Genomic DNA, 57671 nt, shown 5'->3' on the forward strand with positions numbered 1-57671 from the left:
AAAACTTCTTTCTTCACGAACCTCTAATGAATAAACAATATTACTAAATGCCCATTAACAAACACATTAGTAACGAGCGTAATCCGACAGACTTATCAGTGTTAATGTGAATTTGACATTTCTTCTTTAAAAAGCTCTACATAAGGAGAGATTCATATATCCAATTATTGACTTTTTTACGATACCTATAGATAATTTACATATGAAGGTAGAAAGCAGACAAGAATTGATTCAAAAGCTTTCTGATGCTAAGCCAAAACTGGAAACCGGTTTTGGAGTTTTGCAAGTCGGTGTTTTCGGATCTTTTGCAAAAGATAAAATTAGTTCCAATAGCGACGTAGATATTTTCGTCGATATGAAAAACCCTGATTTTGACTCACTTGCCGGACTCCAAATTTTCCTGAAAAGTCTTTTAGAAAGAAACGTTGATTTGAATAGTTATGCGAAATAGAGGCAAGGTTAACTGACTTTCTTGAATTCTTCATTCACCTTTTCGGAAAGGAGAATTTTAATTAATGATTGGTAAGGAACATCATTCTTATTTGCGAGAGTTTTTAATCTTTCTAACAATGACTCTGGCAAACGAATAGAAATCAGTTGAATCATTTTCAGCCCAGAAATCAATTTCCTCAGAGTCGGATTTGAATTTAGGTATTTTCTTTTTGAGATTCTTCATAAACCTTCCTTTCTTTCCGACTCATATCTCTTGTAGAAATAATTCTAATTTTGTTTTTTCTAATTGTGAAAATTGAAAAAAGTTTTCTTCCTGAATTCGTGATTTCCAATGCAGCAAATCTAATTTCTTTTTCAACAAAAAATGAGGGAGTTTAAAATCAGAACGGATTTTTGCCTCTATTTCGCATAACGAACTAGCTTTACGACGTTGTCCGTAGCTGAGACCCGTCTACGCAGCAGACGATGTGGTGTTATGTGATGAATAGCGCCAATATCGATTTACTATCCGCCAGAATTCTAAAGTTTCTTTTGCCAAATTTCTTTGAAATATTCTAAGGAAAAACCAAGCGCTTTGTAAAATGACTGATCTGATCGAACATACAGTTTATGAACATTCATGTTCTTAATTCGATTAATTCCTTCATAGATAACTGCTCTACCTAACCCCTACTTTCTGAATTCAGGCATCGTTCCAACTAGCTCGATGATTCCAATGTTATTTATTGAATCATGCCAAATAGTAGCAAAGGATACAATTTCATTATTTCTATTAATGACTGCCAGATCAAGTTCTTGCGAATAGTCCGGCGCTTTCCTGAGCGATTGATACGCAATTTCTGCAATGTTATTATCAGGCTGAATACCACTATAATATCCGAAAACCTTTCTGGTGATTGCTTAATTTGTCCGAATTTATTATTCTAAATCCGGTAGGTAATTCGACTGCAAAATTATCGTCTAGATTTAGGCCATAAATAGGATCGGTTGAATTTTCGTACGCATAGTTTCGGTCGCTAATGATTTTTTTCAGCTGTGAAAAGCCAGTATTGATTCTTAAATTTAGAATTCTTTCATTTCCATGTTTAAAGGATAATTTTGTTTCTGCAAACTCCAATAATTCCTATTAGAAATTCATCTGAATATTTCAGATTCCTTAACTGAATAAATGCATCACCTAATTGCGAGCCCCGAATATTCCCATCCGAATTGACAACAGCGACGATGTCACCATCGGAGTTTTCCCAAAGCCCAACGGTCTCGGGCCACGAATCGAATGTACCAATTCCTCTGCGCAGGAGAAATTTTTAGAGTAGTTTAAAGATAGATTTTTATTCTTCTGAAATCAGAATGTTCGTATTTCTTTCTTTTAAATTGCATATTGTAAATCACGATAATCTAAAGGGATGAGAAACCAGGAGGTGTTACCCATGTCCTGATCCCAGTGGGAGGATTGGCATAACTACGCCTTACCGTTACGATGCGGCACTTAGTTTTTTCTATACTATCCCCGCCCTATCGACATTGGGAGGGGTGAACCACAAAGCCGCCCAATGAGTTCCAACTATCACACCACCTTCCTCCTGTAAAGCGATCCAGTCATTTCCTGAAATTTATTTCCAAAAAGTTCGCCTTTTTGACAAAAATCACCGCGCAAGGGCCTGGTCGCACTTGCGACCGAAGCGTCAGCGAAGCCCGTAGCCCGGTCGGGCGTTGGATCGCCCGTAAGTTTTGAACGATCCCGAGGCGCCCAAAAAGGCTTACGCAAGAACAAAGAAGTTAGGAACTTCGGGACTCAATTCCTTCTTTGCGGTAATTTTCTTTGTATTTCGCGTAGTTGGAAGCGGTGCGGGTGATGATTTCGCGTTCTTTTTCCGTGATGTCCCGGATGATTTTTGCCGGGCTGCCCATAATGAGAACTCCGGGAGGGATTTTTTTTCCGGGAGGCACGAGAGACCCCGCCCCCACAAAAGACCACTCACCGATTTCCACATCATCCATAAGCATAGCCCCCATTCCCACAAAAGAATGATCCTTTAGGGTGCAGCCGTGGAGAGTGGCATGGTGGCCGATGGATACATAATTCCCAATTGTGACAGGGAACAAATCTCTTGCCACATGAACTAGTGTCATGTCCTGGATGTTGACATGATCTCCGATTTTGATGTAGTTTACATCCCCTCTGAGTACACATTGGAACCAAATGGAGGATTCCTCGCCGATGGTAACGTTGCCTAAAATATCAGCACTAGGTGCGACCCAAGCACTGGGAGCGATAAGGGGGGACTTTCCTTGGAAACTTTTTATCATTTTCTTTTACAAAAGGGCGGGAGATGAACAAACTCAAGCATTTTCGGTTTTTTAATTGCGTTTTTCCCTTTGTGCAGGCTATCGTTGTTATAGATTCGTGGAATCCCAGTCTTCAAAAATCCTGTTTTTACAAAATCATTTCCCTAGGAATACTACATGGCAATAGAAATTAAAGTCCCAGAGATGGGGGAATCTATAACCGAAGCAACAATCAGTGCTTGGACAAAAAAAGAAGGCGATAGCGTCAAAGTAGATGAAGTTCTCGCAATACTCGAAACCGACAAAGTCTCGTTAGAGATTCCTGCTCCTGCAACAGGCGTTTTGAAAAACATCACTAAAAAAGTAGGCGATACGGTGCATGTTCGAGACATCATCGGTGCCATTGAAGAGGGCGCAACTGCTTCCGTCGCAGCACCATCCGCTCCCAGCGCTCCTGCAGCAAGTTCGGCTCCCGCAAGTTCCAACACAAACGAAGAACTACCACCTGCTGCCCGTAAGCTGATCGAAGAAAACAAACTCGATCCTTCCCGCATCAAAGGAACAGGCCGCAACAATCAAATTACAAAAGAAGACGTTTTAAATTACCTGGAAACACAAAAGTCAAATCCAAGTGCGAATGGTGCGGCTCCGAAAGCGGTAGCCACTCCGGAAATTGCAAAACAAGTTCCGACTGGTGCACGTTCCCAAGGCCCGCGCGAAAACGTAGTGCCGATGACAAAACTCCGCCAAACAATCGCAAACCGGTTGGTATCCGCACAACACAATGCCGCCATCCTTACCACTTTCAACGAAGTGGATATGAGCGGGATTATGGATCTTCGCAACAAGTACAAAGACAAGTTCAAAGAGACCCACAATATCGGTCTCGGATTCATGTCTCTTTTTACAAAGGCGACTGTTTCCGCATTGAAATCCTTTCCGGCCATCAACGCGGAAATTCGCGGAACAGATGTTATCTATAAAAACTTTTACGATATCGGAGTCGCGGTAGGCGGACCGAAGGGACTTGTCGTTCCGATTGTTCGGGACGCCGACTTACTGTCCTTAGCACAAATCGAAGCGGAGATCGCAAGGCTTGCAGGCAAAGTAAAAGACGGAAAAGTGTCTCTGGAAGATATGGAAGGAGGAACCTTCTCCATTTCCAACGGAGGTGTTTACGGTTCCATGATGTCCACACCGATTCTCAATCCTCCTCAATCGGGGATCTTGGGAATGCACAATATCGTCAAACGGGCGGTAGTTGTAAATGATCAAATAGTAATTCGTCCGATGATGTATCTTGCACTTTCCTACGACCACAGAATTGTAGATGGAAAAGAAGCGGTTCAATTCCTCGTAAAAATCAAAGATGCAATCGAAGACCCTGCCCGTCTTCTCCTTGAGGTATAAAGACACTACATGGAACAATACGAAGTAATCGTAATCGGTGCAGGTCCCGGTGGTTATGTTGCGGCAATTCGCGCCGCGCAATTAGGCAAAAAAGTAGCTATCATTGAAAAAAGAAAAACACTCGGCGGAACTTGCCTGAATGTAGGATGCATTCCCTCAAAGGCACTTCTCGATTCTTCCGAAGAATACGATAAAGCCAAACACAAACTAGGTGATCATGGAATCACAATCGGTTCCATTAAAATCGACATCAAAAAAATGATGGATAGAAAGGACAAAGTCGTCGGAGAAGTGACTTCCGGGGTGGATTACCTCATGAAGAAAAACAAAATCACACGTTACCTTGGTCTTGGAAAATTCGTATCCAAAACCGAAATCCAGATCACAGACGATGACGGCAAAACCGAAAATATCTCAGGCACAAACATCATCATTGCCACAGGTTCCACTCCGATCGAAATTCCTCCGCTTCCCGTGGACGGAAAAAACATAATCACATCGGATCATGCGATCGCATTGGATTCCGTTCCCGAACACCTAATCATTGTAGGCGCGGGAGTAATCGGTTTGGAACTTGGTTCCGTTTGGGGAAGACTCGGTGCAAAAGCCACCATCGTAGAACTTCTTCCCCGCCTATTCGGAACGGCAGACGCTGCCATGGCCGGACTTTCCCAAAGAATCTTGGAAAAACAAGGTATGAATTTTTTATTCGAAACCAAAGTCCATGGTGCCAAAGTGAAAGGCAAAAAAGTGGAAGTGGAGATAGAAGACAAAGAAGGAAAAAAGACAATTTTGGAAGGAGACAAGGTACTTGTTTCCATCGGACGCCGTCCGAATACAGATGGACTTGGTGCAGGAGAAATCGGAATCGAATTCACGGAACGCGGACGAGTCAAAGTCAAACCGAACCATTTCCAAACCAATATTCCCAATATCTATGCAATCGGCGACGTGATCGACGGACCTATGCTTGCCCACAAGGCGGAAGATGAAGGGATCGCAGTTGCAGAATTGATCGCAGGTCAATTCGGACATGTAAATTACCGCGCGATTCCTTCCATTGTTTATACCTGGCCGGAAGTCGCTTGGGTTGGACTCGGCGAAGAAGAGTTAAAAGCACAAGGAATCGAATACAAAGTAGGAAAATCCGTCTTCAAAGCAAATGCGCGTGCCAAAGCGATGAATGAACCGGACGGACAGGTGAAGGTACTAGCCGATAAAAAAACGGATAAACTTTTAGGTGTCTATATTGTAGGTCCTCGCGCGTCAGATATGATTGCGGAGGCGGCGGTTGCATTCGAGTTTGGGGCCAGTGCCGAAGACATTGCACGTTCCACGCACGCTCACCCCACTCTTTCGGAGATTTTAAGGGAAGCCGCCATGGACGCCGACGCAAAATGGTCGATCCATTCGTAAGAAAAAGATGATGCCGAATTCGTTTCATATACAAGGGAGAAAAAGATGACTACGGAACAGATGATGAGTTTATACGGCGACAACGTTGTCGTATTGGAAGAGTTATACGAGCAATTCAAACAGGACCCGACTTCCGTATCTTCGGACTGGGCGCTTTTTTTTCAGGACCTGGACCGAAGCTCTACCTCCTCCAACGGGAACGGTTTTAACGGAAATGGCTATGTAAATTATACTTCTTCCGAGCACAGAAAGGATTCTTCTCTCAATGATTTCGGTATCATCAACCTTCTCAATGCCTACAGAAGACAAGGACATTTGGCGGCAAATCTTGATCCGCTGGGGATCAATAAACCAAACCGCCAATTCATCGATTTAAAAATCAAAGCACTCAAAGCAACGGATCTCGAAGCGGAAGTGGATTCCGGTGTTGCCAATCTAGGAAAAACAAAATTACAAAACGTAATCAATTGGTTTGAAAAAACATATTGCGGTTCCATCGGTTCCGAACATTATTATCTGGTCAATGATGAAGAAAGAGAGTGGTTGCAAAACAGAATGGAACCGCTTGCCAACAACGAGTCTATTCCGAAAAGGACCGCATTACGACTGTTTGAAAAACTTTACCAAGCCGATACTTTCGAAAATTTCCTCGCAAAAAAATTCGTAGGAAAAAAAAGATTCTCCCTCGAAGGCGGGGAAACAATGATTCCTATGCTTGACACTCTCGTGGAAGAAGCGGGCATGCATAAGATGGACGCCCTCGTCATAGGAATGGCACACAGAGGAAGATTGAATGTTCTTGTAAATGTGATCCGCAAACCTGCGGGACTCATCTTTGCCGAGTTCGAAGAAAAACTTAACCCGGGTCAACTTGGTTATGCGGACGTAAAATATCATTTGGGTTATTCCAATAACGTAATGACCCATTCCGGGAAAGAAGTAAAACTTTCTCTCGCATTCAACCCTTCCCATTTGGAAGCTGTAGATCCTGTGATCGCGGGTTCCGTTCGTGCCCGTCAAGAGATGGCAAAAGATCATGATCACTCCAAATTTATGCCGGTAGCAATTCACGGGGATGCTGCATTTGCAGGCCAAGGTGTCGTGGCGGAAACTTTCAATATGATGAACCTGAACGGTTATACGGTGGGGGGAACTTTCCATATTGTAATCAATAACCAAATCGGATTCACCACTCTTCCCAACGAATCCCGTTCCACTTTGTATGCAACCGATCTTGCCAAAGGATTTCAAGTTCCTATCTTTCATGTGAACGGAGATGATCCCGAAGCTGTTTATCGTGTCACAAAACTCGCATTAGAGTATCGCCAAAAATTCAAAAAAGACGTAATCATCGATTTGATCTGTTACCGCCGTTTGGGTCACAACGAAACGGACGAGCCTACATTCACTCAGCCTCAGATGTATGAGATCATCAAAAAACACCCGAAAACGGTAAACCTTTATGAAGCTGCTCTTTTGAAAAGAGGAGACATCACTGAAGAAGAAATCCAGTTCATCAAAACGGGAACCAATGAAGGTCTCGAACTTTCCTTCCAACAAGCAAAAGAAAAAGACACTCGTATTACAGTAGATACACTGGGTGGTGTATGGTCGCGATATTCCAAAGAACCTCTTGATTCGGATATTCACACGCAACTACTCCAACAACAACTGGGCGGAATCGTAAAATCTATCACTACGATTCCACAAGGTTTTACAGCAAATCCGAAACATGTAAAAGTGTTGGAAGACCGTAGAAAAATGGGCGCGGGAGAATTACCGATTGACTGGGGGTTTGCGGAAGCATTGTCCTTCGGATCCATTTTGGAAAACGGGTTCCCTATCCGTTTGGCAGGACAGGATGCGCAGAGAGGAACTTTCTCTCACAGACATTCCGTTTTATCTGACACTTCCAATGGCGTAAAACTAACACTACTCAATCATATCAGTGACAAACAAGCGCGTATCGATATCATAAACTCTTCGTTATCCGAATACTCCTGCCTCGGATTTGAATACGGATACTCTCTTGCCGACCCAAGTTCCCTTGTTCTTTGGGAAGCTCAGTTCGGCGACTTTGCAAACAATGCACAAGTGATCTTTGATCAGTTTGTTTCCAGTTCTGAAATCAAATGGCAAAGGATGAGCGGGCTCGTATGTTTGTTGCCTCATGGTTATGAAGGCCAAGGCCCGGAACACTCTTCCGCAAGGCTGGAAAGATTTTTGCAATTATGCGCGCTAGACAATATGCAAGTGGCAAACCTAACCACACCTGCTCAGTATTTCCATATCCTTCGCAGACAGATTTTGCAAAGTTTCAGAAAGCCGCTCATCATGACCACACCGAAGTCTCTTCTCCGTTTGAAAGAAGCTGCTTCCAGCTTGGAAGATATCACAACCGGTGCCTTCAGAAAGATTTTACCTGACCCGGTCGCCAAACCGGAAAAAGTTGATCGATTGTTATTCTGCTCGGGCAAGGTATATTACGACCTGCGCAAAGCGGTAGACGTTGACAAAAAAGAAAACGTAGCAATCGTTCGGGTAGAGCAGCTTTATCCTTTCCCGGAAAAACACATCCAACAGATGATTACAAGTTATCCTAAGATTAAAAAGTTCGTGTGGGTTCAGGAAGAACCGAAAAACCAAGGAGCTTGGTCATTTATCCGCGATCGGATCGAAGCGGTCATGCCGGAAAACAAACGACTCCATTATGCCGGTCGTTCCGAATTTCCAAGCCCTGCCTGCGGCCACGTGGTAACTCATTTGAAAGAACAGGAAACTTTAGTGAAAGAAGCCCTCGGTTAACGAGGGTTTTTCAAAGATTTTCGATTAAGCCTACAAACGAAGGGAAATACAAAACTCCCTTCATCGTTTTTCTGTTCGCATTCAAGTTTATTTCCCCATTCACAAAATAGGCGCGCAGATAACTTGAATTGATTCCTTTAATTTGATTTTAAAACTTGCATCGGAGTCACAGGAAAATTTGAATCCTTGTGCCATTGCTCGTAATGTATTTGTTATTTGTTCCGGACCGATACCTTTTTTAATATAATATGCATTCAATTTGGAATCACGAATGGCTTCTATCAGCGCCAGATAAAATTTTTCTTCGTAAGAGCAAATGAGTCCGCTCACCAAACCTTTGCTTGCCAAGATAAGATCGTCAGCTTCGCTACTTTTTCCCCCAACATATCTGCCGAGCCAAGCCTCCAACGCTAGAAATAATTTCTCCTCAATCGGGATCTTCTTTTGGTTTAAAATTTGGGCGGCGGACCGGAAGGACGTTGCAAAAAAATACCGGAGCCCCTCTTTGAACAAATCTTCTTTATCTGCAAAATACAAATAAAGCGCCTGCCTGGAAATGGAAACGGATTTTGCAACATCATCCATAGATGTTTTTTTAAACCCGTATCTCAAAAAAACACCGATCGCTCCCTCTAAAATTTCAACTTTTCGGGAATCCGTTTCAATCTCGTCATTCGGAATCAATTTGTCTGACACAAAACAAACTTGACAATTATTGTCCAGTTTGTCAAGTAGGATTTAAAAGGAATCGATCATGTATTCAAACCAAATTTTCACTCCCTACCGTTTGCCAGGTGGGCTCGCATTGTCCAATCGACTGGTAAAGGCAGCAATGGAGGAAAATCTTGCTACTGAAGAATTTATCCCCGGCACCGCCTTATGGAACTTATATGAAACTTGGGCAAACGGAGGAGTTGGTCTTATCATCACAGGCAATGTTATGATAGATGGCAGAGCACTGACCGGACCAGGCGGAGTGGTTTTCGAATCAGATCTTTTCTTAGAGGACTTCCGAACTTGGGCGAAAAAAAGCAAATCCAATGGAACCAAGGTGATCATGCAAATCAACCATCCGGGCAGGCAGGTGCTTTCGAAAATGGGTGGTAATGTATGGGCGCCTTCCGCGGTTCCATTGAATATGGGTGGATTTTCAAAGATGTTCGGGCAACCGAAAGAAATGACCTCTCCTGAGATTGAAGAGACCATTCAAAAATTTTCAAATACGGCGGTCCTTGCTGAAGCAGCAGGGTTTGACGGAGTCGAGATTCATGCAGCGCACGGATACTTAATCAGTCAATTTCTTTCGCCTCTTTCCAATCGTAGAACAGATCGTTATGGCGGTAGTTTGGAAAATCGTACAAGTTTTCTTTTGGAAGTCGTTACAGAAGTTCGCAAAAAAGTAAAACCTGAGTTTGCAGTAAGTGTGAAATTGAACTCGGCAGACTTTCAAAAAGGAGGATTTGATATTGAAGACGCAAAAAAAGTCATATCAATGTTAGCCGATACTAGAGGAGTCGATTTTGTGGAATTATCAGGCGGAAGTTATGAGGCACCGGCGATGCAAGGCGATTCCCGGGACGGTAGAACATTGGCAAGAGAAGCTTACTTTTTGGAATTTGCAAAAGAAATTACCAAAACATCTGCAATTCCGATTATGATTACAGGAGGGATAAAAAGAAAGGAAGTAGCCGAAGAAGTGATCACAAACGGGGTTTCTTTGGTCGGGATCGCAACTGCACTCGCTTTGAACCCTGATCTACCAAATGATTGGAAGAACCAAAATACATATGTTAGAGATTTGCCCATTGTAGGCTGGAAGTCGAAACCACTTGTAGCGTTAGCAAATATGGCTATGGTAAAATACCAACTGAACCGCATGTCAAAGAAGAAAAAACCTTCCTTGAAAATCTCACCGCTTTTCACAGTGATCAAGGATCAGTTGAAAACCAATCTGCGAATAAAAAAATACCACATTTGGCTGAAGAAACATTACACCAGTTAAACAGTAATTTCCACTGAACGAAAAGTGAAAACAGAAAGTAAAAAGGCGAACTTTTTTGAATAAAATTTCGAAAACCTGACTCTTCGCTTTACAAAGAGAAGGCGGTATGGTAGAAGGAACACATTGGGTGGCGGGTGGTTCCCCACCCAAATCGGGCGGGGAACCACCGATTCTGAAACCATACAAAACAATATGGTCTCACTGATAATATCGGAAGAAAAATATGAACCTCTATACGTAGGTCGCGAGAGATCCATATAATGCCAATTAGTTCAAACGGTCATTCAAACCGTTTTGCTAAAACACCTTTTGCGGTAATTACATCATAAGAAAAAATTTCCTGAGGACTTTCAGGTTCCGCTTTTTTTCCTTTCGCTTTTTCCGACGAGGGAGGAGGATTTTTTTTAATGATGGAAGAGATCGTATTTTTTGCAGTATTGTAAATCAATTTTCTGAATACATAACCTTGGGGAAGTATATCACTTAACTCTTCTTTGTCGGGATCATAAAGATACAATCTTTTTCCATCCTTATGATTCAAAACTCCGTCTTTGTTTGTATCTTCCGTTGCCGCAAAAACAAGAAGTCTTTTGTCCAAGCCTAGCGAATCCAGCTTCGGCTCATCTATATTCGAGATGATCTGTTTGGAAAACTCTCCCAAAAAGTAATCCCATACGTATACATTGCGCGGAAAGAACTTTTTTACGGCTCCTGTTTTCAAATTCACCGAATACAGGTTACGCGCATGGGCCATTGTTCCGTCAGGACCATATCCGCCGGACTCGGTCACAAGCCCTACCGGATAAATGAAAAACTGTTTCCAAAACACTTTTCCATTTCCGTTTTCCAAATCAAATTCATCGGTTGGCTCTGGAGCGGTGTCTTTGTCTTCTATCGGATCAACGGTTACTTCGTAACCGGACTCATAGATTTTCCAACTTTTGGAAAGGCTAAATGTCAAAACCGCCAATACCAAAAGAAGAAATAAAAATACACCGATTCGAAATTTTTCCATGTTTACCGTTTTTTATATTCTTTGATCGCTGAAATCACTTCGTCTTTTTCCGAATCAGTCATATATGCGAATAATGGAAAGTTTAGAACGGAAGCGGATATCCGTCTAGCATTTTGGTCTTTCCCAAATCTCTGGATCAGATGCGGTTTGGCACCCGGTTGATCGGACATGGCGCCGGGATAAATATTTCCAAAGCCGATTCCTTTTTCTTTTAAAACTGCTTCAATCTTCGGTCTTTCTTCGGGAGAAACAAGAGTTACATTGCAATAACCGTTCTCAATATATCCCTCCGGAGGGTGGATCGGCTCGATTCCGGCACCTGGCAAAGTTTTGTAATAAAATTCTGCCGCTTGTTTGCGAGATTCGATTCTTTTTCCCAAATGCTTCAAAGATAGATTGAGAAATGCAGCTTGCAAAGAATCCAATCGGGAATTCCAACCGATATCACCGTGTTCGTAATGGGAAGTACGACCATGGTTGGCAAGTCTGCGGGCAATGACGGACAGTTCCTCACTATTTGTAAAAATCGCCCCTCCGTCTCCTGCAGCACCTAACACCTTTGCGGGATAAAAGGAAGTAGTTGAAATCAAGGCGTCTTTGTAGATGGATTCGTTATTATAAAGAACTCCGAAACATTGTGCACCGTCTTCGATCAAAGGAACATTTCTTTCTTTGCAAAGTTTACGATATTCCTTAATACGGGAAGTTCCCCAACCGTATAAATGGACTATCATGGCTGCCTTCGGCTTCACTGTATCCAAAGCTTCTTTGAACGTATCAAAGTCCATTTGCAAATCGCCGGAATTCGTATCCACGGTATAAGGATCGGCGCCCACATTTACAACCGCTTCGAAAGTCGCCCAAAAGGTGGAATCGGGCAATAATACTTTATCACCGCGTTTTACACCTACTGCACGTAAGGCGATCTGTAATGCATCCGTCCCGTTTGCACAAGCGACAGTGTATTTCGTACCTGTAGCTTGCGATAAACCGTTTTCCAGTTCGGACACTTCCGCACCGCCGATGAACTGCGCATTTGCAGACATGGTTTTTACTTTCTCATTCCACTGGTCTAAAAAACCAGGCTCAAATCTTTTTATATCGATAAAGGGGACTGCCATAACTTTTCCTGTTTTTATTACTTATTCATAATATAATCTTCAATAAATTTGTACCATTCTTTGGTGTAATAAGTCCACATAAAGAACAAAGCCCAATACACAACGGTTCCGTAGGAAAGAACAGGTATCAATGTTTTACTTAAATTGTTCGAAGCGGAATAGTAAATTCGTATCAACACAAGCGGCCATAACAAAAAAAGAAATACATAAATTGCCTGTCCCATACTCCCAAGCCAGGACAAAAGTTCACGCTTAGGACTTTCCTTCCAACGAGCGACTCCCGCCCAAAACTCAGGAAAAAACTGAACCATATAAAAACAAAATACCAGAAAGAAAAAAAACTTCCAATGAGTTTCCAGATCTCTGCGAAACAGAGATAGAAGTAGTCCGATAAACCATATAAATAAAATAGGAAATGCTAATTGGTCGAGTAAACTCATGATTGTGCTTTTGTTACTAATTTCAAACAGGAAATAAGACCCGTAGGATCCGCTTTGCCTTTGCCTGCAATCGCAAAGGCTGTTCCATGATCGGGGCTAACCCGTAAAAATTTCAATCCTAAAGTCACATTCACCCCTTCTTTTCCTTCCTGCATTTTGAAAGGAATGAGGCCTTGGTCATGATAACAGGCAAGGAAGAGATCGAATTTTTTTTGATTCTCAGGTAAAAAGGCAGAGTCCCCAGGAATCGGACCTTCGATCCGAAGATTTGCGCTTCGGAAAAGTTCCATTTTAGGAATCAAAATATCCAACTCTTCTCTTCCGATTTTGCCACCTTCTCCGGAATGAGGATTGAGTCCCAAAAGACAAATTTTGGGTCTCTTCAAAAGTTTGGTGGATTTAATCGCAAGGATCAGTTCCGACCAATTAACACGGGTAAGCTCTTCGGCAACGCCTGAGATGGGAACGTGAGTGGTTAGAGGTATAACTTTTAAATTTTTGCCCGTCATCATCATGAATGTGGGGGTGTTGTATTCTTCCGCCAAAGTTTCCGTATGTCCCCGGAACCCGGAAATCCCCGCCCGGATGACCCATTCTTTGCTCAAAGGCAAAGTGATGAGAGATGCACCCTTTGTCTGTTTTTGGATCTGAATGGCGGAAAGAAGTGCTTGGAAAGCGGAACGACCGGAAGCTTCGCTTGGTTTTCCCAGCTTGATTTTTGAAATCTCTTCCCGGCTGAGATATTGTTTTTTAAAGGAAAAAAGCCCGTTTCCTTTGGGAATGTCTTCTACTTCCGAGAAACCTTTTGCGACGAGTTTATGATTCCCCCGAACAAGAATAATGCGATTTGTTTTGGAAAGAGAACGAAGTGTGGGAAGGCTACCCGCAAGTAATTCGTAATTGATACTGGCAGGGTCTCCTTCTGAGAGAAGAATCGTCTTCAACTATTCTTTTGTGTTAGGTTGTTTCCCGAAGATTTTTTCTACGCTTAGTGAGTCTTTGGAATACTCAAGTTCGATCAAATCCTTGGCACTGTGTTTGAGATCATTGGAAATCATACAACGGCCTTCTAGGATCACCCCGTTTTGGATGATAAGCTCAGGAGTTTTAATATCCCCCAAGATTTTAGAAGTAGGTAAAAGCATCACCCTGTTTCTAGCAGTCACGTTTCCAACAACGATACCTTCTACGATCACGCTCGCCGCAGTGATGTTTGTTTTCACCTTGCCCGTAACACCGATGTAAAGGTGTTCCGCTTGGAGCGATTTACCTTCAAATTTTCCATCGATTTTGAGGGAACCGTTGATAAAGAATTTACCATTGAAGTAGGAGTTTTCTCCGATTGTTGAGTTGGTTACTTCTGTTTGGTTTTTCACTAAAGCCATGCTTCTTATGGTCCCTAAAGTTTGAGTTTTTCCCAGTTTGGAAGAAGATGCCCGGGAAGAAAAGGTTTTTTTAGCCTCTAAAGGAAGGGAGTTTGATCAATTCTACGGATTCATCCACAAATTGTTGGAATTCCCGGAGAGCCTCCATAATGGAACGTCCTTCCAACATGGTTGCTTTTTCAAACCTGGGGTTGAATTTAACCGATTCTTCCATGTTCATGATCACATTGTTTCCCTCTTTGATTTCATCATTTACGGAATGAAGAAATTCCTGGAATTTTACAAAGGTCTCGTAGGATTCCGCTATAAAGATCCTGGACTGTTTGTTTTTCATTCGGGAAAGTTGTTCACGGAACTCTTGTTTGTCGGCTGCGGCATATTCTTCAATGGTTTCTATCAGAATCTTCATGTTTCTACGAAGGTTTTCCATATATTTCAATACGGAATCTCTTTCCGTAGCGTGAGAATAATCAAACTTGATATGTGCATCTCCCACAACGGGAATATATTCCAAATCCATGATATTTACAAGTGTACCGATCTGGTTGATTTCCGTATCATTCGCATTAGGTGTAATTTTCATTACAGGGTATTGAGAGATAACCTTATGTTTTGTTCCCGGATTTTCAGCCCGCGCTTTTACGTTCTGCATCGCTTGATCCAGGTTTTCAGGAACGCCCTCGGGAGAAACTTCCTGAACTCTACGACGATACCTTTCTATATCAAAGGCAACTCTTTCTTTTTGAATGTCATTTTTTGCACCTCTTTCAATCTTTTCCAAATGGCGTAACATCTTTTGCAATTTGGTAAGTTCTAAGATCTGTTCTTGCGTTAACGGCATTTAGATATCACTCATTTCATCAGGAAATAAAGGGGTTTTGCCCATTTTTTCCAATGTGGAAAGAATGGAGCCAGCAACTTCCGCATCCCCTTTCCTTTGCAAGGCCCGTGCGTACAAATAAAGAGGGATTGGTAAAAAACGAAGCCTTCCCCCCTTCTCATAAAAATTCAAAAAGGAATCGAAATCTCCTTTTCGGTAACAAGTCAATGCCATCTGCAAATTGGAAAAATAAGAATAAGGAAATTGGAAAATTTCCGTTTGGATCGTTTTTTCAAAACGGTCCCCTTCTTTATCATAACGAAGAAGAGTAACTAAAAAAGGGTCAAATGGAAAACCGACATTGTATCCGAATTGAACTTCCTCTTCTTCCCAGTCGCCCCGGAATATTTTTTTTATATCATCCAAATAAAAAGAAAATTCATTTTTTGAGAGCAATTTCTTCGCATAACGAACGAAAGCAAATGCAGGAACTTTTCCGAGAACAATGGATTTGAATTTTGTTTTTTCCCAATCCTTCCAATCCGAATAAAATCCGGACAAAAACTGAAGGAATTTAAGAGTATCTTCGCCCTTCCAGGCAAGTTTGGCTATCGAATCCAGCAAAACACCTGATAGTTGCCAATACCCTTCCTTTAAAACGGAATTAGATATCGCCTTATAATTGACCGATTCGTAATTTCCACGGGAATAATGGATCAGAGATTGTAAGATGGAATCGTCTTCTTCGGGTTCGTATTCTTCCCAACCGAGCAAAGTCAAAAAGCGTTTGCAGTCTTCGGAAAGTCCGAATTCCCTTTTGGTCATTTCCACCCATGCTTTGAAATCGGTAATGTCTCCTGTCAGTAAAAAACTAATTCCAAGTAGCTCCCAATCTTCTCTTTCTACTTCCTCCCACTCTTTTTTTTTGGAAACAAGCCAAATCATATTTCGCATTTCCAGCGAAACCGGGGGACCGGGAGGGGAAAAAGGGAAATGAAATGTATTCTGAGTGTGATTTTGAGTCAGAAAGGAACAAACTTTAAAACCTCCCGAAAAATCGGTCGATAAATATTGTATGTAGTTAATATAACGATTGTATTTACCTTGGAAAGAAGAACGTAAACTGCTCCAAAAGACATTCATTGGAATGGGATCAAGGGTGGAAACAGCTACCGGTTCGTTTGAAGTCGGGGGAGCGGGCGGTTTTTCTTCCGTCTGCTTTGTGAAATGAAGTCGGATTTCAGGCCAAGGTAATTGTGTTTCGATGTTTCGGCTCATAAGGAGGGTGCCCTTTCCCTCTAAAATTCGTAATTATAGGAAGTATGCATGAGGTTTTTTTGGGTAGCAAGTAGAATTCTTTTGGTTTATTTGGCCATCCCTTCCCTATCTGCACAAGATGACATTTATTATTGGGTAAAATCCCACCAATGGGATAAAATCGAGTCCCATTTTCAGAAAACTTCCCCTTCCCGGGAAAGTGAAGTCTACAGTCTGATCGAGTTTCACGAAAAATCACCTAACGGAAACAAGGAGACAAGATTTCGTTATCTGATCTCGCTTGTAAGAGGAGTATTCGTCAGTGAAACCACCCCGGAGGAAGTGAAAAAAATACTCACCCAAACCATGCCGTTTCAGACCACACTCTTTCGGCTTACTTATTGGAAACTGTATACGGAGATATCTCAGAGAAATTATCTGAATACGGAAGAAAAAATCTTATTTTTATCAAGGCTGAATTGGGAAGAAGATCCTATCTGCAGAAAGGCATTCGATGAATTGATCCGTCTGCTTGCCATCGAAAACAGATGGAAGGATATTTTAGAAAGAAGTCAGTCCCTATCCGACTCGACCAAATATTACCTGCTCACTCCCGACTCCCAATACAGACTCGGGAAAGCAAGACTAATGCTAGGTGACGAAAAAGGAGCGATCGACGAATGGACTGCTTGTCTGCAAAGAGACACCATACAGGAGTATACGGTTCAGTACATTGCAGCCGATTGGGGAAAGTGGAAGGGAAATTCCAGTATCCACCAACTCTCGGTATCCGAACTGACTTTATTTTTTCCAGCGATCAATACCGCTGACAAAGAGGCCATTTTCAAATCAAGGCCGGAATTATTTTCCACAAGACTTCAATTTTACCAAGGTTTCAAACATCTCACTCTCCAACTAACCAAACTCGATCGAACCGACGAATTGTACCGGGTTCTCAGGGCCAATAGAAGTTTTACCGAAATTGATCCGGGATGGATCGGTGGGCTGGGAGATATTTTATATGCACAAAACAAATTTCATAAAGCGATCGATCTTGTAAAAAGTTTCGGAGGGAAAGATCCGGGAACCTACAGAATCCTTGCTGCCTCCTACGATAGATTAGGTGAAAAAGATCTGTATTTTGACAACTTGGTTCATTACTTGGGCAAGTACCCGTTTAATCTTTTTTATCAGGACAGATTGCTTGATTCTCTTGTGATGAGAAACAACGGAAGTATTTCCTTCGCTCCCATTCCCCAATTCGAAAAGGCATTATCCGAAATTCCCAATCTCCCCGTCAAAGGGAGGTTAGTTTATTGGTATCTGAGGGCATTGCAGTCCAAGGGCGAAACGGAAAGATTGCAAAAGGAATTGAAAAGATACTATCTGCTTTGCCCCGGATCTTATTATACCAGGGTCATTCGGGAAGAGTTTATCACGCAAATCCAAAAGGAATCCAAACCGGACAATCCTGTCTACAGCAAAGACAGCCTTTTCGAATACCTTTCTCATACCGCAGGAATCCCCGAGGAGTCAGGAGGCCTCATCGGCAAAAACCTCGGATTCGCCTATCCGAGAGGTTCTTATGAACTTGGGATCAAACTTTCCAATGCGAGCAGTCGCATCCAGGGAAATCGTACTTTGCTGCTTGCCTCCGATTATTTTAAAGTAGGAGAAGATGCGATGGGACTTTCTCTCGTACATCATTATTCTCTGAAAGAAAAATTATCGGAAGAGGAAAAGGAAGAAATACTGGTAGGAATCGGAGACCAATCAAAAAACACGTATTATACGGCATTTTATACCCGTTCTCTTTTGAAGCGGTATATGATTCCCGATGATCCGATCTTACTTCCCATTCAGATTTCCATGCGTATTTATCCCAGACCTCATAGGGATTTGGTGAAATCCTATTCCGACGAAAACGGGATTTCAGAAGACATGGTCTATGCGCTTATGAGACAGGAATCTTTTTTTAAGGAAACGGCTACTTCAAGATCCAACGCTCGCGGTCTTATGCAAATCATGCCGGCTACGGGAAGAGAGCTTGCTCAAAGAATGGGGGTCAAAGATTACTCTTTGTACACTCCCAACGTCTCGATTCGATTGGGGACAAAGTTTTTGGCTTACTTGTTGAAATCAAACGAGAACCAGCTGCGTTGGGCATCCATCGCCTACAACGGGGGTCCGGGAAATCTTCGTAAATGGAAAAAGCAAGTTTATAACGGGGATTTCAACCATTTCTTGGAAGACCTTCCCGTAAAAGAGTCTAGGGATTATTGTAGAATCGTTGTGTCGAATTATTACGCATATGACATTTTGAAAAAATACCATAAGTTGTAAAAAATAGCTTTTCTCAGGGGTTTTCTCGTCTACTTTATCATTGAAAGAGTTAATATTAGGAGAAGATATGTCGGAAAAGGCAATTCTGAAAATAGATGGTAAGGAGTACGAACTCCCCGTAGTCATTGGTTCCGAAAACGAAAAAGCAGTCGATATCACAAAGCTCCGCCAGTTGAGTGGTTATGTTACGATTGACAGCGGTTATCTGAACACCGGTGCTTGTACAAGTGCAATCACATTCTTAGATGGAGAACAAGGGATTTTGCGTTATCGCGGAATTCCGATTGAAGACCTTGCCGCAAAATCGACGTTTACCGAAGTTGCTTATCTTTTAATCCATGGAAAACTCCCTAATCAAGTAGAACTAAAGTCTTGGAATGAATCCATTACGATGCATACGATGATCCATGAGGATCTCAAACGTTTGTTCAACGGATTCCCAAAAGACGGTCACCCTATGGCGATCATGTCCTGTATGATGGGATGTTTATCCACTTATTATCAGGATTCTTATGATCCGATGAATGAAGAGCATAGAGCTATCTCCATCATCCGCCTACTTGCAAAATTTCCAACTATTGCCGCTTTCGCTTATAAAAAGTCCTTGGGACAACCTACGATTCATCCTTTGAACAATTTGGACTACGGCAGCAATTTTTTAAACATGATGTTTGCTGTTCCTGCGGAAGAGTATGTAATCGATCCTGAAATCGTTTCCGCATTGAATCTACTTTTGATTCTTCATGCGGACCACGAACAAAACTGTTCAACATCTACTGTTCGTTTGGTGGGCTCTTCTCTTGCCAACCTTTACGGTGCTATTTCCGCAGGTATCCTTGCACTTTGGGGACCGCGTCATGGTGGAGCCAACCAAGAAGTATTGGAAATGTTGGAAGGAATCAAAAAGTCAGGGCTCAGTGTTAAAAAAATCGTTGAACAGGCAAAAGACAAAAACTCTTCCTTCCGACTCAACGGATTTGGCCACAGAGTTTACAAAAATTTCGACCCTCGAGCAAAAATCATCAAGGTTGCTTGTGACAAAGTTCTGAACAAACTAGGAATCAAAGACCCTCTTCTGGACATCGCAAAAGAATTGGAAGAAGCCGCTCTCAATGATCCTTACTTTGTAGAGAGAAAACTATATCCGAACGTGGATTTTTATTCAGGAATCATTTACCGTGCACTCGGAATACCTACAAACATGTTCACTGTGATGTTTGCTATGGGAAGATTGCCGGGTTGGATTGCCCAATGGAAAGAGATGATCGAAGACCCAAATATGAAGATTGGCCGTCCTCGCCAAATCTACACCGGGGCCGTAGAAACTCCTTACGATATAGCGAAAAAGAACGCTTAAATATCGGAACCGAGATCTGTGGGCGGGGGATCAAACCCTTGCCCTTTTTCTTATTTTTCAAAAGAAACTATCTTAGTTTCTTTTTTTTACTTCTTTTTTCTTCACAAACACTCCTTTACTCCCAAACCCCGACAGTCTCTCTTGCGGAAAATCATTTCGATGGAAACCTGAGAATCACAAAACAGATAGAAGTTTGGGAAGATAAGTCGGGGAAATTCGATTTTGATTGGATTCGAAACCATTCAGAAGAAATTCCTTTTCAAAAAGGCATTTCGGATTATCTCAATTACGGCTTTTCCAAATCCGTTTTTTGGATACGATTCCGATTGGAAAAGCCGCCTGAAGACAAAGATTTATTCCTTCTCATCAAAGCACATAATATCGATTATGTGGATTTTTATTTTTCAAATACTTCGGAGAAAATAACAAAAAAGCAAACCGGACACTTCGTTGTAATGCCGGAACGCGAATTTCCTCATAGACATTATCTGGTTTCAATTCCGAAAGATTCTTACGGAAAAGATATTTATATCCGGATCAAAAGCGATATCTCCCTACAAATCGCAATCGACCTGCTCGATTGGAAAAGCATTCATCAAATCGACTACTCCGAACAGTGGTTTTACGGTTTCTTCTTCGGTTGCCTGGGGATCATCATACTTTACAATCTTGCGATTGCTTTTTTCGTAAGAGACATCAATTATCTTTTTTATATCGGATATGTTTTCTTTTTCGGGCTGGGTCAAATGAGTATGCTCGGATTCGCAGGGTATTTTCTTTTTCCGGATTCCAGTCTTTTTATGAGAAACGGGATTCCTTTGTTTTTCAGTATCTGCATGTTGTTTTTTGTTTTTTTCGCCTCCAGCTTTCTAAAACTGAAAGAAAGATTGAAGATTGCTTATCGGTTTACTTATGTATTAGCAATTGCAATCATCCTGAATGTAATCTTTGCTGCCGCAGGAGAAATTTATATCTCCGCAATTGTATTGAGCTGGCTCACCTCGATCCTTTCCGGGTTCATTATGATTGTGGTTCTTTGGGGATTTTATAAAAGGATCATATCCTTTTATTATTTCGGTGCCGCATTTTTTATCCTGATGGCTTCCAGTGTAATTTATAGTATTTTAAAAATCACCACATTCGAAACCAATACGTTTTTGGAAGAGATGATCTTTCCCATTGCATCTCTTGCCGACATCACTCTGTTTTCCTTTGCGCTTGCGGATCGAATCCAATTGCTTCGTCTTGAAAAAGACCAGGCGATCGAGCAGATTGTTTTACACGAAAAGGAAAGACAAATTTCAAAAGACCTTCTGGTTCAGGCTTTGCCGAAAGCCATTCCCTACATTCCGTCCCTTTCCATCCAGATTTTCATCCAACCGATGAAACAAGTAGGAGGAGATTTTTACGAATTTCACTCACCAAATTCCTGTGAGCTGGGTACTTTGATCTGCGACGTATCTGGACATGGAATTCCAGCTTCACTTGTTTCAGCAATGGGAAAAGTCGCGTTCTCAACACAGAAGAAAAATATTTTTTCTCCCAAACGGGTGTTAGAGGGAATGAATAGGATTTTGTACGGGAACTGCACTCCCGAGTATCTTACAGCCTCCTACGTTTACTTGAACACGGAAACAAATACCTGGCGTTTCGGCAGAGCAGGCCATCCTTCCGGTTTTCTCCAAAGAAAAACGGGGGAGATTTTGACAGTTCATCCCCAAGGTAAGGTGATCGGCACTTTTCCCGAAATCCAGATCGAAGAAATCGGATTTCTTACGAATCCGGGAGACAGGATTCTACTTCTAACCGACGGCGTTCCGGAATCTTTCAATTCCTTGGATGAGATGTACGGCGAGGAAAGACTATTGGAATTTTTGAAAAATAATGCGAATTTGCCCGGAGATCTTTGGGTGAAGGCACTTCTTTCCGATTTAGAATCGTTCTCTGGAAAGGGTTTAAAAGAATGGGAAGACGATATCACTTTTATTCTTTTGGATCTGAAATGAAACAAAGTTACGAACTATTAGACTCAGGCGATTTTTCCAAATTGGAAATTGTAGGCGGATTCAAACTGATCCGTTCCTCCCCCTCTTCCGCTTACGGAAAAGAAAATCCGAAACTGTGGAATGATGCTGACGCTCGTTATGTGAAAAACGATACAGGTTCGGGAAGTTGGTCATTTCAGAAAAAAATCCCCGAAAGTTTTTCCATTGATTTTGCAGGTTTACAATTCAAAATCAAACTCACTCCCTTCGGACATATAGGACTTTTTCCCGAACAAAAAACAAATTGGGATCGGATCAGAGAAATAGGAAAAAAGAAATCCAAGCTTGAAGTTTTGAATCTCTTTGCGTATTCCGGTGGCTCCACCTTAGCATGTTTAGACGCGGGAATGAGCGTCTGCCATGTGGATGCATCCAAAGGTATGGTGGACTGGGCTCGGGAAAATGCAGCACTTTCCAACCTTGCTGACAAACCTATCCGATGGATTGTAGACGATGTATTAAAATTCATACAAAGAGAAATCAAAAGAAAAAAACGTTACCAGGGATTGATACTGGATCCGCCCAGTTTCGGGAGAGGTTCCAAAGGGGAAGTTTGGAAAATCGAAGATCATCTCCCCGAGCTGATGGACGCACTCATGGAGTTATGCGATCATTCCCCCGAGTTCGTCATCCTAAGTTGTCATAGTCAAGGATACAGTCCGTTGACTCTGGAACGTATCCTATCCAGCAGAATCAAAACACGAGGAACGTATAGTACGGACGAATTGTTCATCCAGGAAAAGTCGGGAAAAAAATATCCTTCCGGGTTTTGTTCCTTCTATTTGAAATCCTAAAAATATGAAACCTCAAGTTCAATCCATAACGAGTTTTTCAAACCCGAAAGTAAAATGGGTATCTTCCTTAAAAGAAAAGAGAAGTCGGGATGAAGAGAAAAAGTTTTTTATCGAAGGTTATCGTGAGATTTTTAAAGCGATTAAAGGTGGTTCCGATTCTTCCGTTCCTACCCTTCCGGTAAGACTTCATTCTCTATTTATTTCTCCCGATTGTTTTTTAGGAGAAAACGAATCCAAACTGATTGGATCCGTGACCTGCCCTATCTTCGAACTCCCTAAAAAAATCTTTGAAAAAATATCCTACAGAGACCGCCCCGACGGTTTGATCGCAGTTGCAGAAACACCTAACGCAAATTATGATTGGGATCTTTTTCCCGCTTTGAATCTGAATCCCGTCCTAATCATTGAAGGTGTTGAGAAACCGGGGAATTTAGGAACCATACTTCGCACTGCGGAAGGTGCCGGAGTCGGACTCGTTTTAGTCACGGATCCAAGGATCGATCTTTTCAACCCGAATGTGATTCGAGCGAGCACGGGAACTCTTTTCACTCTTCCGACTTATATCAGTTCTCTCTCGGAAACGATTGTAAATCTTCGCAAACAAAATTACTCCATCCATGCAGTCACCCCGGAAGGAAAGTCCTTATATTCAAATACGGATTTTAGAAAAAAGTCGGCGTTCCTTTTCGGAAGCGAACAATACGGACTCACTCCTTCCGCAAAAGAAGAAAGTGACGATACCCTTTACTTACCGATGTTCGGAGAAGCTGACTCGCTGAATCTTGCCATGTCTTGCGGAATCGTTCTCTATGAGTCCTTGCGTCAAAGAAATACAGGTTCATAAAATTTGAAAATTTACTATTATGTTTCCGGGCATGGCTTCGGCCATATCAGCCGAACATCGGTTATCCTGTCTGAAATTTTAAAAAACCCCGGCCTCACTGAACTCCATCTGATTTCCGAACGAACCAGTTTTATTTCCGAAGCAAATCCAAAACTGATCAAAAGAAATAGTAAATTGGATGTAGGGGTATATCAAAAAGACTCTCTCTCCATGGATACCGAAAAAACAAAACAAGCGTTAATTGAATTTGAAAAATCAAAAAACCGATTATTAAAAGAAGAATCCGACTATTGTAAAACAAAAGGGATAGATCTGATCATTACCGACGCATCTTCCTTACCACTGATCATAGCACTCGAAGTCGGTATTCCTTCCGTGTTTGTCGGAAATTTCACATGGGACTTTATCTATCGCAAGTTTGCAAACCAAGATTCTTATTTCACGAATATAAGCGATATTCTGCTTACTGAATATAGTTTTGCAACGGAAGCATTGGTCTTGCCCTTTCATTGTCCCATGCCTCCTTTTTTGGAAAAAACGGAAGTAGGACTTGTGGGTAGAAAACCGACTCTTACCAAATCGGAAGCAAGAACCTCTTTTCAATTTACCGATTCATACAAATACGTCTTACTTTCGTTCGGAGCTTACGGATTGGAAGGATTTGATTTTCATTGGGAAAATCTTCCGAGTGATATCAAGTTAGTTGCTTACGGCGTGCCCGGGCTAAAGACAGATAGAGTCATTGTTCCCGACTTTTGCAATTATCCCGATCTGGTATCCGCCTGTGATTATGTTTTGACCAAACCGGGTTATGGAATTCTTTCCGAATGTTATTATGCCGATACTCCGATCCTTTATACGGACAGAGGAGATTTTGCCGAATATCCCTACTTAGTCGAAAATTTGCAAAATTATTTTTTAAGTAGCTATATAAGCCACGAAGAAATTTCAAATTGCGAATTCGAAATTCATTTTTCTCGAATTGACAGTGCGAAAGGAAAGGTCAAAGTATTAGAGGTTCCTAAAAACGGAGAAATTCAGATTACAAATCGAATCTTCGAATATACATAGTCACAATGGCATCTGCAGAATCATATCCTGAAAGAATACTCCAAGATTTAGAAGCAAACGAAAACGGTTTTTTTCAAATTGAAAACAGAAAAGGTCGCGCCTATCTTCATGTAACAAAACCAGGCGAAAAAGGCCAGAAAGTAGAGTTCAAAGATGTGCTTTCCCGAATCAAATTGTTCGGAGTGGAAAGTTATAACGAAGATACGATCAAAAAAGTAGTCCTTCATTCCGATGGGAAAGAGGTGGAAATCGGGACTTGGTCCAAAGGAACCCCCGAAGATTCTTATGCGGAAATTACTATTTCCGACGATCATATGAGTGCCTCCCTCAATCTTTATCCTCCCAAACACGGAGGCAATCTTCTATCCGAATACGAGTTGAGAGAAAAAATCGCAAGCATAGGAATCAGCCTGGGGATTTTGGATCCGATCGTTCAAAAAACGATCCGTAACCCCGAATTTTTAGTACCGGTAGTGGTTGCAAAAGGATATCCTCCAACTCCGGGAATCGACGGAGAAATCAAAATTTTCTTCCGCTCTGACAACAAACCGCAGTTAGAAGAAGATGAGCAAGGCCGTATCAATTATAAAAACATAGGAATCATTCAATCGGTAAAACCGGATGATTTGATCGCTGAAAAAATCCCCCCAAAACCGGGACAATACGGAAAAACAGTCACTGGCACATTGATTCCCTTCCCTGAAGAAAAATCAGTAGAATGGGTTTTAGGTCCCAATGTGGATCTAAGAGGAGAAAAACTTTATTCTAAAATAGCAGGACGCCCGGTTCTGGATAGAAACGGAGGGATACGGGTAGACCAAGTGATCCAACTTGAAGCCGTAGATTATTCAACAGGCAATATTGATTTTCCGGGAACAATCATCGTAGAAGAAAAAATCGGAGACGGTTTTTCACTTACAACGAATGGAAGTATCATTATCAAAAGTTCCGTAGGCAAAGCTTTCCTTCGGGCCAAAGGAGACATTGTTCTCTCTGGCGGCTTTATGGGTCGGGGAGAAGGTTATATCGAATCGGAAGGAAACATATACGCTAAGTTTATCGAACAAGGGAAATTATCGGCAGGCGGATCCATCTTTGTGGAAGAAGCGGTCATGCACTCGGAAATTTCGGCAAAAGACATTATACGAGTATTAGGTGGTCGGGGAGAAATCATAGGTGGCACGACCATAGCAGCAAATTCCATTGAGTGCGCCAAACTGGGAGCTGTTGTGGAAACCAAAACGAAAGTAGCGGTAGGAATTCCTCCCGAACTTTTAGAAGAACTTGATCGGATGAAAATAGAAATCTCGGAAAAAGAGAGCACCTTGAAAAAAGTGCAGACTACCCAAACCAAACTACAAGAACAAACAGCGAAAAGAGATCTGAAACAAGACGAAAAAGAAATGTTATCCAAATTGAAAGAAGCAAATGAAAAGTACAGCGTCCTTTTGGAATCTCTTAAGAAACAATTTGATACCGCTCTCGGATCTTACGAACCGAACAAAGAAGCATTTGTTTATGTGGAAAGGGAAGTTTTTCCGGGTGTGGAAGTCAATTTTGGGTCAGGAAAAATATACAGATCAGCCTTAAATTCACTTGTAGGAAAAACAACCATACTAATAGGAGTCGACGGAAATATCCAAACAGAGAGAAATCTTCCGCCAAATGCGCGCTAGATGTTGAATTTAATCAATCGGGTAAAACAGCATCATCTTCGTCACGGTTGATTTTTTTTTCAGGAATAAGATCGGAATCTACCGATGTGATTACTTCTTTTGCAGATTTAACCTTTCTTTTTTCAAACTTGAGTTTGCTTAAGTCTTTCTTGCTAAATACCAACCAACGTCTATTTCTGAAACCATCCACTTCTTTAAAAGCAAACCCTGTATGAGGAAGGATAAAATTGGTTTCAGGAGTATGATCAAAGGAAATATCAGGAATTTTTGACCAATCATAATAATTTCCCTGCTCATCGAATGCAATCTCCGATTGAATTTCTCCAACCAGGATCTCTATCGTATTTTCAGTAGCCCAAATATAAAAACCAGTCCGAACATAATGCGATACTACGGACTTTACAGGATTGTATTTGGAAACAATCAGTAACATTTGATCCGGTTTTACTTTGCGAAGTCCGTCCATAAGGTCTGCGGAAAAATCCTTAATCTCAGCCTCTTCGAAAACATAGAGCAATAAATTCCCATAGGAACTTTCTTGTTTGTAACGAATGTTTCCCAATATATCTAAAATTTTATCTTCCGAAATTTCAATCGGATGAGCGAAACTTTGTTCCAGAGCTTTTTCCGATTTGAGTTTTATATTTTCACGTTTTACGGAATAAATCGCAAATTCATTATTACGAAACAATAAGTTTCTAGACTGAACACCTGTTGCACAGGAATTGATTTCAAAAATTAAAAAAAGAATTAAAACTGAGAAACTAAACTTAGATTTCATTTTATGGCTCCAAAGCCTTTGTGAATTCAGGAAATTTTGATAAGTATTCATCTACCGTCAAAATGGATAAGATATGATTGAGTCCGGAGAGACGAAATACGGAATTTAAATTTTTATTGAGATTGGTTACGTAGATCTCTATGCCTCGGTTGTGTAATGCGGAAGAAGCTTTGATCACTGCGCCGATTCCGGAAGAATCCAAAAACTTGACATTGGAAAAATCCAGAGTCAATTTAGCAAACTTCATACCATCCATGGATTTTTCAAATTCCTGGTAAAATTCCCTGGAATTTTCCATAAGAACATCCTTTTGAATTGAAAAGAGAAGATGATTTTCTTGAAAGTAGGATTGGATGAGCATGAAATTGATACGATTATTACTGTTATCAATACCTTAAAGAGGAAGAGTTTTATGTCAAGACTTTCGGCTCACAAAGGAGCAAGGTCGGAAAGAGCCATTTCTAAATCGTGAGGGTAACCTTCTTTGTCATTGTAGATCACTAAGGCTTTGTCGGAATTCAGTTCTTTGATCTCAACTGTCGCGCCGGTGAAAATAAAAATTCCTTGGAAGAGAAAGGTTTTTTTTGTGAGTTTTACCCTGTCTCCAACCTTCATCCGGCAGCACTCTCTTCTTGGTTCAGATAAAGGTCTTTACCGCCCTTTTTCATCACATCAAAGATATGCATTTGTTTTTGATCCACACGAGTTCCAATATCATAGATTGCATCCGTAAAATCGGCACCTTCCAGATTGGCACCGGCAAGTTTTGCAAAACGAAGATCGGCACCCCGAAAATTAGCATTCATTAAATTGGCACCATTGAAAAAGGAAGCTTTCAGATTGGCACCGGAAAAATTGGCACCTACGAAACTGGAATTTTGAAGGAATGCATTGTGAAGGTCGGCATTGGAAAAATCAACACCGTTGAAGTTTTCCTTTTCTAACATAACACTGGATAAGCTGGCTTCTCTTAGATGACCTTGGGTTTGCAGAAGATCCATAGCTTTCGCTTTGGTGACTCTTTTTTCAGGAGGAACTCCCCCGCCCTTTTCCCAATCCTCCACAGCTTTTTTCAAAGCGGCAACAGCAGACTCCGGATAATTTTTTCTTCTTTCGGGAAACTCAAACAAAGTCTCCAGTGTATCGGGTGTTAAAGTACGAAGATCTTCTATCTTTTTGCCTTTGGCATACTCTGTTGCCATAGCAAGCGCTACAATTCCAAATCCACAGCCAGTGGTTGTGTAACTTGCGTCTTCAATGATGGATTCGGGAGAAACTTTGAGATAAATGCGGTAACCGTCTCCGCAACCTGTATTTCGGTAATAGGAGACTACATTCGCGTCTTCCATCTCACGGTAATTCAACCTCTGGTCGTTGATTTCCTTATATCTTGCAAAGTCCATCACAGCCATTGGCATATCCCCCTAGAGATGATCTGAAATTTAGACAGGTCGAAAGACCTATCTTACTTCATTTTATATTTTTTCTTAAATTTGTCTACCCGACCTGCAGTATCTAAAACTTTAGATTTTCCTGTAAAGAACGGGTGGCAGTTGGAGCAAATCTCCACACTGATATCGCCAGCAGACGACCGTGTTTCGATCACATTGCCACAAGCACATTTGATTTTTGCAGAAACGTATTTTGGGTGGATGTCAGTCTTCATATTGGCGCCTTTCGTTAATTAGTGTTCATACTTGCCAAAAACTGGTCATTCGTTTTGGCAGATCGCATTTTTTCGATCAATAGTTCCATACTTTCCGTGATGCTCATGGGAGAAAGTACTTTTCGGAGGATAAAAACACGGGTAAGAACATCTGCCGGAAGAAGCAGTTCTTCCTTTCTGGTTCCGGAACGATTGATGTCAATGGCAGGAAAAATCCGTTTGTCTGCGAGTTTTCGGTCCAGATGGATTTCCATATTTCCCGTTCCTTTGAACTCCTCGAAAATCACCTCGTCCATTCGGGAACCGGTATCAATGAGCGCAGTTGCGATGATGGTAAGAGATCCACCCTCTTCGATATTTCTAGCCGCACCGAAAAAACGTTTCGGTTTATGAAGTGCATTTGAGTCAACACCACCGGAAAGAATCTTTCCCGATGTGGGAACGACTTGGTTGTAAGCGCGGGCAAGTCTTGTGATCGAGTCGAGAAGGATCACAACATCCCTTCCGTGTTCCACAAGCCGTTTTGCCTTTTCAATAACCATCTCGGCCACTTGGACGTGTCTTTGTGCCGGCTCGTCAAAAGTAGAGCTGACCACCTCGCCTTTTACATGGCGGGCCATATCGGTTACTTCTTCCGGGCGTTCGTCAATAAGGAGGACGATTAGAAAAATTTCAGGGTGGTTTCGGGTAATCGCATTGGCAATCGACTGCATCAGAACCGTCTTACCGGTTCTAGGTGGTGCTACGATCAGCGCTCTTTGCCCTTTTCCAATAGGACACATCAAATCCATGACTCTAGTGTCCAAATGGCTCGGGTCGAATTCCATATTGATTTTTTCGTTCGGATAAAGAGGAGTGAGGTTATCAAAAAGATTTCTTTTTTGAGCCACGTCAACCGGATAACCGTTGATAGACTCCACACGAAGCATGGCAAAAAATCTTTCCGCTTCTTTAGGAGGACGAATGAGTCCCTCTACCGTATCTCCCGTCCGAAGGCCGAAAAGTTTGATCTGAGAAGGAGAAACATAAATATCATCCGGACCTGGCACATAATTATAGTCAGGTGAACGAAGGAAACCGTATCCGTCGGGGAGTTTTTCCATTACCCCGGCAGCATGCACTTGTCCGTCTTTTTCCGTTTGCGCTTGGAGAAGTGCAAACATCAGGTTTTGTTTTTTCAAACCATGTGTATTTTCAACACCGAGACCTTTGGCAAGATCTGCCAGCTCGTTGATATTTTTTTTCTTAAGTTCGACTAAGTCGAGTGCGGGAGGAATCGGTCCTTCGTATTGGCGGCGTTTTTTCTTGAATTGTTTAGGAGGTTCGTTACCGGACTCGTCTTGGTCCATGATGCCGTTGGAAAATTCAGGTTGTTCTTCAGGGGTGGAATATTGTAGTTCGTCTTGTTTGCGTGATGCCATAGAAAATTTTACATAACTGTAGATTTTTTAGAATTTTGATTAAGGGAATACCATTGTGCAAAGAAGGAATGCTAGTGAAACAAACAGCGAAGTTGAAGTAAATGTTTTACTATATGGTAAGGAAAACTTCGGTCTTTAAAGGAATACGTCAACGCCTTTTTTTTGTCTTTTTAATAAGTTTCGATTTCTTAGGAGAAGTTTTTGGTTTTTTGCCCGAAATGGGAGGAGAAACCTTGGCTTTTTTACTCGGTTTTCCTTTCGGTTTTTGAATTTTTTTCGAGCTACTTTCCTTTTTAGTTCCCGTTTTTGCTTTGTCTTTCACTGGAACGGGGCTCACCTCCGCACGTTTTCTGGGAATCGGTTTCTTTTTTTCCGAATCCGTTTCTTTGAATCTTTCCTGTATCTTAAGGTATTTGATTCTGTTTTGCAAAGTCGTACGGGGAAGACCTAGATCCGAAGCCGCATGAGAAATATTGTTTCTGTTTTTCTTAAGAGTCTCATGAATATAAACCGACTCAATTTCTTCTAAAATCCGTTCCAAAGGATATTTGGAAGAGAACGCCTCTTCCAAACTTGGAAAGATATTTCCGGAAGAGGAAACGGATTCCAACCGGGAGGAGAGATGTGAAAACTGATAAAGAAATCCTACGATCTTTTTTTCCTTTCTAAGAGTTACGATTCTAACAAGAGAATCTAACTCCCGTACGATGGTCTGCAATTGATACACGGAATGATCTTTGGATTCGATCTCCAAATCGTTTTCTTTCAAATATTTTGCAAACAAATCCCGGTTCAGATCTCTTAAAAATCTTTCGGCTACCTGAACAGAGTCTTTGAAAAAAGGAATCGGAAGTACATTTTTTTCAAACGCTTCATTATAAAATACGCTATTGCCGGCAACATCCGTGGAAAGAAGTCCGTCCGGAAAATTGGATAAAATCAACTCCATATACCAATGGATGGAATCCTGGGAGTCTCTTTTTTTTTCTTGTTTGGCAGCTATTTCCTCAAGACGGGGATCTCTTTTGTCTGAAGAATCCAATTTGGAAAATTCGGCAAGGAATCTGGGTTTGTCCCAAAACTCTTTTCTGTTTCCTTCATGATCGAGAACCGGAATCCGATTCGAATCCCGAAAAAAGTTCAAGATATTCTCATTCAAATCCTTTTCCAGGATTTCAGTAGGAATGAATTCATAATCTTCCCGGCCTTGGCCTAGATCAGCTAACTCTTGCAATACGCGTTCTTTTGCAATCAGTCCGAGCAAAATCCCTTCGGCATTTACTACAGGTAAATGACTCGCCTTGGTCAAAAGAAAATGTTTATAGATCGACTCTATCTTCACTTTCGGGTCATCCTGTGCGAATTCCCCGGGGTGAAAATCTAAATTTTTAGTTTTCTCGAATGGATTGTCGTTTTGTTTTGTGGTTGTACTGCCAAACAGGTTCCGCCCAAACATTAGCAGCAGTTTGGTAACCTTCGGGAATTTCCTTTCCATGAGATAAAAAGGAAAGCAGCGAATACATTATGGAACGTTTGTAAGTATGCAAGGACATGTGGTAGTTGCCAGAGATATAGAACTCTTTCGCATGATCCTTTTCGCTCTTTGCCATGATTAAGTATCTTTGGATTTTCTCTCTGGTATCCCATTCCATTTTTTTGCCGGAAGCTTTTTCTTCCGATTCTACCAAGAGAAAGCTGCCCTGTGCCTTTTCATAAATATCTTGGGATTTTTCTTCCAAATCAATGCAAAGTTTTCTGGAAGCAAAAGCAAGCTCGCCTTCCGCAATGGAGAGAGTTTTTTCCATTCGGATTTTTTCACCTATCCGGTATGCATCTTCCACTTCCGAACGAACTGTACTGAGAGTATTTCTTTCCGACTCTTCCGGCAGAGATAGAGTTTCTTTGACATCAAAAACAAGTCCGATCTTTTGATCGAATTGTTTCTTTCTCTCTCTGGAAGAAAGAGTGGTCTTTCCTAAAAGAGAGAGAGAAAGAATGAAGGCCAGAGCAAGGGTTACAGTACGCATGACTTATTTTTTAGGTTTCTCTTCGTAAGTAGCCTTACCTTGTTCATCAAACTTCGGTACTGCGGGAACGGATTCACGTTTTGCACCTTCGGTTTCTTTGATTTGCAAGTTGGCTTCTTGTAATAGATCCAAACGTTTTGAAGTAATGAATCCGTAATTATCATCATGTTGTTCCAAAAGATCCAATGGTTTTGCATCGGGGTTTCCCGGAGGAGCTATAGCTCTTTCCATTCTTTTGTTTTCCATAAAGTTAATCAGAGTATCTCTTACTTTCTCGTAGTTTCTTTGTTTTTCTTCATTACGAGCGTCTTTGATATCATCCAAAGAACGATATTGGTATTCCGGCTTATCCTCATCGGGAGTTTTGGAATAAATCATCGAAAGGATCGCAAATCTTTTCGCACGTCTAAGTGTCAAAATTCCCTCTTTATAAAGAGTTAATTTATAACGGTATTGGTGCGGGCTGGAATTGAGTCCTGTCGTATATAGATCTTCTGCGGAACGAAGGTCGCGAAATCCTAGTCGAAGGAGTGCCTTGGAAGAATTGTCATTGGAACGGATGATGGCAGGTGCCGCAGATTCCAATAGAGCCCTAGCATCTTCTATATATCTTTGAAGAGTAACTTCGTATATGGTTTTCAATTCCCCTTGAGCACCACGCAACTGACGGAATGCGTAGGAATAATTACTTTGCAAATACCACATGTTTCCGCTAAAGTCCGTTTGGTTGGCGGCCTTGAGCATTTTGAAGTAATCGTTACTTTCCAGATTTTTTTTATCAGGTGCCGCAGTAGTTGTTCCTGCGGCAGGCGCCACCGCGTCCTCTTGGGGAGGTGAGAGGTTACTCAGACATATGTTGATAAAATTAATGTTTTCTTTATTTTCAAAAATCAAAATCCCCAAGTTTGTTTGTTCGGGGGACACAGCACTCAAATGCGAGATGTGCAAGCTCGCAAGTGCGACAAAGAGTATAAATTTCCATTTTCCCATAGCTCTACCTTGTTTACTATATCGGTGCTATGGGAAAAACCTAGAAATTTTTTTAGATTTTTTGAATGCGTTCTATGGCAGAAAGCACATCTTCCCTCTTTCCGAAGGCGGAAAGTCGGAAATATCCCTCTCCAGCGGGTCCAAATCCCGATCCGGGGGTTCCTACAATCTGTGCTTTGGAAAGAAGTTCGTCAAAAAACTCCCAAGATTTCAGGTTTCTGGGAGTTTTCAGCCAAATATAAGGAGCGTTCAGTCCTCCGAAGATTTTATAGCCGCTCGCTCCCAAACCTTCCCGGATGAGGCGCGCATTCTCCATATAATAGGAAATTTGTTCCCCGATTTCCTTTTGGCCTTGGGCGGAAAAGACCGCTTCAGCTCCTTTTTGAGTCACATAAGAAACTCCGTTGAACTTGGTAGTATGGCGACGGCTCCAAAGGGAATTGAAGCTGATTTCCTCTCCTTTGGATGTTTTGCCTTTCAGTTCTTTAGGAATCACAATGTAGGCGCAACGTGTGCCCGTAAACCCCGCCGTTTTGGAAAAAGAGCGAAATTCGATCGCAACTTCTTTTGCTCCTTCGATTTCATAGATGGACTTCGGAATCGTAGGATCTTGGATAAAAGACTCGTAAGCAGAATCGAAAAGAATGATGCTGCCCGATTTATGCGCAAAAGCAACCCACTCCGCCAAACGCTCTTTAGTTGCAACCATCCCGGTAGGATTGTTCGGATAACATAGATAGATGATGTCCGCCTTTTCTTTAGGAAATTCAGGTTCAAAATTGTTTGCTTCCGTTGCAGGCATATAGACAATATTTTCATAATGTCCGTGGGCATTCACTTCACCGGTTCTACCTGCCATCACATTCGTATCCACATAAACGGGATAAACCGGATCAACCACCGCTATCTTGCTATCCAATGAAAATATCTCCTGGATATTTCCCGCATCGCATTTGGATCCGTCGGAAACAAAAACTTCATCTTCGGAAATTTTCACTCCCCGTTTTGTATAATCGTGTTCAATGATTTTATTAATTAAAAAACTGTAACCTTGTTCGGGACCATAACCATGAAATCCTCCGGGGGTTCCCATTTCTTTTGCAGCTTCCACCATCGCATTTACGATGGAAGGCACCAAAGGAAGGGTTACGTCACCGATTCCCAAACGAATGATTCGTTTGTCAGCATTTGCATCCGAATATGCCTTTACTCTTCTTCCAATCTCAGGAAATAGATAACCTGCTTTGAGTTTTAAGTAGTTTTCATTGATCCGAGTCATTTTTTTCCTCTTTCGATTCTTCAATTAATTTTCGGGAACGAAATCCGTCGTTATATCCATGTTCGTATAACACGTCTTCTTCGCCCCAAGTCCAACAATAATAACCTTTTCCATTATCAAAATCAACGAGCCATAACCCTTTCACATCCAGATCGAGAGCTAAAATTTCATTGGACCAAGCTTGGACCAAGACGGAAATCTCGTCTTCTTTTGCTTCCAGCACATTCTCGGGAAAAACTTTGTTTCTGATTTCATCTGCAAGTTTACTGGATTTAATATAATAGTCTCTTGTAATTTCCCTTACTAAAGGAAGCACTTCTTTCGCTTCCGCCAAATTCCAGATACGTTTTGTCATGATAGGTTTATTTCTTTTCTCCGAAAGGAACACCTAAGCTCAGACAAAGAAGAGCCATCCTGACTACCACACCGTATTTCGCCTGACGGAAGTAAGCTGCATTTGGCAAGTCGTCAACGTCCGTTGACAACTCATTCACACGAGGGAGAGGATGAAGTATGGTCGTATCTTTTTTGGAAGCAAGAACCAGTTCTTTGTTCACTTTATAGATATCTTTTAATTTTTCATATTCTTTGTGATCGGCAAATCTTTCCTCTTGGATACGGGTCACATAGGCTACGTCCGATTCCCAAAATGCTTTGATGTCCGTCGTTTCTTCCCAAGTCATGGGGAAACCGGTTAAGTTCTTTTTATAATTTTCAGGCAGTTTCAATTCCTCGGGAGAAATCAAATAGAGATGAACTTTGTAATGTCTGAGCAGATTGATCAGGGAGTGAATCGTCCTTCCATATTTTAAGTCTCCGATAAACGCGATACTTAAACCCTCGATTTTGCCTTTTTCGGAAATGATTGTGTACAAATCCAAGATCGCTTGAGTGGGATGTTGCCCTGCTCCGTCACCTGCATTGATCACAGGGATGGAAACGGCGCCTGCTGCGATTCGGGAAGACCCTTCCACAGGATGACGAATCACTGCAATGTCCGTGTATGCTTCAATCATCTTCATTGTATCATAGAGGGTTTCTCCTTTGGAGATGGAAGAGAATTGAAACCCGACTGTGGAGACAATTCGTCCGCCTAACCTTTCCATGGCCGCTTCAAAAGAAAACCGGGTTCTGGTAGATGCCTCAAAAAAAAGAGAGGCGAGTAACTTTCCATTCAAAATGCCGAAGGCTTCCCCCGATTCGTGGAGCTTTTGCATGATTTTTGTTTTTTCGATCAGAAAATCTAAATCTTCTTTTGAGAATTGGAGGGCATCGAGAATGTTCCGGTGGGAATAAGAATACATATGGCGGAAATCTTTTACCAAGGGTTTTTGGTATCGAATAAATCGAAAACAAAATTTTACTGGTCAGTATGTCCGACCAGATTTTGACCAAAATTGCTTCCATGGACCTAGTGACCCAACACCTAGTCCAGCCAGACGATCTAAATTACCACAACAACCTATTTGGGGGTAAAATGCTCTCCTGGATCGATGAGGGAATGGCGATGTTTGCCATGATGAAAATCAATTATACGAATATTGTCACCGTAAGCATGGACAATGTAGTGTTTCGCTCCCCCGCACGCGCAGGAGACATTATCCAAATTTATGGCAAAATCATCAAAACGGGAAAATCCTCGGTCACGGTCAAAACACTCGCGATCTCCAACAACCCGCAAACGGGAAAATTGGCCGAAGTGATCGAAAGTGAAATCAGCTATGTTTGTTTGGATGACAAAGGAAAACCCTACTTCCATTTTCGAAATTTCAAAATCCAGAGCGAAAAGCCATAAGCCAAAAAGGCGAACTTATTTCAAAAAAAAATCCGGGAAGCTGAAAGAAACAGGAAAGAACGCATAATGTGTGCTATTTGGAGCGCATTGGGTGGCGGGTGGTTAACACCCCACCCAATGTCGATAGGGCGGGGATAGTATTCTAAAAACCCCTCCCCCACGCCAGGGATCGCAGCGGAAATCCTTTCCCGAAGGGAAAGATTTGGAGCGAAGAGCCCGGTCGGGAACTAAAATCCCATCCGGCTCCATCTAACATATCCGAGGCGCCCACCAAACAAAAAACTGTTTACTATTCTATTCTTAAAAACAGATGAGGTGGTTCCGGCGGTGACTTGAAACACATCTTTGGATTAACGTGAGTTTTAAAAAGTTAGTTGGTTAAAGATTTACGTGCTCCTTGATTAGACTTGCAAGCAAGTCTGTGAATTTGGACTACCGCATTCGCTTGCCGTCCAATTCACATTCTCGCTTCCTATGGGTCGCTGCGAATGACCATTGATAGTCGAGTTCGCCCGTCGTAACACGGAGGTTACGCGGGCAGGAGCGTGGCAAGCGTAGCGCTCGCTTAGCCGACCCATTTGGGATACAATTCAGAATCCACACCTAACAGATTAAATATCCTGCCGGAAATAAAATCCCCCAGATCATCGAGGGTTTTCGGTATTTGATAAAATCCGGGTGAAGCTGGCAGTATGATTGCACCCGCTTCGTCCAGAGACAATAGATTGCGAAGGTGGACCCGATTGTAGGGGGTCTCTCTCGGTACTACAATGAGTCTTCTTCTTTCTTTCAAACTCACATCGGCCGCGCGTTCGATCAGATTTTCCGTCAAACCAGCGTTTATCGAGGCAATTGTTTTCATACTACACGGAACAACTACCATCGCATCCCATACATTGGAGCCGCTTGCTATATCGGAACCTATATCGTGAAAATTGCGAATGTGAAATTTATGTTTTAGTTCGGGTTTCCATTTAGTTTGGATAAAATCCAAAACATCCTCAGGTTTGGAAACGGAGGTTTCGTATTCTTCGGAAAAAATCCGAAGCGAAGGCGGACTGACAATAAAATAGGATTCGCCGGGGATTTCGGAAAGAGCTCGCAAAAACCTTGCAGCGTAGATCGAACCGCTTGCCCCTGCCAATGCGACAACTAACTTCACTTAAATGAAATTCCGGAAGAAAGTTTGATTAAAAATTCGGACCATTTGTCAATCAAAATGGCAAAGAACAACACAACACTGATCCAAGAGTTGATTTGATAAAACCGGGGAGGAAGTTCTTTGGAACGGTGATTCCAGGAAAGTCTATGTTCGTAAAACAGCAAAAATGCGATGATAGAAAGAACCAAGTAGTATAAAATTCCAAGCTCAGCAAACCTTCCGGCAAAACTGAATCCGAAAAGAGAAAGCACATGCAGAATAACGGCAATAATGCGGGATTTTTTTTCGCCGAACTGGGAAGGAATGGAATGCAAACCTTCCTTCGCATCGAAATCCGCATCCTGGATGGCATACAGAATATCAAAGGCTGAAATATGAAAAAGCAGCCCCAAAGAAAACAGGATGGGAATCGTATCTATACTTTCCGTCATCGCAATCCAGGCACCGAGAGGGGCGAGGGAAATGGCAAGACCCAAAACCAAATGACAAAAAAGAGTAAACCTTTTGGTCAAAGAATATAGAAACAAAACAAATAAAGCCGGAAAGGATAATAAGAATGCCAGCTTATTGATAAAAAAACTGGAGAAGATAAATATAAATGCTGAAAGACCAATGAAAAGAAGTGCCGAGAGTTTGGAAATTTTTCCGGAAGGGATCTCTCTTTTTTCCGTCCGGGGATTTCTTTCATCGATTTCCGCATCCACATAACGGTTAAATCCCATTGCAGCACTACGGGCACTCACCATACAGATAACGATCAGAAGTCCTATGCGAATCAAATCCACTGTTTCAAGAGGGGACTGTAAGTACGCCAAGATAAAAGAGATTCCCGCAAAAGGGAGGGCAAAAAGAGTGTGAGAGAGTTTAACCATTTGTCCGTAGAGAATAATATTTTTAAAGATGTTCATGGCAGGAGACTAACGTGCCCATTCCTTAGACTGTTTTTAGATTTTTTGGTTCATTTGAGGACCAATTCAACCGTTCTATTCCATAGAGTCCCATCAATGAAGATACTTATTCTAGCACTTTTTTTCCTATCTCTGTCTTTTCCTCTCTTCAGTCATCCTTCCGAAGCGGATTTACCCATCAAAATCTTCTTTCACTGTGGAAAGGACGCTCATACCCAAATGAACCGGGAGGGCAGAGGTGGACTCGGCGCCATCCTCCAATGGGTAGAATCGGAGAAGTTGGATTATAAAAAGAAAAACGGGAAAGCTTACTTGTTATTTCCTTTCCTGGACAAAAACGATAAAAAACTGAAAAACTATCCTTATGACGGTTACCAAGAGGAAAAACAATCCGTAATCGAAACCGGACCCGTTAAACTTGGATTAGGTTACCTTTCTTCTTTCGCCAAGCTGGAAGATTATTTTGATTACGACGGTTGGATTTATTTTGTAAAAGAGTCGGAAGAGATCCTTCTTGCTACTACTGAATTTCCAAAAGACCCGAACTTCCCCATATTTTTACTAGGAGAACCTGGCAAACGCGCCAATTTCAGATACCTTGCTAATGTACATCAAATTACCTGTCCGAATGATTTCGGAAAATTGGGAAGTTTGGAACTTTATTTTCGCAAAAGGAATTTAATCCGAATTCATCACGAGGTGGTTTCAGTCAACTTGGAAGATCGCAATCGCTCTTGGAGAAAAAAACACGAATCCGTAAAGGAAGAAGAACTACCGGTTGCTACTGTCAGTCAACAGAATACGAAGGGCAAATCTTCGAAAGACAGCAAGTCGAACACTCCGTACGCCTCGCTTGGCAATTCTTACGACCGAGAAATATCAGGTACAGAGAAAGGTTTCTCCAATACTCCTTAGGAATCAATTCCATCATTTCTCTTTCGATTTTGACTGGGTCGCTAGCCTCGGTTAAACCAATTTTTTTTGTCAGTCGTTTGACATGGGTATCGACTACAAAACCCTCCGAAATTCCATAGAGCTCGCTTAACACTACATTGGCGGTCTTTCGGCCGAACCCAGGCAGAAGAATCGCCTCTTCCAAAGTCCTGGGAATCACTCCTCCGAATTTGGAAACGAGCATTCTCGCAAAACCTTGTATGTTTTTGGCCTTGTTATGATAAAAGCCTGTGGAAAAAATTTTCTTTTCTATATCTACAAGCTCCGCCTTGGCGAAAGACTCCAGACTCGTAAATGTTTTGAATAATTCCGGTGTGACCTCATTGACTCTTGCATCGGTGCACTGCGCCGACAATATGACTGCGATCGCAAGCTCATGAGGTTGTGAATAGGTAAGCGGAGTTTCCACCACACCAAACTCGTCGGATAACAGGCTGTATAGATTTTGAATGAATTCGGGAGAAGGTCTTTTCCTGGCCTTTTTCATAAGACCAGGTTAGATAAAAAACTATTTTGCGGAAGAAACTTTTGCAGCGGCAGCAGAACCAACGCCGATATATTTTTTAGGCTCGATTGCTTTGATGTCTCCGCCATGGTCTTTGATCGCATTCTTGAGACCTTTTTTGCGCAAAGTTCTAAGTGCACGTGTGGAAATTTTCACACGAACCCATCTGTTCTCGTCTTCTAAAAAAATCTTCTTAGTAATAACGTTGACCTTCCAAATACGACGGTCTTTTTTATGTGAGTGGGATACGTTATTCCCCGCAGTCGTTCCTTTTCCAGTTACAACACATCTTCTTGCCATATGATTTCCCTTTGCTTTCGCTATGATTTTGTACCCAATTTTTGGGTCAATTCCAAACGAATCTTTTCTTGGAAGAAGCGGAATGCTTCTTCCGGAGTATTTGCATAAGAAAAAAGATCAAGATCATCTTCATTGATAAGCCCATATTCCGCAAGAACGGGGAAATTCACCACTTTATCCCAAAATTCCTTTCCGTATAACAAGATGGGAATTTTCGTTTTTTTCTCGGTTTGCACCAAGGTCAAAACTTCAAACAATTCATCGAAGGTCCCAAAACCACCAGGAAAAGCAACAATCCCCCGGCAATGTTTCATAAACCAAAGTTTTCTCATAAAGAAGTAATGGTATTCAAAAGAAAGTTTGGGGCTGGCATAAGGATTTGCGTGCTGCTCAAAAGGAAGTGCGATATTCAACGCGATGGACTCTCCACCGGCATCGGATGCCCCTCGGTTTCCCGCTTCCATAATCCCAGGCCCTCCTCCCGTAGAGATAAATAGTTTTCTACCGGGAAATTCACTGTCAAAATGATTGCCCCAATCGGAAAGAAGTCTCGAAAATTCCACTGCTTCTTCATAGTATTTCACCAAAGGAAGAAGTCCTTTGTGTAAGGAACCGTTTGCATTTTTTTTGCCTTCCGGGCTGGGAATGCGCGCCGAACCAAAAATAACAACAGTGTCCGTTACCCCATGTCGGATGAACTCTGCCTTTGGGTGCAGATATTCCGATAAAATACGAAGGGATCCGGCATCGTCTCCCCATAAAAAATCTTTGTTTTCAAAGGCTAATGTTGTCATTCTGCTCCTAAGATCGGCGATTTCCCATACTAAAAGATGAAAATCCTTCATAAATTGATTAAATTCGGAAAAGGCGTAAAATTCAAAATAGAAAGCCAACAAATAGAAGTTAGTTTCTACACTGATTCCGTTCCTTTAAGCGAAAAAGATCTGAAACAAAGGTTCGCAGAAGAATGGGACGATTTTTCCGAAAAGAATCTTTTCCATTTCATAAGCTTTGATTGGAAAATCCATCCCAAACCTATAGGAAAAAGTCAAATCGAACTTTATGGAACTCGAAAGCTGGATTCATTCTCAAAATTTCATTATCTTTTATTTCCCAATCACTATATAGGCCGGGAAAGGATTCATTTAAAGGAAAAAGCAAATTTATTTCTGGGAATTCCCCCGAAGGCATCTGCGAATAAAAAATTCATAAAAGATAAAATCCATAATCTTTTCCGTACTCCCAGAAGGATCTTTTGGAAAGAAATTTCTTTCCAAAAATTTGAAATCCCAAAATCGGAAACTCATTCATTTTCAAATGCCGACTTTCTTCCCCTTCTGAAAGAAGGCCAAATGACTCTCATTGTCAAATGGGCAAGACTTACCCGGATTTCCTATCTATTGAAACTGACGACTTTTGACAGGCCCTCTCCATTGGTTGGAGAAATATTTTTGAAATCCAGAAGGAAATTTGCGGAAGGAAGTTTTGGCGAGTCCTGTTTTGTTTCTTTGGGTTATTTTTTGCCTAATGAGAAAGATAATTATTTTCTTTCCTACTGGGGTCTAACACCGGTTATTGATAAAGAGTGGCAGCAGTATGCAATGCCGCAAAACCTGAATGAAACGGAAGACCTGGATTTTTACGGCCTTACGCAAGACATTTGGTTCGGGCAAATTCTGATCTCCAAAGGAATCAAATTCAAAAAGAAAAAGAATTTAGTCTTTGTCACTGAGGCTTCCGAAGTCTGCAATTCCGGTTATGAAAAAATATTTTTGGAATCTACATGGGAACTTTTTTAAGAAGTCTGACGTCCCGGGCGCCATTTTTTTGCCAGATCATCCAAGATCACAAAACGGGAATTTTTACCAATGACTACTTCATTCAGTTTCCTGTCCTGAAGTGCCCGATAAACAGACGTTCTACTGGTGCTCTTTTTTTCTGCGAAGTATTTGATCTCTAAAAGATTCTTACTCATTCGTTTGCAAGTTTGTATAATCGTATCAGTCATCGTTTGGCGAACCTTGACATTTAGACGAAAAATCACTACCTTACTTGGCTAAAAACTCTCCATTCTAATAAAAAATTCTATGGTTTTTTGTTCTTTTTTAGGTAAAACCACAGGGTTTGACTCGGAAAAATGCAAAAAATTTCCAGTGGAGGTCATAGGCTCGATCGCAATCGACTTTCTATCCCCGGGAATGTAAACTTGGTAAAAATTTCCCCCTCCTACTAAAATTTTCTCTTTTCGGTTCATGGAAAAAAAACCGAAATAGGATGATTTTGGATCCTTATCCTTTGCCATAAAAAGCGAATCGTAATGTTTTCCCTCCAATTTTACTTCTTCTTCCAAACGGATTTTTTCTTTGGAGATTTTTTCAGGAAGTAGATAATCGCCTAACTTCACTTCGTAAAAACCGGTCCCGAAAAGATACAGATCGTCTATGTTTTCTTCATTTCCCCAACGAAAATAGGGATGAATTCCCAAAGCGAAAGAAAAATCTTCTTCCGAATGATTTTCAATCTGATAACGGATCTTTAGTTCATGATCCGTTAAAATATAGGTTTCCGTCAGATCAATGGATTCTAGAAAACAGTTTTTCCATTCCACGGGCAGTTCAAAACCGAAACTGACAATACTTGACATATCCGAATGGGATTCCGAGAGAATCTTACGATTTAAGTTATGAAATAACCCGTGTAAGGAGACTCCGTTCCCGTCAGTCAACCAATGTATGCTGGGATAAAAAGGCGCTACTGCCCAAGGATTGGGTTTCAAACGATTGACCCAAGGAAACATGAGAAAAGATCCGGATGCAAAAAAAGGATCGGGTGATTTATAGCCAGCAATGACGGAAAGCTGGGAAAAATCCACGGGAGAAGAAAGTATAAGGTTGATCCATTGCCCTCCGGAGTCGGGTAAAATGTCGAAATAAGCCTTTTTTGTTTTTAGTCGGTACAAATGAGACCTCAAAAATGATTGAATCCAATCTTTCCGATCTTACAAAGGTTCTATGTCCTTAAGGAAGCATTTTTTTAGTGTCCTCACAATTGTTTTTTCCCTTACATTCCTTCAATCCTGCATCATTGGCCTTCCCTCTTTGGCAGGAACAAAAGCAGATTTCGAAGAAAAACTGATCTCCGGTTCCGACAAAGATAAGATTCTAATTATTCCTGTTGAGGGAGTGATCAGTGATGAAAGCAGAGAGTCTTCTCTCTTCGGAAGCGGAACGGAGTCTATGGTCGCAAGGATCAAAGAATCCCTTAAATTCGCAGAAAAGGATCCGAATATCCAGGGAGTGATTCTTAAGATCAACTCCCCCGGCGGAACCGTCACTGCAAGTGATATCATCTACCAGGAAATTCAAAAATTCAGAATCAAAAAAGGGATTCCTGTTTTTTCCGCCTTTATGGATACCGCTGCAAGCGGAGCCTATTATATTGCAATGAGTACGGATTCCATCGGTGCCCATCCAACAACTGTTACAGGGTCGATCGGAGTGATCATGCAGGGAATCAATGTCAAAGAAGGATTGGATAAGATCGGAGTGAAAGATCAATCCATTACTTCCGGAAGCAACAAAGCAATGGGCTCTCCCCTAATCGAACAATCTCCCGAACAGAAAAAAATCCTACAATCCATTGTAGACGGTTTGTATGATCGTTTTTTTCAAATTGTAAAAAAAGGAAGACCGAACGTTTCGGAAGCTAGGCTGAAAGAAATTTGTGACGGTAGGATTTTTACGGCGGAACAGGCAAAGAAGGAAGGACTGGTAGATTTCATCGGTTACTTCGACGATTTTCAAATTCAATTGATGAAACATCCTAAATACGGCGGACATAGAGACGGCAATCCTCGATTGATCATTTACCAACGCGGCCGGGGAAAAGTTGAGAATATTTACCAGACCATGGATTCTTCCGAAAAACAATTTCAATTCGGAATTGTGGAAAAACTATTCAAACAAAATTCAAACGCAAAGTTCTTTTATCTTTGGGATCTATAGGCCGCCAAATAAATGTTATTCAATTCGATTCCCTATCTCATTCTATTTGCTTTAACCTATATTATTTACTGGAATATCCCTCAAAAAGGAAGAAAGACCTTATTACTCACTTCTTCCGTTATTTTTTACGGGTATTTCAGTTTTACTTTTTTGTTTCACTTTCTTGCGGTGATACTTGTCAACTACTGGTTTAGCGAAAGAATTTTCAAAAAGAAAGAAGAAGGAAAATCCGACAAACTTCTACTAACGACGATTGTCGCTTTGAACGTAGCCAACCTTGCGTTCTTTAAGTATTTTTATTTTGTAACAGGAAGCGTTTATTCGATCACGGGTTGGACGCAAGCAAAAGCTTTTACTGAATCCTGGAGTATATTTTTACCTCTCGCCATCAGCTTCTACACATTCCAAGTGATTGCTTTGCAAGTGGACATTCATAGAGGGATCTTAAAAGATAAAATCAGTTTCCAAGATTACTTTTTGTTTATCTTGTTTTTCCCGCAACTGATCGCAGGTCCCATCATGCGATCTGACAATTTCATTCCTCAAATCGACCATCCGGAGATCGATTCGGATAGAATGAAAAAAGGTCTTTTCCTTCTTATGGGAGGGCTTTTCAAAAAAGTAGTCATAGCGGAAAATATTGCTCCGATCATTGCACCGATCTATATGGATCCGGGTAAGTATGATAGTTTTTCCCTTTTATTTGCTAATCTTGGTTTTGCGATGCAGGTATATTGCGATTTTTCCGGTTATACGGATATGGCGCGCGGATCTGCCAATTTACTCGGTTACGAAATTCCTGAAAACTTCAAGGGACCTTTTCTCGCACAAAGTTTCAGAGATCTTTGGAGCCGTTGGCATATTACACTTTCCTCCTGGCTCAGAGATTACCTCTATATCCCTCTCGGTGGCAGCCAAGGAACCGTATTTCGTTCCAACCTCAATATGTTCATCACTATGTGTCTCGGAGGGCTTTGGCACGGTGCCAACTGGGCGTTCGTAGCCTGGGGGGCTTATCTGGGAGCTTTTTTATGGATAGAAAGGTCTCTGTATTTGGCCCGGGGCAAAAAGAAATTATTACCGGATAGTCTTCCTTTTGTAGGCCTTATCAGAACCATTTGCGTGTTTTTTATATTTTCCTTTTCGGGAGTTTTCTTCCGGGCGGCAGCTCGTGGAGACGAATCCATGAATGTTGTTTACGAAGTTTTCAAAGGAATTTTGACTTTTAGAAATGTGGGAGATACTTTGGACCGGGTCAACGAACTACCTATGTTTGTTGTGATCGGGCTATTTTTCAACTGGCTCCAATATTCGGATGTAGCCTATTCAAAACTCAAACCTTACCAAAATTACCTACTCCCTGCATTTGCAGTTGTTATGCTGCTACTTATGGGAATTTTCGGAGACGGTGGACAAGATTTTATCTACTTTCAATTTTAGTTTTTCAAAGGAGATCCCGGCTTTGTTATTTGTAAAAAAAACAATCAGGGATCTCTTCTTTCTTATAGGGGTTTTATTTTTCTCTTCTTTCTGCTATCCAAAGACAGAATGGATTCGAAACCTTCCTCCCGATGCGGCTTCCAACAAATCAGATCGGATAAAAAAAAATCCTATCCCTCTGGGAATCTATCTTCGTCCGAGTGAAAAAAAATCTCCGATGAAATCTCTTTCCCATCATTACGAATGGACCGAATCGATTTATATTTCCAAGGGAAACCAATTCACGAAAGAATATCGTGAAAAAAACGAATCCCCCGACGAAACGAAATTCAAAATCATCTCAGGAAAAGGAAATTATAAACAGCAAGGTGTTTGGGTGTTATTCGAAACAAATTCCATTCAAAAAATAGAATGTTCCCCGGAAAAAACAAAATGGAAAACGGAGGATTGGAAAAAAACAAATCTATGTTCTCATTCCCCTGATTCGGTTTCTTTTTCCCATTCTCTGCTCTATCATTATAAAACGGAAGATCAATCTCTAGCGCCGATGCAATACGAATCAGGATACACCGAATCCAGTTTCGGAATCGTTTGGGAATCCAAGGAACCTTACAAGGAAGATATTTTATTTAAAAAAGCGCGGGATAAGTTTACAAAAAAAGAATTCCAACCTCACGTCTATTACTACGGGAGGTTGGATTGATTCAGGAAAGAATCGAAGAGGGTAACCATCTCTAGAAAAGAATCATAACATTATTTGAAAGCGAGTAACTCGCACGCTCTTCCGTAAGCAACATGATCGTTCGCCGCTTTTGTTGCATACTTGGAAACACCATGAGCTTTGAAAGCAAGACTTGCTTCTTTTGCGCGAAGGGATGCTTCACAGTAATTTCCTGCTTTGAAATCAGCACCGGAAGAAAGATAGAGAATCGAAGCAAAACTCTTGTGAGTTTTTAAACCGATTGCTTCGCGAATCTTCAAAGCACGTTTGTAATGGGAAGATGCCAATTCGTATTCTCCGAGGCTTTCTTCTTCGGAGGCAACTTTCACTAGCTCGTTGGAAATCTCAGTAAGAGTCTCTTTATCGTAAGTATTCAAAAGAGAGTTCACTTCTTCGTCGTTTACAGTCATTTCGAATGCTGACAAAGACACCGTGAATCCTACTATAGTTGCCAAACTGATTGCTAGTTTCATAACCAATCTCCCAAGGAACCGTTTCCTTTTCGTTCTGATTACTAAGTGCAATAACCGTACCAGAAAATGAGTGAGGTTATATCCGGTACGAGAAAGGGTCGAATCTTTTGCTACAATGCACGGAAATAAGGACGGGAGCTAGTTTGGCTGGGGGAAATAAGAAAAGTTAAAGAAATAGATTTTTGCTTATGGATTGTACAAAAGCAAAAATCCGCCTATTTTCTAGGCAGCCTGCGGTGAATTAATGCGGTTGCCCGATTTCATCGTCACTGATTTCTAGTTCCCTTTGTAAAAAGTCATTCAAGTCCATAGAGCGGAAATGATCTCTTTCCCCATCGCATTGTCTGGAGCCAGGAACCGATAAAGTTCTCCCGGCAACAGTGATCGGTTTTAGAAACATATTGGACACCAAAGGGCAGTTAGGACCGGGGGTAAGTCCGTTGAAGGAACAGGTGGCACCTTTGATTACATCGGCAGGAATCTCTTCCGGTCTGTCAGAAGAACCAAAACCAGGATAAGGACCTTCGTTGTACCATCGGGAATACATTTTCCCCCAAACAGGAGCGGCAACTCCGGCAGCTGTCGTACCCTTTCCCAAAGAAAGAGAAGATTTATCAAAGCCCATCCAAACTACGGAAGTGTATTTCGGATCGAAACCGCAATACCATACGTTGGTATAAGAAGAAGTCGATCCTGTTTTTCCACCGGAAATTCCTTTGTAATTCCCTTTGTCGGAAGCACGCAAGGCTTGAGTCGGTGTTCCGCCTGTCGCTACACCGATTAACATTTGTTTGATAATATATGCCGTCGCCTCCGGGATGATTTGGATGGCGCCAGTTTTGGCTTCTTCTGCCAATTCTTCCTGAACCTGTTTTTCCCGGTTGTAAACTACGGTGCCGCTCTGATTCAAAACATAACGTATGCTAAACGGAATAACATCTTTTCCTTTATTGGCAAGTATGGAGTATCCCAATGCCATTTCGTAAGGAGTGAGTTCGGCCACTCCCAAAGCGAGAGCGGGTCCGGTAGGAAATCTGGTTTTATTGGCTTTGGTGACTTTGGAAGAAAAATCGATGACAGAATCCGTTCCGGTTCGCATCAGCACTTGAACGGAAACAATATTCAAAGACAGGGAAAGTGCACGGGACAAAGGAACCATCCCCCTGAAATCACCGGAGATATCCTGGGGAGAATATCCTTCTCCTTCTTCTGTAATCGTCGTTAGGGGGGCATCCATAATTCCCGTTCCGGAACCTACCGCTCTGTTCTGAATGGCAGCAGCATATACGAAAGGCTTGAATGCGGAGCCGGTTTGTCTTCTTGCCTGCATCGCCCGATTGAACTGGTTTTTAGGAGTGAATCTGGATCCGCCCACCATCGTCTGGATGTATCCTGTTTGGTGGTCGATCGTGATGATGGCGCCTTCCACATGTAGATTGGAAGAAAACACAAGGGAGGAACGCATAAATTCCTTAACCGCAGAACTTTCGTTTTCCGACGGAGTGAAATCGGTAAGTAGTTCCAATGCCGGTCCCATCTCTTTTTCCAGATGAAGCCGGAATATCTGTCTATCATCCAAATTGGTGATATAAGGAACACCAACGGGAAAAATAGTACCCATCAGATTGTAAAGAGAAACCAATCCGCGATCCGCTCTTCCCGCATAACGAAAATTTGCTCCGAATGCATAGCGGTCCTGTTCGATGAGTGCCTTTCTAAGCTCTTCTTCGGCAATTTCCTGTTTACGAACATCCAAAGTGGTATAAACACGAAGGCCGCCAGTGTAAACAGCTTCATCCCCCAATTCCTTTTCCAAAATCTGTCTGGTCCATTCGGTGAAATGAGGAGCACGATTGAGCTTGGTCCCCCATGTGGAACGGGAAGGAGATTGTGTGATTACTATAGGCCAATACCTTTCCCAGAATTCATTATGGATTTTCTCTACTTGGTCTTTAGGAATAAATCCGTTTTTTGCCATAAGCCTCAAAACCACCAAATGGGAGTTTTTTGCATCCATAGGATTTTTGAACGGGGAATAGTGCACCGGTGCTTTGGGAAGTCTGGCGAGTAAGGCCGCTTCCGCAATATCCAAATCTCTTACGTCTTTTTGAAAGTATACATTTGCCGCGGAGGAAAGTCCCGTGGTTCCATGGCCTAGATAGATGAGATTAAAATAAATTTCTAATATTTCTTCTTTGGTATATTCCTGTTCGATCTGAAGAGTGAGAAGAGCTTCTAAAAACTTACGTGCAAATGTTTTTTTACGTTCCTGCAAAATGGTTTTGGCAAGCTGCTGGGTTAATGTGGAACCGCCCTGAACAATGCGTCCCGCGAGCAGATTTTTAACGGCTGCACGAACGATCGCGGAAAAATCAATTCCGAAGTGATTGAAAAAATTGTCGTCCTCGACGGATAAAAACGCCTGGATCACATGAGGAGGAATGTCCTGGAATTTTAATAATTCCTGTTTGTGCCGGTAAAGTTCCGCAAACAACACTCCGTTCGTATCATATAATTTTGTGGGAGTAGTAGGTTGGTAAGATGCGAGTTTTTGAAGTTCTTTGCCTTGGTTCACTTCGGAAAGTACATATCCGAAGAAAAGACCGCCAAATAATGCCGAAACGAAGAATGCAGTCAGAGTGTATTTTAAAGTTTTTTCACGATTCATATATTTTTTAAAATCTTAAGTTCTATAGGTGGAAACGAAGTCCCTCTCTTGCCAAATGGATCTTGAGTTTCTTTTCTCCTAAAAATTTCTTATGCAACCTGGAAGCTTCATAAATTTCATAAATTTTTTCATCAGAATAGGACGGTTCATGGTGAGTCAGGACTAAATTTTTCACATTCCATGCGGTGGCACAATTCACAGACATTGTATAGGAAGTATGACCCCAATCGAATTTGGAAAAGGATTCGTCCAAAGTGTATTGGGTGTCTAACACGAGCAAGTCGGCGTCCTTGAAAAAAGGAGCGTAGTCATGAATGATGGACATATCCTCTCCCGTAAATTCGGCATCGGTTGCGAATATAAATACCTTGCCGAGTGCATCCGTAAATTTATAAGCAAAAGATCCTCCGGGGTGTTTGAGAGGATGGATTTCCACTTTGATTCCGCTCGGGAATTTCATTTCATCACCGGGTAAAAAATGATGAAACTCCTTTCGGGAACCGGTATCCGCAAAACGGACAGGGAAAAATTCAGGCCTTTGCTGGCTCTCCAGTCTGGCTTCCAAATCCGCGTAAGGAGAATGAAATTTAAGATGAAATTCGGGAAAATAGATCGGTTTGAAAAAAGGAAGCCCTTGGATATGATCCCAATGGGTATGAGTGATGAATATATTTACATCTTTTTGGGCTTTTTTATTAAAATAGGTCTGAAGCAGATCGTCACCTACGTTACGAACCCCGGTACCCATATCCAAAATATAGATTTCCCCTTTTGCATCGGTCACCGTAACGCAAGTAGTATCGCTTCCCGTAACAAACTTCAAATGGTAAGGTAACTTTTTCCAAAAGTCCTCCACTGAGTTGCGGGTTTGGGGCGGTTTACTGGCGTACAATTCTAGGATTTCTAGGATTTTTTTGCGATAATCCTGGTTGCGAAGGGGGGCCGCAATGGAGCCACGAACCCCGAAGAGTTGAACGATCACTTCCTCGATTATAGGAAATCGACTTTCCTTGTCACTCAAGATTTGCGAGTTTGAATTTATGCCCCCTCGTTCTCCCTCAGGTTATGAGCTTCGGTTTGGACCCGAACTGACTTCTATCGTTCGTATCCTACTTATCGCAAACGGAACCATATTCGTTCTACAGTTTTTGACCCAAATGTTGTTCAAAATGCACTTTTTAGAGGGATTGTTCGCACTTTCCCCGGCCGCTGTGATGGGAGGCTCCGTTTGGCAACTCATCACCTACTCGTTTTTGCACGTAGATTTTTTCCATTTGCTCTTCAATATGCTCGCCTTATGGATGTTTGGCTCGGAACTGGAGTCCACCTGGGGAGGAAAACCGTTTTTAAAATTTTACCTTTTTGCGTCAATTATGGGAGGAGTTGTGACTTTGATTGCCTCCATTTCAGGATTTCCTCAAGGAATCGTTATGGGTGCAAGCGGCGGAATTTTCGGATTACTCGTAGCTTACGCCATCATGTGGCCTAACCGAGAAATTTTATTTATGATGATCTTTCCTTTGCGTGCCAAGTTTTTTGTGATGATCCTTATGTTAATGATCGTATTTGCCCAAGGCGGAAGGGCCGCCCATATGGCACATTTAGGCGGTGCAATCGCAGGTTTTATCCTGATGAAACTGTACACCGGCTGGAAGGACAATTCCTCCAAAGGAAGTTCCTGGTCTCTTTCTCGTTATTTGCAAAAAAGAAGATTCCAAAGATACCAGGAAGAAATGTACAACCGTGAAAATGCAAAAAAAAGAGTGGATGATCTTTTGGAAAAAATCTCACGGGAAGGAATGAATTCCTTGTCGAGAAGTGAGAAAAAATTTCTAAATGATGCATCTCAAAAGTATTTCAACGAGTGAGTTCGGATTTATTTTTCTTTCCTCCTACTTCCATACGCTCGCCTTACTATAACTTGGCGGTAGAAGAATCGATTGCATTGCATCTCGCCTCACTCGGGTTAGTTGGAGGGATCAGGCTTTGGGTCAATCCCAGATCCATCATTCTGGGACTTTCCGAAGATCCTAAAAAAAATATAAAGCCTTCCGTTTTGGAAAATTTTCTAAAGACGGATATTTCCGCACGAAAACCGAACCCAAATGCGGTTTATATTGCAAGACGTGCCTCGGGAGGCGGAACCGTCTATCATTCCCCAACGGGAAATATCAATTATAGCATCTACGTAAATCTGGACAAAAGAAAGGAGCTGTTTGCGGTCAGAGACTCCTATGATATTTTACTAAGGATAGTAGCAAGGGCACTCGCAAAACAAGATATAGGTGCAAGTCCCAAAGGTAAATCCGATTTGGCAATGGAAGAATCCGGAATCTTACGCAAAATCTCAGGCAACGCACAATTTCGAAAAAAAAATTGTATCGTTCAACATGGGACACTGATTTTAAAAAAAGAATTGATCGGAGAAGTTTCGGATTTACTACTTCACCCTCCCGAAGAACCGGACTACAGAAAGGAAAGATCCCATTCCGATTTTTTAACTGCACTGCCCTCTTCTTTTTCCACACAACAATTCCAAAAAGATCTGTTCCGAGAATTTGCAGATTATTTGGGAGTGAAAACAAACATGGAAAATCCCGATTTTTCCTTCTTCGGAAGAGGGTTTTCTACTTTTCGGAAAGTAGTCCTGAAAGAATCTGAAATTATCCGTAGGCGAAAATACGAAAGTTTACCATTTATTTTAAACAGAGAAATTCCAACATGAGTTTGCAAAACCAAGACCCAGAAGTTTATTCCGCACTAAAACACGAAGATGAGAGACAGGAAAATTCTCTCGAAATGATCGCAAGCGAAAATTTCGTTTCACAAGCGGTCCTTGAAACCTATCACTCCACACTAACAAACAAATATGCGGAAGGTTATCCCGGAAAAAGATATTATAACGGATGTGAAAACGCGGATAAGGTGGAAGAGCTCGCCATTGACCGCGCAAAAAAATTGTTCGCCGCTGAATATGCCAACGTGCAGCCACATAGCGGTGCACAGGCGAATATGGCCGTTTTTCTGGCGGCACTCGAGCCGGGAGATAGTTTTCTGGGGATGAACCTTGCTCACGGCGGACACCTAACACACGGCAGCCCGGTCAATATCAGCGGAAAATATTACAAACCGATTCCTTACGGAGTCACTGAAAAAGAAGAAACTATAGATTATGCGGAAGTGGCAAAACTCGCAAAAGAACATAAGCCGAAACTCATAGTCGTAGGAGCATCCGCTTACCCAAGGACGATTGATTTCACAAAATTCAAAGAAATTGCAGATTCCATCGGAGCGAAATTGATGGCGGATATTGCACATATCGCAGGTTTGGTGGTGACAGGTGAACACCCTAGCCCAGTGGGATTGTTCGATTATGTAACTACCACAACTCATAAAACTTTACGCGGACCGAGAGGCGGACTTATTCTTTCTCAAACAGAAAATGAAAAAATTCTAAACTCACGAGTGTTTCCCGGAATCCAAGGCGGGCCTCTTATGCATGTGATTGCGGCAAAAGCAGTCGCATTCGGCGAAGCACTTCAGCCTGAATTCAAAACTTACATCAAACAAGTGCTAAAGAACGCAAAAATACTTGCGGAAACTTTTCAAAAACGCGGATTCAGAGTCGTTTCCGGAGGCACTGACAATCATATTGTGCTTTTGGATGTTTCGGTAAAAGGACTCTCTGGCCGTGACGCTGCGGACGGACTGGATGAAGTGGGAATCACTGTGAATAAAAATGCGATTCCATTTGATAAAAATCCGCCGGCAGTTGCATCCGGAATCAGACTCGGATCGCCTGCGCTTACCACGCGGGGACTGGGAGATGCCGAGATCGAAAAAGTGGCAAATCTGATCTGTGACTTTTTGGATCATTACGGAGACACATCTTGGAAGGAAAAAGTGAAGGCAGGCGTGAAAGAAATAACGAAATCGTTTCCAATGACAGGGTTCAGACTGGGTTAACGGGGATTAGGTGGTCGATGAGTTCCCCCGCCCCTTCGAGCGCCCATAGAAGCGAGAAGTATCCGAAGGATCATCAGCAAAGCTGGATCTTAGGGTGGGGAGGAGTGGTTCGTGGGAAGCCGCTCCCCAAACCCCTACCATAAATTGATTCCCCCGTCAAACACCTCAAAAATTTTATTTCTATTTGTTCGCCTTTTTACCCTTTATTTTCGGACTATTGAAAATTCATAATGTACATCTTCTGTTTCCCGGGTAAAAGGGCCGGGATAAGTTTTCTCCCAAAAAGAACAAACCCCTTCTTCGGAGATCATTACAATCGTGCTGACTCGGGTTCCATACCCAGGAACGGAAATTCGCACGGAAGACAAAGCCATTTCCTTCAAAACTCCGATCCCGGTATCAGGCAAACTTTCTTCCGAAGCTTTTTCCTCATCGCCCAAAGTATGAAATAACTCGGAAGCAATCTGAGACGGATCATTTCCTTTCTCCGTTTTTTCGGAAATTCGAATCATGGCTTCTCGAATTTTTTTAGTCTTCGGCCACTCCGTGTTCCACAAGCTATTGCTAAGCGCATGAAATCCTGGTCCGATCGTTTCGACCCCATCTCTTCGATTGGAAAGATATCTGGCTTCTTTTCCGTCAAACAGGAATAAGTTGAATCCTTCATAAAAATTTCTTCCGGTATATAAATTCTTCGCATAATCTTCTGCGGAAAATTCACCTCGTAAAAAATTCTCTACCAATTTTCCTCTGGAAATCGGATTGGAAACTGGCGGATCTCGAAGATCCCGTTTATTGGTAACAAATGAAATTTTCCCTTCTTTGGTAACGCCTAACCAAGTACCTAACGATATTCGGTCCCTACCTGCCAAAAGATAAGGGGCATCTTCCCAGAACCCTGCACGGGCTGCAGGTCTTGCAAAAAATTCGTCTCGGTTGGATGCAATCACAATCGGATAACCATCCCATATTTTATATGCCAAACCTACTAAACACATGGCTCCAAAAGAAAACTTTTTACTGCCTTGTCAAATTATTACCGATCTTTTATATAATAGTACATTTCCGAAAAGAAGAGAAATGAATAAATATTTGGATTGAATTCGCAGATATTACAAAAACCCTACTAAAAAGAGAAACTCATGAACCTCGACGGAAATAAAGCAGTCTCCATATTTCAACAATCCGTATCGGATTGGCATAAAAAAGAAGCTCCTCACCCAAATCCTTATCCGGAACATACTCTAGAAAATATTCTCTACAATAAAAACCATGTAGATACCATCCAATGGCATATTGAAGATGAAATTCGCAGACCGGACATCCCTTTGGAAGAAGTAGTCGCATTAAAAAGAAAAATAGACAAACTCAATCAGGATCGTACGGATATGGTTGAGAAGTTAGACGATTTCGTTATCTTGCTGTTTAAAGACATTGTCCCCAAACAGAACGCGAGACTCAATTCGGAATCTCCTGCATGGCTTTTGGACCGAATGAGCATATTGGAATTAAAGATTTTTCACATGCAAGAGCAAGTAGATAGAAAAGATGCCGGCGCATCGCAAGAACATCTTGAAAAATGCAGACAAAAACTAACGATTCTCCTGGAACAAAGAACAGATCTTAAAACCTGCCTGGATGAACTTTTTACGGACTATAAAAATGGGGATAGAAAAGTAAAAGTTTATCGTCAAATGAAAATGTACAACGATCAAAATCTGAATCCTTCCCTATACAAAACAAAATGAACTTACTAGTATTAAGATTTTCTGCAATGGGTGATGTAGCTCTTATGACTCCCGCGCTCATTGCCATCGCAGCAAAATACTCCAATGCTCAACTAACGATAGTTACTCGCGGAAATTTCTCACCTTTCTTTTACAATATTCCGAATGTCAATGTACTTGGGATCAATCTCAAAAAATACAAGGGTTTTTTCGGAGTTATCAAACTCTATAGGGAAATAATCAAACTGGGTCCCTTTCATGCAGTCGTGGATTTACATGGCTCGGTTCGATCCAGGATGATTGCTTTCTTCTTCCGATGGCAGGGAATCCCTACTTCCAAGATCATCAAAGGGCGAAGGGAAAAACTCCAACAAACAAGAAGGTTCAATAAAAAGATAAATCCGCTCCCTCATACTGTGGATCGTTATTTGAACGTTTTTAAAAAAGTAGGATACGATGCTCCGATCCGCAAAGGGCCTTGGCTGAATGTGGATGGAGAATCAAAAATGTTTGCCAAAGATTATTTCAAATCCATCGGCCTTGAAAAAAAATCCGGCCAATGGTTCGGGTTCGCCCCTTTTGCCGGACACGCCCTCAAAGAATGGCCTTTTCCAAAATCCAAAAAACTAACAGAAATTTTGTTAGAAGAATTTCCCGATTGTCATGTATTTCTATTCGGAAGCAAGGACGAAGGAAAACAACTGGAAAACCTGAAAGCAGGTTCGTCCCGGATCAATCTTGTTCAAGGCGGGAATCTGGGGATACGTGGAGAGTTGGGAATTATGGAACGTTTGGATCTGATGATTGGAATGGATTCATCTAACGTTCATATTGCGGCACTATTGAAAAAGCCGGTGATCGGTTTGTATGGCACCACCCACCCTATGTCCGGATTCGGACCTTTTGCACAGGAAGATTCCGGTGTTTTGCAAGTTGACCTGGCCTGCCGACCCTGTTCTATTTATGGAAATACCAAATGTTGGCGAGGCGATTTTGCTTGTATGGAAATGATCGATCCGTTTGACGTAGTACGTCGCATTCGCTTTCTACAGAATGTAAATACTTTATGGTAAAGTCGAAGCTCATTGTATCATACTTTTCCCTTTTAACAACCGTTACTGTCTTTACTTTTTCCCAACCTCCCACCGATTTATTTTCCCAACCGACAACAAATCCAAGCTCGAATCCAAAAGCCCCGGTTGAAATCGATTCTTTCGATTCTCCGGTCATTGAAAATTTTTTACCTTCTCCCAATAAGGAAAAGTTCGAAGAACAGATTTCATGCAGCAAGGAAGACTGCATTCAAATTCCATTTACAAAGGAAAACAAAAACATCTCCCAAGTATGGGAAGAGTTGGGAAAAAACAGCGGCAAAGTGGTCGTAGAAATCAAAGATAAAAATCTGAAGATTGATGATGAATACTTGGAAGATTTGGTAGAATATCTGAGAGAAATTTCCAAGCGGGACGGAAATGTTTCTTTCGAACCTTATTATATCGGAATCAGAGCATTCGGATTTGCAGATATTCCTGTGTTTAAGGATTTATTCGGAGTCAGCTACAATATCTACAAACGAATCAAATCCATCTTGATTTTCAATCGGATGAAACATTATAATGCAAAAGTTTTGTATCATCCGGTAACACATGAAATCATGTTGTTTTACTTTTTTCACAAAAATTATGGCAACCTTTGCGATACTGTTTATTCAACATGCACCAGCTTACAGTATATAGATGATGATTTTTTCGACTTCCAACTTTCTCAAGCACTTACAAAGTCGGAAAGAAACAATGCACCGGTTGAAGTCAAATTCCAACAAGTGTCGGCGGAACTACCTCAGGTAAAACTGGACATAGACCATTTGCTTGTAGCGAACCGCTCTTCCCGACTTTATAAATGGTTGATCGCTTCCAAAGAAACGGACACCAAAAAGATAAAACAGGAAAGGTTTTTGGATCTGAGCTTAGTTGTATCCATTTTAGATTATAGTCTGAAAGCATACGAGCTTGTGGAAGCCATTCGACTGTATATGCCGGTGCGAAAGATGAAATCCGAAGTCGTATATGACGATTCCACCGGCAACAAAGTAGTCAAATCCGTCGTATTTACCAAGATCACCAAATAGTCTTTAGTGGTTTACGAAATCAAAAAAAATATCCAAAAGAGTTCCCTTCTTTTCTTTTCCCTTTGTAGCTTCGATTAACTTGCGATACATTTCTTCCATTGCATCAACGCATTTGCTCATTTCATGACCGGAAGCAATCTCAATGGAATTTTTGGAAAACTCTTTATACTTCTCCGGATCATTCAAAAGTCGAATGGAAAGTTCCGCCAATTT

The 57671-nt window shown here is 41.7% G+C and carries 57 protein-coding genes and 1 pseudogene (1 of these 58 running past the window's edge); 23 read left to right on the forward strand and 35 right to left on the reverse strand.

All coding sequences use genetic code 11. From position 1 onward, the window contains the following. The first annotated feature begins 166 nt into the window (after positions 1–166). The gene (locus tag EHS11_RS00005; RefSeq protein ID WP_425460515.1) at positions 167–451 is read left to right on the forward strand and encodes a nucleotidyltransferase family protein; all 285 of its coding nucleotides are present in this window, start codon (positions 167–169) and stop codon (positions 449–451) included. 8 nt (positions 452–459) lie between these two features. On the opposite strand, the pseudogene EHS11_RS00010 reads toward EHS11_RS00005, so the two are convergent. The 3 genes and pseudogenes from EHS11_RS00010 to EHS11_RS00020 form a co-directional block, all read right to left on the reverse strand. After that, positions 460–676, reverse strand: a pseudogene (locus EHS11_RS00010) (CopG family antitoxin). Then, positions 648–800, reverse strand: coding sequence for a BrnT family toxin (locus EHS11_RS00015; RefSeq protein WP_135762437.1), 153 nt, complete (start codon positions 798–800; stop codon positions 648–650). Before EHS11_RS00015 ends, EHS11_RS00010 begins: the two are co-directional and overlap by 29 nt. Before the next feature lie 1432 nt (positions 801–2232). Beyond that, on the reverse strand, positions 2233–2763 hold the full coding sequence (locus tag EHS11_RS00020) for a gamma carbonic anhydrase family protein (RefSeq protein ID WP_135762374.1): 531 nt from the start codon (positions 2761–2763) through the stop codon (positions 2233–2235). 156 nt (positions 2764–2919) lie between these two features. On the opposite strand from EHS11_RS00020, the gene odhB reads away from it, so the two are divergent. From odhB to EHS11_RS00035, 3 genes are read left to right on the forward strand one after another with little or no spacing between them, the layout of a single operon-like run. Next, positions 2920–4152: a 2-oxoglutarate dehydrogenase complex dihydrolipoyllysine-residue succinyltransferase gene (odhB, locus tag EHS11_RS00025; RefSeq protein WP_135762375.1), complete on the forward strand. Its 1233-nt coding sequence runs from the start codon at positions 2920–2922 to the stop codon at positions 4150–4152. A gap of 9 nt (positions 4153–4161) precedes the next feature. Further along, a complete protein-coding gene (gene lpdA, locus EHS11_RS00030) occupies positions 4162–5568 on the forward strand; it encodes a dihydrolipoyl dehydrogenase (RefSeq protein ID WP_135762376.1) in 1407 nt (468 codons plus the stop codon). A gap of 45 nt (positions 5569–5613) precedes the next feature. After that, entirely contained in the window at positions 5614–8373 is a 2760-nt protein-coding gene (locus tag EHS11_RS00035; protein WP_135762377.1) for a 2-oxoglutarate dehydrogenase E1 component, read from the forward strand. Between the two features lie 99 nt (positions 8374–8472). Here the strand turns inward: EHS11_RS00035 and EHS11_RS00040 are convergent, their stop codons facing one another. Then, a complete protein-coding gene (locus tag EHS11_RS00040; RefSeq protein ID WP_167884294.1) occupies positions 8473–9069 on the reverse strand; it encodes a TetR/AcrR family transcriptional regulator in 597 nt (198 codons plus the stop codon). Between the two features lie 58 nt (positions 9070–9127). On the opposite strand from EHS11_RS00040, the gene EHS11_RS00045 reads away from it, so the two are divergent. Beyond that, complete coding sequence (locus tag EHS11_RS00045; protein WP_135762379.1) at positions 9128–10375, forward strand: NADH:flavin oxidoreductase/NADH oxidase family protein; 1248 nt, start codon at positions 9128–9130, stop codon at positions 10373–10375. 280 nt (positions 10376–10655) lie between these two features. On the opposite strand, the gene EHS11_RS00050 is transcribed toward EHS11_RS00045, so the two are convergent. From EHS11_RS00050 to EHS11_RS00080, 7 genes are all read right to left on the reverse strand, one after another. After that, positions 10656–11390, reverse strand: a complete 735-nt coding sequence (locus EHS11_RS00050; RefSeq protein ID WP_135762380.1) for a hypothetical protein — start codon at positions 11388–11390, stop codon at positions 10656–10658. Between the two features lie 2 nt (positions 11391–11392). Beyond that, the gene (locus tag EHS11_RS00055) at positions 11393–12511 is read right to left on the reverse strand and encodes a DegT/DnrJ/EryC1/StrS family aminotransferase (RefSeq protein ID WP_135762381.1); all 1119 of its coding nucleotides are present in this window, start codon (positions 12509–12511) and stop codon (positions 11393–11395) included. 17 nt (positions 12512–12528) lie between these two features. After that, entirely contained in the window at positions 12529–12951 is a 423-nt protein-coding gene (locus EHS11_RS00060) for a hypothetical protein (RefSeq protein ID WP_135762382.1), read from the reverse strand. Then, positions 12948–13895 carry a PdxA family dehydrogenase gene (locus tag EHS11_RS00065; protein ID WP_135762383.1) on the reverse strand — a complete coding sequence of 316 codons (948 nt, stop codon included), beginning with the start codon at positions 13893–13895 and terminating at the stop codon, positions 12948–12950. The genes EHS11_RS00060 and EHS11_RS00065 overlap by 4 nt, the downstream gene beginning before the upstream one ends. After that, positions 13896–14336 (reverse strand): bactofilin family protein, encoded by a 441-nt coding sequence (locus tag EHS11_RS00070; RefSeq protein WP_109018537.1) that lies wholly within the window; start codon positions 14334–14336, stop codon positions 13896–13898. A gap of 70 nt (positions 14337–14406) precedes the next feature. Further along, positions 14407–15177, reverse strand: a complete 771-nt coding sequence (locus EHS11_RS00075) for a hypothetical protein (protein WP_135762384.1) — start codon at positions 15175–15177, stop codon at positions 14407–14409. Beyond that, positions 15178–16434 carry an LBF_1011 family protein gene (locus EHS11_RS00080; protein WP_135762385.1) on the reverse strand — a complete coding sequence of 419 codons (1257 nt, stop codon included), beginning with the start codon at positions 16432–16434 and terminating at the stop codon, positions 15178–15180. A 48-nt stretch (positions 16435–16482) separates the two neighbouring features. On the opposite strand from EHS11_RS00080, the gene EHS11_RS00085 reads away from it, so the two are divergent. The 7 genes from EHS11_RS00085 (at position 16483) to EHS11_RS00115 (ending at position 26543) form a co-directional block, all read left to right on the forward strand. Beyond that, positions 16483–18756, forward strand: a complete 2274-nt coding sequence (locus EHS11_RS00085) for a lytic transglycosylase domain-containing protein (RefSeq protein ID WP_135762386.1) — start codon at positions 16483–16485, stop codon at positions 18754–18756. Positions 18757–18823: 67 nt separating this feature from the next. Continuing rightward, positions 18824–20113, forward strand: a complete 1290-nt coding sequence (locus tag EHS11_RS00090) for a citrate synthase (protein ID WP_135762387.1) — start codon at positions 18824–18826, stop codon at positions 20111–20113. A gap of 38 nt (positions 20114–20151) precedes the next feature. Further along, on the forward strand, positions 20152–22119 hold the full coding sequence (locus tag EHS11_RS00095) for a SpoIIE family protein phosphatase (protein WP_167884295.1): 1968 nt from the start codon (positions 20152–20154) through the stop codon (positions 22117–22119). Further along, positions 22116–22952 (forward strand): class I SAM-dependent methyltransferase, encoded by an 837-nt coding sequence (locus EHS11_RS00100; RefSeq protein ID WP_135762389.1) that lies wholly within the window; start codon positions 22116–22118, stop codon positions 22950–22952. Before EHS11_RS00095 ends, EHS11_RS00100 begins: the two co-directional genes overlap by 4 nt. A gap of 4 nt (positions 22953–22956) precedes the next feature. Continuing rightward, positions 22957–23796, forward strand: coding sequence for a TrmH family RNA methyltransferase (locus tag EHS11_RS00105; protein WP_135762390.1), 840 nt, complete (start codon positions 22957–22959; stop codon positions 23794–23796). A 3-nt stretch (positions 23797–23799) separates the two neighbouring features. Further along, positions 23800–24867, forward strand: coding sequence for a glycosyl transferase (locus EHS11_RS00110; protein ID WP_135762391.1), 1068 nt, complete (start codon positions 23800–23802; stop codon positions 24865–24867). A 5-nt stretch (positions 24868–24872) separates the two neighbouring features. After that, entirely contained in the window at positions 24873–26543 is a 1671-nt protein-coding gene (locus EHS11_RS00115) for a DUF342 domain-containing protein (protein WP_135762392.1), read from the forward strand. A gap of 13 nt (positions 26544–26556) precedes the next feature. Here the strand turns inward: EHS11_RS00115 and EHS11_RS00120 are convergent, their stop codons facing one another. From EHS11_RS00120 to pyrB, 12 genes are all read right to left on the reverse strand, one after another. Further along, the gene (locus tag EHS11_RS00120) at positions 26557–27324 is read right to left on the reverse strand and encodes an LA_1326/LA_4305 family lipoprotein (RefSeq protein ID WP_135762393.1); all 768 of its coding nucleotides are present in this window, start codon (positions 27322–27324) and stop codon (positions 26557–26559) included. A gap of 1 nt (position 27325) precedes the next feature. After that, on the reverse strand, positions 27326–27685 hold the full coding sequence (locus EHS11_RS00125; RefSeq protein WP_109018547.1) for an STAS domain-containing protein: 360 nt from the start codon (positions 27683–27685) through the stop codon (positions 27326–27328). 68 nt (positions 27686–27753) lie between these two features. Further along, positions 27754–27939, reverse strand: a complete 186-nt coding sequence (locus EHS11_RS00130) for a hypothetical protein (protein ID WP_135762394.1) — start codon at positions 27937–27939, stop codon at positions 27754–27756. Beyond that, entirely contained in the window at positions 27936–28736 is an 801-nt protein-coding gene (locus tag EHS11_RS00135; protein WP_135762395.1) for a pentapeptide repeat-containing protein, read from the reverse strand. Before EHS11_RS00135 ends, EHS11_RS00130 begins: the two co-directional genes overlap by 4 nt. Positions 28737–28789: 53 nt before the next feature. Then, the gene (gene rpmE, locus EHS11_RS00140) at positions 28790–28990 is read right to left on the reverse strand and encodes a 50S ribosomal protein L31 (RefSeq protein WP_109018550.1); all 201 of its coding nucleotides are present in this window, start codon (positions 28988–28990) and stop codon (positions 28790–28792) included. A 14-nt stretch (positions 28991–29004) separates the two neighbouring features. Further along, entirely contained in the window at positions 29005–30411 is a 1407-nt protein-coding gene (gene rho / locus EHS11_RS00145) for a transcription termination factor Rho (protein WP_109018551.1), read from the reverse strand. Positions 30412–30559: 148 nt separating this feature from the next. Next, positions 30560–31753, reverse strand: a complete 1194-nt coding sequence (locus EHS11_RS00150; RefSeq protein WP_135762396.1) for a helix-turn-helix domain-containing protein — start codon at positions 31751–31753, stop codon at positions 30560–30562. Between the two features lie 46 nt (positions 31754–31799). After that, positions 31800–32438, reverse strand: a complete 639-nt coding sequence (locus tag EHS11_RS00155; protein ID WP_135762397.1) for a hypothetical protein — start codon at positions 32436–32438, stop codon at positions 31800–31802. Between the two features lie 3 nt (positions 32439–32441). Continuing rightward, positions 32442–33428, reverse strand: a complete 987-nt coding sequence (locus EHS11_RS00160) for an adhesin OmpL37 family surface protein (RefSeq protein ID WP_135762398.1) — start codon at positions 33426–33428, stop codon at positions 32442–32444. A 52-nt stretch (positions 33429–33480) separates the two neighbouring features. Continuing rightward, positions 33481–34707, reverse strand: coding sequence for an LL-diaminopimelate aminotransferase (locus EHS11_RS00165; protein ID WP_135762399.1), 1227 nt, complete (start codon positions 34705–34707; stop codon positions 33481–33483). Further along, positions 34691–35062 (reverse strand): DUF2203 domain-containing protein, encoded by a 372-nt coding sequence (locus EHS11_RS00170; protein WP_135762400.1) that lies wholly within the window; start codon positions 35060–35062, stop codon positions 34691–34693. Before EHS11_RS00170 ends, EHS11_RS00165 begins: the two co-directional genes overlap by 17 nt. 7 nt (positions 35063–35069) lie before the next feature. After that, entirely contained in the window at positions 35070–36011 is a 942-nt protein-coding gene (gene pyrB / locus EHS11_RS00175; protein WP_135762401.1) for an aspartate carbamoyltransferase, read from the reverse strand. Between the two features lie 68 nt (positions 36012–36079). Here pyrB and EHS11_RS00180 point away from each other — a divergent pair, with 68 nt between their 5' ends. Next, entirely contained in the window at positions 36080–36502 is a 423-nt protein-coding gene (locus EHS11_RS00180; protein WP_210413596.1) for an acyl-CoA thioesterase, read from the forward strand. 565 nt (positions 36503–37067) lie between these two features. On the opposite strand, the gene EHS11_RS00185 is transcribed toward EHS11_RS00180, so the two are convergent. The 5 genes from EHS11_RS00185 to EHS11_RS00205 form a co-directional block, all read right to left on the reverse strand. Continuing rightward, on the reverse strand, positions 37068–37664 hold the full coding sequence (locus EHS11_RS00185) for a UbiX family flavin prenyltransferase (RefSeq protein WP_135762402.1): 597 nt from the start codon (positions 37662–37664) through the stop codon (positions 37068–37070). Then, a complete protein-coding gene (locus EHS11_RS00190; RefSeq protein ID WP_135762403.1) occupies positions 37661–38572 on the reverse strand; it encodes a UbiA-like polyprenyltransferase in 912 nt (303 codons plus the stop codon). The genes EHS11_RS00185 and EHS11_RS00190 overlap by 4 nt, the downstream gene beginning before the upstream one ends. A gap of 787 nt (positions 38573–39359) precedes the next feature. After that, a complete protein-coding gene (locus EHS11_RS00195) occupies positions 39360–40013 on the reverse strand; it encodes an endonuclease III domain-containing protein (protein WP_135762404.1) in 654 nt (217 codons plus the stop codon). A 21-nt stretch (positions 40014–40034) separates the two neighbouring features. Next, positions 40035–40331, reverse strand: a complete 297-nt coding sequence (rpmB, locus tag EHS11_RS00200; protein ID WP_135762405.1) for a 50S ribosomal protein L28 — start codon at positions 40329–40331, stop codon at positions 40035–40037. 20 nt (positions 40332–40351) lie between these two features. After that, the gene (locus EHS11_RS00205) at positions 40352–41125 is read right to left on the reverse strand and encodes an LOG family protein (protein ID WP_135762406.1); all 774 of its coding nucleotides are present in this window, start codon (positions 41123–41125) and stop codon (positions 40352–40354) included. A gap of 36 nt (positions 41126–41161) precedes the next feature. On the opposite strand from EHS11_RS00205, the gene EHS11_RS00210 reads away from it, so the two are divergent. After that, positions 41162–42130 (forward strand): hypothetical protein, encoded by a 969-nt coding sequence (locus EHS11_RS00210; RefSeq protein WP_135762407.1) that lies wholly within the window; start codon positions 41162–41164, stop codon positions 42128–42130. Here the strand turns inward: EHS11_RS00210 and EHS11_RS00215 are convergent. Both EHS11_RS00215 and EHS11_RS00220 read right to left on the reverse strand, forming a co-directional pair. Beyond that, entirely contained in the window at positions 42127–42306 is a 180-nt protein-coding gene (locus EHS11_RS00215; protein ID WP_246047459.1) for a hypothetical protein, read from the reverse strand. The two genes, EHS11_RS00210 and EHS11_RS00215, sit on opposite strands and share 4 nt — an antisense overlap. Positions 42307–42387: 81 nt before the next feature. Then, positions 42388–43290: an aldose 1-epimerase gene (locus EHS11_RS00220; RefSeq protein WP_135762408.1), complete on the reverse strand. Its 903-nt coding sequence runs from the start codon at positions 43288–43290 to the stop codon at positions 42388–42390. Between the two features lie 52 nt (positions 43291–43342). Between EHS11_RS00220 and sppA the strand changes: the two genes are divergently transcribed. Genes sppA through EHS11_RS00235 form a run of 3 tightly spaced genes read left to right on the forward strand, consistent with a single transcriptional unit; the run spans position 43343 to position 46478 of the window. Next, on the forward strand, positions 43343–44335 hold the full coding sequence (sppA, locus tag EHS11_RS00225) for a signal peptide peptidase SppA (RefSeq protein ID WP_135762409.1): 993 nt from the start codon (positions 43343–43345) through the stop codon (positions 44333–44335). Positions 44336–44347: 12 nt separating this feature from the next. Beyond that, the gene (locus EHS11_RS00230; RefSeq protein WP_135762410.1) at positions 44348–45775 is read left to right on the forward strand and encodes an MBOAT family O-acyltransferase; all 1428 of its coding nucleotides are present in this window, start codon (positions 44348–44350) and stop codon (positions 45773–45775) included. Positions 45776–45797: 22 nt separating this feature from the next. Beyond that, positions 45798–46478, forward strand: coding sequence for a hypothetical protein (locus EHS11_RS00235; RefSeq protein ID WP_135762411.1), 681 nt, complete (start codon positions 45798–45800; stop codon positions 46476–46478). 50 nt (positions 46479–46528) lie between these two features. On the opposite strand, the gene EHS11_RS00240 is transcribed toward EHS11_RS00235, so the two are convergent. From EHS11_RS00240 to EHS11_RS00250, 3 genes are all read right to left on the reverse strand, one after another. After that, positions 46529–46969, reverse strand: a complete 441-nt coding sequence (locus tag EHS11_RS00240) for a tetratricopeptide repeat protein (protein WP_135762412.1) — start codon at positions 46967–46969, stop codon at positions 46529–46531. A 241-nt stretch (positions 46970–47210) separates the two neighbouring features. Beyond that, positions 47211–49637: a penicillin-binding protein 1A gene (locus EHS11_RS00245; protein ID WP_135762413.1), complete on the reverse strand. Its 2427-nt coding sequence runs from the start codon at positions 49635–49637 to the stop codon at positions 47211–47213. A 22-nt stretch (positions 49638–49659) separates the two neighbouring features. Further along, positions 49660–50619, reverse strand: a complete 960-nt coding sequence (locus EHS11_RS00250; protein ID WP_135762414.1) for an MBL fold metallo-hydrolase — start codon at positions 50617–50619, stop codon at positions 49660–49662. 58 nt (positions 50620–50677) lie between these two features. Here EHS11_RS00250 and EHS11_RS00255 point away from each other — a divergent pair, with 58 nt between their 5' ends. Genes EHS11_RS00255 through glyA form a run of 3 tightly spaced genes read left to right on the forward strand, consistent with a single transcriptional unit; the run spans position 50678 to position 53603 of the window. After that, positions 50678–51505 carry a rhomboid family protein gene (locus EHS11_RS00255; protein WP_135762440.1) on the forward strand — a complete coding sequence of 276 codons (828 nt, stop codon included), beginning with the start codon at positions 50678–50680 and terminating at the stop codon, positions 51503–51505. Continuing rightward, positions 51502–52362, forward strand: coding sequence for a lipoate--protein ligase family protein (locus EHS11_RS00260; protein WP_135762415.1), 861 nt, complete (start codon positions 51502–51504; stop codon positions 52360–52362). Before EHS11_RS00255 ends, EHS11_RS00260 begins: the two co-directional genes overlap by 4 nt. Beyond that, complete coding sequence (gene glyA, locus EHS11_RS00265) at positions 52359–53603, forward strand: serine hydroxymethyltransferase (RefSeq protein WP_135762416.1); 1245 nt, start codon at positions 52359–52361, stop codon at positions 53601–53603. The genes EHS11_RS00260 and glyA overlap by 4 nt, the downstream gene beginning before the upstream one ends. Before the next feature lie 203 nt (positions 53604–53806). Here the strand turns inward: glyA and EHS11_RS00270 are convergent, their stop codons facing one another. Further along, complete coding sequence (locus tag EHS11_RS00270; protein ID WP_135762417.1) at positions 53807–54601, reverse strand: NRDE family protein; 795 nt, start codon at positions 54599–54601, stop codon at positions 53807–53809. 144 nt (positions 54602–54745) lie between these two features. Between EHS11_RS00270 and EHS11_RS00275 the strand changes: the two genes are divergently transcribed. From EHS11_RS00275 to EHS11_RS00285, 3 genes are read left to right on the forward strand one after another with little or no spacing between them, the layout of a single operon-like run. Next, positions 54746–55351 carry a DUF4254 domain-containing protein gene (locus tag EHS11_RS00275; RefSeq protein ID WP_135762418.1) on the forward strand — a complete coding sequence of 202 codons (606 nt, stop codon included), beginning with the start codon at positions 54746–54748 and terminating at the stop codon, positions 55349–55351. Next, on the forward strand, positions 55348–56403 hold the full coding sequence (locus EHS11_RS00280) for a glycosyltransferase family 9 protein (RefSeq protein WP_210413597.1): 1056 nt from the start codon (positions 55348–55350) through the stop codon (positions 56401–56403). Before EHS11_RS00275 ends, EHS11_RS00280 begins: the two co-directional genes overlap by 4 nt. After that, on the forward strand, positions 56397–57458 hold the full coding sequence (locus tag EHS11_RS00285) for a hypothetical protein (protein ID WP_135762419.1): 1062 nt from the start codon (positions 56397–56399) through the stop codon (positions 57456–57458). The genes EHS11_RS00280 and EHS11_RS00285 overlap by 7 nt, the downstream gene beginning before the upstream one ends. A gap of 3 nt (positions 57459–57461) precedes the next feature. Here EHS11_RS00285 and EHS11_RS00290 read toward each other — a convergent pair whose 3' ends face one another. Continuing rightward, positions 57462–57671, reverse strand: partial view of a glycosyltransferase gene (locus EHS11_RS00290; RefSeq protein ID WP_135762420.1) — the end only. 1080 nt of this gene lie beyond the right edge of the window; the window shows 210 of its 1290 coding nt (coding positions 1081–1290); the start codon falls outside the window, past its right edge — the gene reads right to left on this strand; the stop codon is at positions 57462–57464.

This window comes from Leptospira ilyithenensis, from assembly GCF_004771005.1.
Taxonomy (GTDB): domain Bacteria; phylum Spirochaetota; class Leptospiria; order Leptospirales; family Leptospiraceae; genus Leptospira_A; species Leptospira_A ilyithenensis.

Excerpts from the sequence above, each read along its gene's own strand:
- sppA (WP_135762409.1), top strand. The coding sequence starts at position 43,343 with ATGTCCTTAAGGAAGCATTTTTTTAGTGTCCTCACAATTGTTTTTTCC.
- EHS11_RS00240 (WP_135762412.1), bottom strand. The coding sequence starts at position 46,969 with ATGAAACTAGCAATCAGTTTGGCAACTATAGTAGGATTCACGGTGTCT.
- EHS11_RS00055 (WP_135762381.1), bottom strand. The coding sequence starts at position 12,511 with ATGGCAGTCCCCTTTATCGATATAAAAAGATTTGAGCCTGGTTTTTTA.
- EHS11_RS00080 (WP_135762385.1), bottom strand. The coding sequence starts at position 16,434 with ATGAGCCGAAACATCGAAACACAATTACCTTGGCCTGAAATCCGACTT.
- EHS11_RS00205 (WP_135762406.1), bottom strand. The coding sequence starts at position 41,125 with ATGACAACATTAGCCTTTGAAAACAAAGATTTTTTATGGGGAGACGAT.
- EHS11_RS00115 (WP_135762392.1), top strand. The coding sequence starts at position 24,873 with ATGGCATCTGCAGAATCATATCCTGAAAGAATACTCCAAGATTTAGAA.
- EHS11_RS00280 (WP_210413597.1), top strand. The coding sequence starts at position 55,348 with ATGAACTTACTAGTATTAAGATTTTCTGCAATGGGTGATGTAGCTCTT.
- rho (WP_109018551.1), bottom strand. The coding sequence starts at position 30,411 with ATGGCATCACGCAAACAAGACGAACTACAATATTCCACCCCTGAAGAA.
- EHS11_RS00035 (WP_135762377.1), top strand. The coding sequence starts at position 5,614 with ATGACTACGGAACAGATGATGAGTTTATACGGCGACAACGTTGTCGTA.
- EHS11_RS00160 (WP_135762398.1), bottom strand. The coding sequence starts at position 33,428 with ATGGGAAAATGGAAATTTATACTCTTTGTCGCACTTGCGAGCTTGCAC.
- EHS11_RS00165 (WP_135762399.1), bottom strand. The coding sequence starts at position 34,707 with ATGACTCGGATCAATGAAAACTACTTAAAACTCAAAGCAGGTTATCTA.
- odhB (WP_135762375.1), top strand. The coding sequence starts at position 2,920 with ATGGCAATAGAAATTAAAGTCCCAGAGATGGGGGAATCTATAACCGAA.
- EHS11_RS00195 (WP_135762404.1), bottom strand. The coding sequence starts at position 40,013 with ATGAAAAAGGCCAGGAAAAGACCTTCTCCCGAATTCATTCAAAATCTA.
- EHS11_RS00210 (WP_135762407.1), top strand. The coding sequence starts at position 41,162 with ATGAAAATCCTTCATAAATTGATTAAATTCGGAAAAGGCGTAAAATTC.
- EHS11_RS00245 (WP_135762413.1), bottom strand. The coding sequence starts at position 49,637 with ATGAATCGTGAAAAAACTTTAAAATACACTCTGACTGCATTCTTCGTT.
- EHS11_RS00060 (WP_135762382.1), bottom strand. The coding sequence starts at position 12,951 with ATGAGTTTACTCGACCAATTAGCATTTCCTATTTTATTTATATGGTTT.
- EHS11_RS00090 (WP_135762387.1), top strand. The coding sequence starts at position 18,824 with ATGTCGGAAAAGGCAATTCTGAAAATAGATGGTAAGGAGTACGAACTC.
- rpmB (WP_135762405.1), bottom strand. The coding sequence starts at position 40,331 with ATGGCAAGAAGATGTGTTGTAACTGGAAAAGGAACGACTGCGGGGAAT.
- EHS11_RS00020 (WP_135762374.1), bottom strand. The coding sequence starts at position 2,763 with ATGATAAAAAGTTTCCAAGGAAAGTCCCCCCTTATCGCTCCCAGTGCT.
- EHS11_RS00275 (WP_135762418.1), top strand. The coding sequence starts at position 54,746 with ATGAACCTCGACGGAAATAAAGCAGTCTCCATATTTCAACAATCCGTA.
- EHS11_RS00085 (WP_135762386.1), top strand. The coding sequence starts at position 16,483 with ATGAGGTTTTTTTGGGTAGCAAGTAGAATTCTTTTGGTTTATTTGGCC.
- EHS11_RS00100 (WP_135762389.1), top strand. The coding sequence starts at position 22,116 with ATGAAACAAAGTTACGAACTATTAGACTCAGGCGATTTTTCCAAATTG.
- EHS11_RS00120 (WP_135762393.1), bottom strand. The coding sequence starts at position 27,324 with ATGAAATCTAAGTTTAGTTTCTCAGTTTTAATTCTTTTTTTAATTTTT.
- EHS11_RS00105 (WP_135762390.1), top strand. The coding sequence starts at position 22,957 with ATGAAACCTCAAGTTCAATCCATAACGAGTTTTTCAAACCCGAAAGTA.
- EHS11_RS00125 (WP_109018547.1), bottom strand. The coding sequence starts at position 27,685 with ATGCTCATCCAATCCTACTTTCAAGAAAATCATCTTCTCTTTTCAATT.
- EHS11_RS00180 (WP_210413596.1), top strand. The coding sequence starts at position 36,080 with ATGTCCGACCAGATTTTGACCAAAATTGCTTCCATGGACCTAGTGACC.
- pyrB (WP_135762401.1), bottom strand. The coding sequence starts at position 36,011 with ATGTATTCTTATTCCCACCGGAACATTCTCGATGCCCTCCAATTCTCA.
- EHS11_RS00285 (WP_135762419.1), top strand. The coding sequence starts at position 56,397 with ATGGTAAAGTCGAAGCTCATTGTATCATACTTTTCCCTTTTAACAACC.
- EHS11_RS00170 (WP_135762400.1), bottom strand. The coding sequence starts at position 35,062 with ATGACAAAACGTATCTGGAATTTGGCGGAAGCGAAAGAAGTGCTTCCT.
- glyA (WP_135762416.1), top strand. The coding sequence starts at position 52,359 with ATGAGTTTGCAAAACCAAGACCCAGAAGTTTATTCCGCACTAAAACAC.
- EHS11_RS00255 (WP_135762440.1), top strand. The coding sequence starts at position 50,678 with ATGCCCCCTCGTTCTCCCTCAGGTTATGAGCTTCGGTTTGGACCCGAA.
- EHS11_RS00045 (WP_135762379.1), top strand. The coding sequence starts at position 9,128 with ATGTATTCAAACCAAATTTTCACTCCCTACCGTTTGCCAGGTGGGCTC.
- rpmE (WP_109018550.1), bottom strand. The coding sequence starts at position 28,990 with ATGAAGACTGACATCCACCCAAAATACGTTTCTGCAAAAATCAAATGT.
- EHS11_RS00050 (WP_135762380.1), bottom strand. The coding sequence starts at position 11,390 with ATGGAAAAATTTCGAATCGGTGTATTTTTATTTCTTCTTTTGGTATTG.
- EHS11_RS00070 (WP_109018537.1), bottom strand. The coding sequence starts at position 14,336 with ATGGCTTTAGTGAAAAACCAAACAGAAGTAACCAACTCAACAATCGGA.
- EHS11_RS00130 (WP_135762394.1), bottom strand. The coding sequence starts at position 27,939 with ATGAAGGTTGGAGACAGGGTAAAACTCACAAAAAAAACCTTTCTCTTC.
- EHS11_RS00215 (WP_246047459.1), bottom strand. The coding sequence starts at position 42,306 with ATGAGTAAGAATCTTTTAGAGATCAAATACTTCGCAGAAAAAAAGAGC.
- lpdA (WP_135762376.1), top strand. The coding sequence starts at position 4,162 with ATGGAACAATACGAAGTAATCGTAATCGGTGCAGGTCCCGGTGGTTAT.
- EHS11_RS00230 (WP_135762410.1), top strand. The coding sequence starts at position 44,348 with ATGTTATTCAATTCGATTCCCTATCTCATTCTATTTGCTTTAACCTAT.
- EHS11_RS00135 (WP_135762395.1), bottom strand. The coding sequence starts at position 28,736 with ATGGCTGTGATGGACTTTGCAAGATATAAGGAAATCAACGACCAGAGG.
- EHS11_RS00155 (WP_135762397.1), bottom strand. The coding sequence starts at position 32,438 with ATGCGTACTGTAACCCTTGCTCTGGCCTTCATTCTTTCTCTCTCTCTT.
- EHS11_RS00075 (WP_135762384.1), bottom strand. The coding sequence starts at position 15,177 with ATGCCGTTAACGCAAGAACAGATCTTAGAACTTACCAAATTGCAAAAG.
- EHS11_RS00190 (WP_135762403.1), bottom strand. The coding sequence starts at position 38,572 with ATGAACATCTTTAAAAATATTATTCTCTACGGACAAATGGTTAAACTC.
- EHS11_RS00270 (WP_135762417.1), bottom strand. The coding sequence starts at position 54,601 with ATGTGTTTAGTAGGTTTGGCATATAAAATATGGGATGGTTATCCGATT.